We start from the raw sequence: 57,671 nt of genomic DNA, 5'->3' as shown, positions 1-57,671 counted from the left end.
TTTCGGGGGTGTTAGGTTTAGGACGGACGCGAATTTCTGTAGCATCTACATAAGTAACATCGCCATCGGTGCGCGATACAATCACCATCCCAGAGTCTCTTGCTCCTTGGGCTTCCAAACCAGTACCCACCAAAGGACGCTCTGGTTTGAGTAGGGGGACTGCTTGCCGTTGCATGTTCGATCCCATCAGCGCTCGGTTAGCGTCATCATGCTCCAAGAAAGGAATCATGCTGGTTGCTACCGACACAATCTGTACGGGAGATACTGCTACGTAGTCCACCTGTTCTGGTGTTGTGGTGGAAAATTCTTGGCGATACCGGACTGGTACTTGTGGACCAATAATGTGCCCAGTTTCATCTACAGGAATGTCTCCAGGAGCAACCCGTAGGTCGTCTTCTTCATCGGCTGTCATGTAGGCTGGAGGTAGATCAAATCTAACTCGCCCATTTTCTACAGGTCTAAATGGTGTTTCTAAGAAGCCGTACAGATTTACCCTTGCATGGGTTGCCAAAGAGCCAATCAATCCGGCGTTTGGACCTTCTGGTGTCTCAATGGGGCAAATGCGTCCATAGTGACTAGGATGTATATCTCGCACTGCAAATCCAGCGCGTTCGCGGGTTAAACCACCAGGACCAAGGGCACTCAAACGGCGTTTGTGGGTCAGTTCCGCCAGAGGATTGGTTTGATCCATGAACTGACTTAACTGACTGGAACCAAAGAATTCTTTAATTGCTGCTACCAATGGTTTGGGGTTCACCAAGGAAGCGGGAGTTAGCACTTCAGCATCGGATACCGTCATCCGCTCCCGAATGATTCTTTCTAAGCGGTTTAACCCTACCCGCACTTGGTTTTGGAGCAATTCACCGACGCTTCTCACCCGGCGATTACCTAAATGGTCAATGTCGTCAATATTACCTATATCATATTCTAGGTTGATTAGGTAATCTACAGCTGCCAAGATATCGCCAGGAGTTAACACGCGCATTGTGTCGGGAACAGAAAGGCGCAATTTCTTGTTGAGTTTGTACCGTCCAACGCGACCAAGGTCATAACGTTTTGGGTCAAAGAAACGAGAATCTAGGAGTTGTTGTCCACCTAATACTGTGGGTGGTTCACCAGGACGCAGTTTCCGATATAACTCCATCAGGGCTTCTTCTTCAGAAAACTGCCCTTCTTTTTCGATGGTTTTTTGGAAATACTCTGGATGGCGTAAGGCATCAAAGATTTCGTTGTCTGATAACCCTAAAGCTTTTAGTAGTACCTGCGCTGATAGTTTGCGGGTTTTGTCAATCCGTACCCACACCAAATCGTTACGGTCTGTTTCAAATTTCAGCCATGCACCCCGGTTGGGAATTAAGCTAGCTGAATAAGTACGCCGCCCGTTTTTGTCGATTTCTGATTTGTAATAAACCCCTGGCGATCGCACTATTTGGTTGACAATTACCCGCTCGGCTCCGTTAATAATAAACGTGCCGCGATCGGTCATTAAAGGCAAATCACCAATGAATACCTCTTGCTCTTTGATTTCCCCGGTTTCCTTATTAATCAACCGTGTGGGAACATACATTTGCACAGCATAAGTACTATCCCGCCGTTTGGCTTCTTCGACGCTGTACTTTGGCTCCTTGAGTTTGTAGTTATGACCCAAAAAGTGCAGTTCTAATTTACCCGTATAATCTGTAATAGGACTAAAGGAGTTCAGTTCTTCTATCAGCCCTTCTTCTAAAAACCAGCGAAAACTTGAGCGCTGGATTTCAATCAAGTCGGGCAATAGAAAGGCGGGTTCCATATATGTTTCTTTAGTCATGCCTCTTCCTTTGTCAACCTGGTACAATTTTCCCTTGGACACTGCTTTTTGACGCTTCCCACTGCTAGCCAGTGTCCTTAGCTGTTTGGGAACTTTTTCTTAGACACTTGTAATTTATGGGTGTAGACTCCAGCGATTAAATCTGGCTGGAATGAGCAATTTTGACAAGGAAGCAATCACCCCTAATAGGGACTAAGTAATAGGCACTCGGTACTATGAAATCGGGGGAAAACTTGCTGAAAGTCTTTTCCTCCTGCATCTCATACCGAATGACGCCAGTTGCTTGTCTAGCCGCAGACGCTATGCATAGCTTACTTCCTCGAAGCGGTACAAGTTGCCAAAGCCACTCAAAGCACTGGCTTCCCAATGCCCATTTCAAAAAGAATATCCAGTTAAAATATTCCTGAATTTGATTTACTTTCTTCACTTCCCCTCCAAAAAGCGCGTTAATTTGCTGACGCAGCTCTACACAGTGTGTTTGAAATCCACCCCGCTGTTGATACTCTCAGTGATATTCTTAGATATCCTAAGACTGAGGGAACGATCCGCACCTTGTCGATTTTGAATCAGAATAACTTCATTTTGCTGGATTATACTCACAAGGCAATTTTTCTTTAACGATTTTGAATAGGTTCAATACACACTAAACAGATGTTGTGCAAAAGTCTAGCTCAATTTAGGTTGGTACGGTTAGTAATGCCTGGAGAGCATCCACTTGTAGAGATTTTGAGGATGGGCAAGCCATAACAGTATGGAAAATTTAAGATGAAAAGTTTTATGCTCCTTCCTCTATTATTATGGCGCAAGCAAAATCTTTTTGAGGCAATAATATTAGCATATTTTTGTCCCCCTCTAGGTTTATTTTTTTTAACACAACTTAACAAAAGATACTAGGACACACTTTATATTGACAGACCGAATAATTCACAAGCATTTTGGGTGGTTTGATGAGCGATCGCCTCTACCGTTTCCTGACGCAGTTTAGCTACTTGCTCGGCTACATAAAGTACGTAGGCAGGCTCGTTGCGCCTCTCGCCCCGTTTCGGAACTGGAGCGAGAAATGGGCAGTCTGTTTCAATCAGTAGGCGATCGCTACTCACCATCGCCGCAGAAGATTGGATCGCTTTAGCACTTTTGAATGTCACTGTTCCGCTAAAGCTGATATAAAAGCCTAAATCGAGAAACCATTGAGTTTCTTCAGGTGTTCCTCCCCAGCAATGCATCACACCCCGCACTCTTTCTCCTTTGAGTTGCCGCCATTTTTGCAACACTTCTTTGGTTGCCACCGCAGCATCACGGCAGTGGATAATCACTGGTAAGTTTAGTTCAGATGCGATCGCCAACTGGGACTCAAACACCAGATACTGTTGCTCATAGTTATCAGCTTTGTAAAAATCCAGACCCATTTCCCCAATTGCTACCACTTTTGAGTCAGAACTCGCTAAAGTTTTGATTTTCTCAGCTGTCTCGCTATTCCATTTATCAGCATCTAAAGGATGTAATCCTACAGCAAAACTAATCTCAGGAAACTCTTGGGTTATAGATTGAATACTGGAAAACTCCTCCGGGTGAACACAGGAATGCACTAAACGCACTACACCTGCTTCTTGCCACCGCGATCGCACTATTGCTAAATCCGGCTGAAAACTATCAAAGTTGAGATGTACGTGCGTGTCTATCAGTTGCATCTTTTGTCCTACCCTGCGGGAAGCCGCTGGCGCGTCTATGTTGTTTGTCCTTCGTCATTTGTCGTTTGTTTTGTTACCAATGACTAATGACTAAGGACAAATTACCAATGACTACTCAGCTGTTTGTGTGAGGGGTTTTAGTCTGTGAGCCAATCTGGATTTTTTCCTTGCCCCATTATTTGGGTGAAGAACACCTCGTTTGATCGCCTTATCAATTTTCCCATAAGCCTCGGATAACCGAGCCTGTGCTTCTTGTTTTAATTCTGGGGTAGGATTAGCTGTATAAGCAGCTACAGCATTGAGATATTTTTTCATCAGCGTCTTGACTGCTGATTTGTAAGATTTATTACGCAGTCGGTTACGTTCTGCGATTTGGGCACGCTTAAGAGCAGACTTTGTATTCGCCACAGTCAATTCCAAAAATACGATTATTAATTATGTACACACACTACTAGACTTACTAATATAGCATTCAAATTGCCAATATTATAATTTCCTAAAAAAATTATGGAATTAGGTATTGGTGGGCATGAATGAAGATCGTCATTACATTATTAGTATTAGTTCTATAGTCTATACTCGCCAATTCAGTATTTCGTCAATTGAGGAAATGCGTTAAACTAAAATACATCTAAATAAATTTCACCCTAACCGATTACAACCTGATTAAGCAATGTGATTGCCAATAAATATAATTTGTCCGTAAACCAAATGTATTATTTAGAGGCAGGAACTGTAAAGAGCTAAATCTCAGGGGTTGTCAAGTATAGAACCAATATATCGTGCCTGTACACACATTAATTAGTAAAAGTTAGGGAAATAAGTAAAAATTATACTCCAACCATAAGCCCTGTAAATTCAGAGGATTGGATGTGTAAACATACCATCTGCATCCCCAAGGATTGAGGGAAATGGTGTAACGGGAGTGGGAAATGGCACACCTGCTTCCTACCGCTAGCCAGTCAAGGCTTGTCGGATTGAGCAATTAAGTCGCCTTCTCAAGCAAACTATACGCTGGTAGCCTTGAGAGTATCAAAAAAATCCAGGTTAAGCTAGAGAAGAGAATTAGAGTCAGCTTGCACACCCCAGTGGGTCAAGAGCAATACTAAATCTCAGGTGGCAATATTATAATTTTGGCATTGTCCTTACTCCATGCTGCGAATTATTACTCAGCAGGCAGACGTTAGAGCAGAACTACAACGGATCTGCGATCGCACCCATGACGAACAGGTACTTCACAAAGAAGCGACGGTGCGGGAAATTTTGCAAGCAGTGAAGCGCCAAGGCGACAAAGCTGTATTGCATTACACGGACGAATTTGACAAACAAACCCTGAAAGCAGAAGAACTCAGAGTTACAGGCTCGGAATTGGATGCAGCCTATCAACAGATATCAAAAGAGTTGTTGAATGCAGTTCGGCTAGCTTGCCGCCAAATTGAAGCGTTTCATCGTCAGCGAGTACCAAAAAGCTGGGTACACTTTGGTGACGATGAAGTAGTACTGGGCAAACGCTACACCCCTGTAGACCGAGCCGGGTTGTATGTGCCTGGTGGCCGTGCCGCCTATCCCAGTACAGTGCTAATGAATGCAATTCCGGCTCATGTTGCTGCTGTACCGCACGTGGTGATGGTAACACCACCAGGGCCAGGGGGTGCTATTAACCCAGCAGTCTTGGTAGCTGCCCAAGAAGCAGGGGTGCAAGAAATTTATCGTATTGGGGGCGCACAAGCGATCGCCGCTTTAGCTTATGGTACAGAAACAATTCCAAAAGTGGATGTGATTACTGGCCCTGGTAACATTTATGTCACCCTAGCGAAAAAACTTGTCTATGGCATCGTTGGCATTGATTCTTTAGCAGGCCCTAGCGAAGTGCTAGTGATTGCCGATGAAACCGCAAATCCGGTGCATGTAGCTGCTGACTTGCTAGCCCAAGCCGAACACGATCCAATGGCGGCAGCAATTTTGCTGACGACAGATGCGGCTTTGGCGAAAAATGTGCAATTAGCTTTGGAAAGACAGCTAGTCGATCATCCACGGCGAATAGATACAGAAAAAGCGATCGCTCACTACGGTTTGATTATCCTTGTGGAATCGCTCCAAGCCGCAGCAGAACTCTCAAATGAATTTGCCCCCGAACACCTGGAATTAGAAGTCAAAGACCCTTGGGCACTTTTACCACAGATTCGCCACGCTGGGGCAATCTTTTTGGGTTACTCAACACCAGAAGCTGTAGGAGACTATTTGGCAGGTCCTAATCATACCTTGCCAACTTCTGGTGCTGCCCGCTTTGCTTCGGCATTGGGTGTTGAAACTTTCCTTAAACATTCTAGTATTATTCAATACTCCCAAACCGCACTGCAAAATGTGGCTGGTGCCATAGATGTGCTAGCAACAGCAGAAGGTTTACCTTCTCATGCTGATTCAGTCCGACGCCGAATTCAGCAAGAATAGTGATTTGGAATGCTTAATTTTTTATCATAACTGGAAGTTTGGATAACGATACCTACGGTAAGCTACGCTAAAGCACACCATTTGCTATCCTACCTTCAGCTATTTTTTAAGCACGAGTGGGGCATTGCCGACAGTAGTTGCTGGGAGAGGGTTTTCCTCTCTCAAAAACTCGTGAAAAGCTTCTCCAGAAAAGTTGCTACAACCCGTTCGTATGATGAAAGTGGCGTAAAACTAGCTGACCTATGGCGTAGCCTCAAATATCTAAACTTAAGTTGTCAAATAAAAAATTAGTTTAGTGTCACTGCCGACTAATTTTGCTAGATACTTATGTATGTAAGGGGTCTACTCTTTAGGAGACGAGAGCAGTGCTAAATAGTGTTTTGGTAGCTCTGGATGGTTCGGATATTTCAGAACGAGTAATTCAAGCTTTAGATAGTTTGGTGTTTTCAAAAGACGCCAAGGTTATTCTGTGTCATGTGTTTCTCACCCCAGAGTCAGAAATGGAACTACCTGCCGATCGCCCTCAGCCAGAGTCCCCAACGTTTTCTTATTTTCATATTGAAAAGCAACTGCAATTATATCAGGAAAAGTTATCAGCCAGAAGTGAGTTAGAGTTAGTAACTGGCGATCCCGCTGAAGAAATTATTCGTCTTGCCAATATTTATAAAACTGACTTGATCGTAATTGGCAGTCGGGGCTTGATGGGGATGAAACGAATTGTTCAGGGTTCTGTTAGCAGTCAAGTTGTAGAAGAGGCTAATTGTTCAGTGTTAGTCGTCAAACCAAGGTAAAAATTTAAAAGGGGAAGCATGATTATAGCCACCCCAAAACTAGCCTTTGAAGAATACCTGAAATATGATGATGGCACTGATATACGCTTTGATGGCTGAAGATTAAAAGTAATTTAAGGATTTAAAAAATCTAAATGCTCACCTGGTTGGTGGCGTAACTTCTTTAGAGACGCTTGTATTTTCAATTTACCTTGATCTAACAGTACAATCCAATCAGCCCGATTGATGACTCTAGGGCGGTGGCTGATCAGAATTGTGGTTTTGCCTTGACGGTAAAAGAGCAGCTTATCTAAAACCTCTGCTTCACTCACAGGGTCGAGTCCCGCAGTTGATTCATCTAAAATCAAAACTGGTGGTTTGTTTACTATAAGCGCGTGCGATCGCCAGTCGTTGCCTTTGCCCGCCAGAGATATTCGCGCCAAATTCACCTAAAACGGTTTGATATTTATCGGGTAGCTTGCTGATAAAATCATCAGCCCCCGCAATTTGACAAGCGGTAACAATTTCCTCAAAAGTGACGTGAGGCGAACCTAAACGGAAGTTTTCCAAAATTGACCGACTCCAAAAGTGTGCTTCTTGGGGAACCAAAATAACCTGTTGACGGAGACAATCTAAAGAAAGGTCTTGTAGATTATAAATGCCAATACGAATATTACCAGATTGAGGCGGATATAAGCCAGCAATCAGTTTCGACAGCGTACTTTTACCACAGCCGGATTTACCAATGAGGGCGGTAACTTTACCACCAGGAATAGCCACGGAGAAGTCTTCTAAAAGGTCAACTCTACCTGCGTGATGAAAGTTTATATTTGTACAAATTATGTGGGAATTATCAATAATTTTAGCAAAAGGCTTTTTAGTATCTCTTTGATTTTCTGGTGTAGCATCGATGACTTCTGTGAGGCGTTGGGTTGCAGTCTTAGCTCGGATTAATTCATCATTAAACCTTACTAACTCACTGACTAAATTTAGAACATTCTCAACCATACCATTGAAGGCTAATAATTGACCTATACTGATTTCATTGGCAATCACTAAGTTGCTGCCAAACCAAAGCAAGCTGACACTACCAAGAGCGGAAACTAAACCAGAGAAAGTATTGTTAATAATCCCAATTTGCATAGTGCGAAAGGTGAGATTTGCCACTGTGCCAAAGCGACTTTGAAATTCTTCCCAGAATTGAGGCGCTGCGGTAGTAGTTTTGAGTGTGAGTGCGCCTTTAAAACTTTCCACAAGAACGCCTTGATTTTCTGCCTCTGATGCGAACAAATTACGAGTTTTTTGTCGTAGTGTGGGCTGAAAAACTAATGTAGATAGCATCATTAGAGGAAGTATTAGGAGAGAAATAATGGTGAGCTTCCAACTATAAAAAATCATGAAACCTAGAGAAACAAAGGCAATAAATATACTTGCAGGAAGTGAGCTAATTACTTGTGAAACTAATTGATTAATTTCTTGAATATCTCGTAATCTACTGACAATCTCACCACTACGGCGTGATTCATAATATGAAAGCGGTAAGTGCAGAATTTGTCGTCCAAATTCTAGAATTAAACCTAATTCTAAGCGTTGAGCAAAGTGAGCAATCAAGTTAGATTGCACTAATCTGAGGCTACTGCTAACAATATTCATTACTACAACAGCAATAACTACAGCATTTAGTAATTTGATATCACCTCTGACTAACACATCGTCAGTAAGAATTTGAATAAGAAATGGGGAAGCCAAAGAGAGTAAACCCAAAACTAAAGTATAAAGCAAGGCTTGAGCAATAATGCCTCTATAAGGTAAAACTCGCTGAATAAATTGTCCAAAGCCGCTAATTTTATCTTCAGGTTGGACAAAAAAGCGAGTTGCATCAGGCTCTAATAAAAGTATTACCCAGTTCGTCCAAGCCTCGGCTAACTCTTTTTTGGAAAGATAACGAACGCCTACGGCTGGATCGGCAATTACATATTTTCCGCTTTTTTGACCATACAAAACAACCCAGTGATACCCCATCCAGTGAATGATTGCTGGTAATGGTGCTTCATTCATTCTATTGAGTATTTCAGGTGATGCTTTAACTGTGTGAGCATTTAATCCCAGTATTTCTGCTCCTTGTCTTAAATCTAATAATGTAGTTCCTTGTTGTCCAGTTCCTACTGCTTCGCGGATACAATTAATGTTGAGATTACGTTTATAATGTTTGGCAATAGTAGCAAGACAAGCAGCACCACAATCTTCTTCGCTATGTTGTAAAACATTTGGATAATTCATTAAACATACTCTTATATCACGAAAAAATAGCTTCATATATGTTGTTTAAAAAAAAGTTTTTATCAACATATATAAAAAATAACAAATTAGATTAAAAAAGGCTCCTGTATTTTTACAGGAGCCTTTTTTAAATTGAGTCAAAAAAGTCAATTATTGCTATTTATTTTGATAGTTGATTTGACTTGTACTTTTAATCATATAAATAGCCCTGTATTTATTCATATTTTGACTTTTGAAAAATATTGGGATTTAGTTTATAATTTTCCTTCAATATTTTATTCAAAAAATTAACAAAGTTAGTAAAAAAGCCACCACCGTTAACTTTTGCTGCCTCTTCAGCAGTGATTTCTGTGAAAAGTTGTTTTTTAGTAATAAATTGCATTTTTTCTCCTTTTTTTTGGTGATACTTTAATTTTTTAGGAGTCTATATGAATCCTAAAAAATTAACTAAAGCATCTTAACGCCAGGGTCTAAACCTATAATAATTTACAACAGTCTGTACTGCTTTATTTGTTTCGTTAATTCTATCGTTAATCCAATTAGTCATTGGCTGAAAAAAATTACCTCCATTTATATTCGCAGCTTCTTCAGCAGTGATTTCGGTAAAAAGTTTTTGATTAGTAGTAGGTTGCATTTTGGAATCTCCTTGTTGAGTAATTAGGAATGATTTAGAGTAAAAATAAATTGTTGATTAAGTAATCATCAGACTTTAAAGTTTTTGGTGGGATTTACTTTCTATTAAAGAAGTTCTTGACACTATCAAATGCCTCCCAGACTGAAACGGCTGTCCAAACCCATCTACCAGCTTTCCAGATAAGTTTCATTACAGTTACCCAGCCGCCACCATTAATAGCAGCAGCTTCTTCAGCAGAGATTTCGGTGAAAAGTAGTTCATTAGTCTTAGATTGCATTTTCGAAAACTCCTTGTTGGATAATTGGAAATAATTGTTCTTCACAAACTATCGTTAAACTTAGCCTCAGCAATTTGTTTGCCTATATCCAATTTATGCAATTGTAAAAAAATACACCAGTAGTTACGCTGAAATCAATAATGATTTAAACCCACGATATCTTCATTAAATTCGCGGTTTTCATGAATTAGGGTTGAATTGCTAAGGTACAGGGAACTATAAAAGACAAGTAATATTAAGCACTCATGATTAGCGACCCTAATTCAGACTTTCTCCGCCCAGTTAAAAGCGATGAATTCCTTCCCCCCATTAGTCTTTGGACAACTCTGGGTGGGCTATTTCTAGTCAGCACTTTTGGTATAGCTGTTATTCTTGCCGCCCTCACCAAGTACAACGTCACAGTTAAAGCCGCCGCTACTGTCAGACCCTACGGTGAAATACGGATAGTACAAGCGAGGATGGAGGGAACTGTTAAAAATATCTTGGTGAAAGAGAATCAAGTAGTGAAAAAAGGAGATGCGATCGCCTACATTGACTCTTCTCAACTCCAAACTAAAAAAAGCCAACTCATCGGGAATATTCAACAAAACCAACAGCAACTGGCTCAACTCAATGCCCAAATTCGCGCTTTAGATGGGCAAATTGCAGCTGAAACTGACCGCAGCGATCGCACTGTTGCTTCAGCCAAAGCAGATATGAATCGCACCCAACGCGACTATCAAGATAGAAAAGTCACCGCTAATAGCGATGTTCAAGAAGCTGAAGCTAATATTAAAATTGCCGAAGATGAATTGCAAAAAGCGCAAACCGATTTACAATCAGCCCAAGCAAATACTAAAGCTACTGAGGCAACATTAAAAGCAGCTATTGTCAAGCGCGATCGCTATAAAACATAGCCCAATCTGGCTCGATTTCTTTGAATCAACTAGAAGAAGCCCAACTAGCGGTTGATCAACAACAACAATCCCTGGAGTCGCAAACATCTGCTGTAGAAAGCCAAAAACAAGTGATTGAGCGACAACAGCGATCTGTAGAAGCAGCGAGCGCTCGAAAAAATCGGGCTTTAGCGGTAGTGAATCCGAGTAATGCAGTGTTAGCAATCGCAACAGAGAAAATAGCTGAAGAACGTGCTACAGGAGAAGTCAGTTTAGCAAGATTGAACCAAGAAAAAAAGAGTCTGCTTCTGCGTGAAATTGAGATTTACTCATCAATCAACAACGCTCAAAAAGACCTAAAACAAGTATTGACAGAACTGCAAAAAAGTGTGATTCGTACCTCGGAAGCTGGTACTATTCTAAAACTAGAATTAAGAAATACTGGGCAAGTTGTGAGGACTGGGGATGCGATCGACATTATTTTTCAAGAAGAGACTGTTCTAACATTTGTTTTGAGAAAAGCAAGGCTACTTACAGATTTTTAGGCTGGTTGATAAAACACATAGAGACAAGGAAAATCCCCTTGTCCCTACATTTAGTCAATTCAACGTTCTTGAGTTGCTAAAAACTGACGCAAGCTCAACAAGCTGAGTGTTTGACCCAAATTCAAGGGCAAAATTGAAACTCCTTCCAAGCGGGACTGTACCCAACCTTCTCCCCAGTACCATTCGTGGAACCCGTCAATGCCTCCGCTGAGTAGTAAGCGAAGGCAATTGGATTTGACAACCTTTACTTGATGATGAATCGCGATTGGCCCAGTCCAGGTTGTAAACTGGAATCCGGGAAGTAGTTCTTCTGGCATTCCTGGCGCAAAACGTTGTCCTAAAAGCCATTTTTTTAGTTGCACGGGATGCAGCAGACTATCACGAATTGCATCTGTTGATGCTTCAATTTCAATCCGTAGTTGGCTTTGTTGAAAATTACCCAGCATTTTTCTTGGATTACCTAAAGATAAGACATCGCTATTTCTAATATTGCAAATAGTTTTTGTCATTAGTTATCAGTCCTACCCTGCGGGAAGCCGCTAGCGCGTCTATGTCCTTTGCAAATAACTAATGACCAATGACCAATGACAGCCGTTTATTTGCGTAACACCCGACTACGTTACTTTTCTTGCAGCAGAGAACTTAGAATAGAAAAAGTGAACTTGTTAAGAAATGTAAGGTTATTCATGGCGGATCAGTTAATTCGTGCAACAGCAGCCGAAGGTGGAATTCGTGCCGTAGGTGCGATCGCCACACGTTTAACAGAAGAAGCACGGCAGCGCCACAAGCTTTCTTATGTGGCAACGGCAGCACTGGGTCGGACTATGACAGCGGGCTTGTTAATGGCCTCTAGTATGAAGCGGACTGGATCGAGGGTAAATGTTCGGGTGAAGGGCGATGGGCCTTTGGGTGGCATATTAGTAGACGCAGGTTTAGATGGTACAGTACGCGGATATGTCGGCAATCCATCTATAGAATTGCCTCCTAATGCTAAAGGTAAATTAGATGTTGGTGGTGCTGTGGGTGGCGGCTACCTCTACGTTGTGCGGGATATCGGTCGTGGTTATCCTTACTCTAGTACGGTAGAACTAGTTTCTGGCGAAATTGGTGATGATATAGCTCATTATCTGGTGAATTCTGAACAAACACCTTCGGCTTTAGTTTTAGGTGTCTTTGTGGGAGCAGCGGGAGTAACTGCTGCTGGAGGATTACTGATACAAGTATTGCCCAAAGCCGCTAGAGACGAAGCCTTAGTAGACACATTGGAATCACGGGTTGCTAGTTTAGCAGGATTTACGCCATTGTTGCAAGCTGGCAAGACGTTACCTGAAATCTTTGATGACTTATTGGGAGATATGGGGTTGGAAATCTTTTCCGAACGCCAAATGTTGCGCTTCCACTGTGGTTGCTCTTTCGATCGCGTTTTGGGGGCACTAAAGATTTTGGGAGAAGCTGAACTGCAAGATATGATTATCAAGGATGATGGTGCCGAAGCAACTTGCGACTTTTGCGGCAACGTCTACCAGGCAAGTAGCGATCAGTTAGCTCAACTAATTTCCGATTTGCAAGCCGAATCTGCTGTTTGAGGATAAAGTATAAAATAGCACTGATTTTTGAGATTGATAATGGTACTCTGTGGAGAGAGATAATCAAAAAAGTAGCTTTTTAATGACGAGAAAGTTACTATGTCAACAATGGAATTATCAACCTAAAACAGAGCGCTATTCAATTATTTTGGTGTGAGAGATGACAGAGCGGGATATTCCAGACAGTTGGTCTTCAGCCAGTGGAAGAGAGCCAGATCAAAGCAAAAGATTATCCCGAACAGAACAATTCGGTGAAACTCAGCCATTTGATGTCCCAGCTACTGGTTCTACCTCCAAGTCAGTGAAGCGGCGAAAAAAAAACCATAAGAAAGGATTACCTATAAATAGTAATTCAGAGGAAACTGCCCAACTCAATAGTACTTCTGGAAAATGGCCACGCTGGATGAAAAGCTGGACATTGTGGCTAGTACTACTAATGTTGATTCCCAGCAGTGTCGGATTCTTGGCAATGGCAATGCTGCTAAAGTTGCCATCTGCCCCTAATTGCCCTTCGATTTTCTGGCCGCTAGCTAGTGCTTCTGTGCGGCTACATTGCGCTCAGTTAGCGGCTTCTAAGCAAACAGTGAACGACCTATTACAAGCGATCGCTCTGGTGAAGCAACTACCACAAAATCACCCGTTGCATGGAGAAATCGATCGTTTCATCGAAGAATGGTCGCGGGATATTTTGAAGCTAGCCGATCAAAGTTTCCAAACTGGTAATTTAGAGGAAGCGATCGCGACTGCTCGTAAAATACCCGAAGATGTAGCAGCTTATAAATTAGTCGATGAACAAGTTGACAAATGGCAGTCAATTTGGTCAAAGGCTGAAGCCACATACAATGGTGCGATCGCCGAAGTAAAGGAACGGCGCTGGCAATCAGCGTTCATGTTATCCGCTAAAATGCTGCGCGTAGACAACCAGTACTGGGCGGGTACTAAATACGACCAATTGAATCGTCTGATTGCTACAGCACGGGAAGATGGCGATAAGTTAGGAAAAGCCGAAAGTTTAGCAAACAGTAAAGTAGTTGATAACATCCTAGAAGCGATCAAGTTAGCCGAGTCCATTGGGCAAGAAAGTTATATTTATCAAAAAGCTCAGGAAGCGGTTCCGGCATTTGGACGCAAAATGCTGGAATTGGCACAGGCGAAACTAGATAAAAAGGATGCGGATGAAGCGCTAAATATTGCTAGGCAAATACCGGAAAGTACGAAACTACAAGGCGAAACTGATGATTTTATTGCCATAGCTGACGCAAAAAGAAGTGCTTGGCTCGGTAATGTTTCTGGTTTAGAGGCAGCGATCGCTCAAGCACAACAAATCGATCCTTCCAGACCAGTGTATAACGAAGCACAGCAACTAATTGCTCGTTGGCAGTTGGAAATTGAAGATGTTGCCCATTTGGAAAAAGCAAGAATATTGGCTAGCCAGGGAACAGTCCCTAATTTAAACGCAGCGATCGCCCAAGTACAGCTTATTCCTGCTAGTAACCCTAGAGGCGCAGAAGCTAGACAAGAAATAGGTCGCTGGAATGCCCAAGTGGAGACAATTGAAGACCAACCTTACTTAGACCGCGCCGAACAGATTGCAATATTCGAGGATATTAACTCCTTGCAAGCTGCGATCGCCCAGGCCAGCGAAATTCGTCGAGGTCGTGCATTATATCCAGAAGCACGCAAAAAAATTCGTACTTGGGCAGGAAAGATTGAGCGAATTCAAGATCAGCCTTACTTAGATCGAGCACAAGAACTGGCCCAAAGTGGCAATCTCACCGCCGCCATTAGCACAGCTCAACAAATAGCTTCATCGGGAAGGGCGCTTTCACAAGAAGCACAAGCTGCGATCGATGACTGGGAAGGGCAAATTCGCACTAGAGAAAACTGGAGAAAAGCCCAAGAAGTGGGGGCCGCCGGTACTCCAGAAGCCTTGGTTGAGGCAATACGACTGGCGGATCGAGTTTCAAACAATAGCATCTTACGTATGGATGCAAATCAGGCTATTGACCAATGGAGTCAGCAATTGTTAGAAATAGCACGCACTCAAGGTCAGTCTGATATTGCTAGAGGCATTGACATTGCCAAATCGATTCCACGCGGTAGTGCTGCTTATAGTGCAGCGCAAGAGCAAATTAAGACTTGGCAGGATTTTCTCAATCCTCAACCTGAACCTCAGCCTTCGTCTGCGCCTGAATCTCTACCATTTCCTCGCTCAACTACTATTAATGGTCAGTGATCGTCTATTAATCCAAGTTGCGGGTTATCAAATTGTAAGTTTTTTGCATCTGTCGATTCATGCGATGCCTGCGGTGGTCACTGAGCTTTGTCGTTCGCGCAGCGTCTCGCAGAGAAGTGCGGGCTACGCCTACGCGCACCACAAGTTGGGGTTGCACTACGCACAACCCTAACTTCGACTTAATCAAAAAGACAATTACTGAATCGGTTTAGAGTATCATAATTTGCTCATTCAATAAATGCTTATTGAACAGTAAATGCAAAAATTAATGCTTCAAGCTTGAGTAAAAACCCTTTATACGTGGCTGTTAACGCCTAGTTTCCCCTGCTTTCAGGCGTGACATGAAGCTTAAATTCTTTATTCCCCGATCGCTTCTCCCCATTCTTTAATGACTGAAAATAGTGATGAGTAATCATCATCAGCAAATGACATTTTTACAGCTGTTTGCAAGATTTGCCGCACTCCTTTAATACTGCTGAGATCCAAACTCCGAGATTTCGCTTCCGAGATAAATAATTCCGTATCTTTAAGCAAGTGTTTTGTGGGAAAATTGGGATCGGCATAATTGCCATCTAACATCCGTTGTAGCTTTTTGTCAAAGGTAGCTGCGTAGAGGGGACTGTCGCGCAAGATTTGCATAAACACATCTACATCGACACCTTGACGCTGGACAAAAGCTAGACTCAAAGCAAAGCTAGTTGTTAGAGAAGCTATTAATTGATTTAGTGCCAATTTAAGCGCCGCCGCAGATCCCACTGGCCCGATAAGTAAAGGTTCTGTCCCAAAATTTTGGAGTAACTTCAAGTGGCGTTCGTATTGTTCTGGCTCGGCCCCTACCATAACACTCAACTTGCCAGCTTTTGCTTCTGGGATACTCCCTAATACGGGCGCTTCTAAGTACTCACCACCACCCCCAACAACTGCATCTCTAATTTCCTGGCTTTCTGTGGGCGTAATTGTTCCCATTTGGATAATCGTGCGCCCTTCCAGAGTTTGCCAAGCAGTATCTGAAAGCAACACATTGTAAATAGCTGGAGCATTAGTCAGCATAAGAATTACGCACTCAGCAGCACGAATGGCATGGCGGGGATGTGTAGCAATTTCAGCCCCAGCTGCTTGTAGTGATGCTAATTTTTCTGGGGTACGATTGTAGGCAACTAGCTGTATATCTGCGGCTAATAACCTTTGAGCCATTGGTAGTCCCATCAGTCCAGTTCCCAGAAATGCCACCTTCATTTTTTACGTTCCTTTAGTACAGCGTCACCGTAAGCGTTGCGTAAAGCTTTTGGCATAGCAACTCTTAAAGAGGCTGCGCCAACGCTTAGAGCGAGTCATTGAGCGTTATAGCCCATCGTGAACATCGCATTGTTTGATTCAAATTTAGTTGGGAAGTAGTTATTTGAAATTTAAAATACAATCCTAAATCCCAGTTTTCTTACTTCCTGACTCTGGCAATCAACCACCGGCAGCAAAAGTTAACATAATTATCACTGACAGTAATATACCAGGGGTAAGTAGTGTTACTAGCATTAACAGGTCATGAGTGGACATAATTATTACTTTGGTAGTGTGTTTAACTTTACAGTAATCACTGTTATGCTAGTCTAAATAAGACTGATACTGCATTCTTAAATAGAGTCTTAACTTTTCAAATTTACACTTACTCTGGCAGAATCAATCCTTTTAATGGTTGAGAAATTTCTGTATTGTCCAGACCTTTGCTCTGAATTAAAACTCCAAAACCGCCGAGTCCTGTGGGGTCTATAAGTTGGTGTAGTGCATCCCGATGCTGTAGTAGCTGCGAAAGAGGTTGCTTTTGCTGGGAAAGGGCTGCAATCCGATCGCCTAACCCCAATGCCATCAAAAATAATCCCTGCTGAATAAAACCAACTTTCTTTAAATTACACTTCTGGCCCCAGCGTTCCAAAGCTGTAAAGTCAACGTGGGCAGTTATATCTTGTCGCCCAATATTAATATAAGGGTTGTCATGGAAGCGGTGGTGATAATAGCACTGTAACGTTCCTTGCGATCGCCTGGGATTGTAGTAACGGCTGGCGGGGTAGCCATAATCAATTGTTAACACATAGCCGCGCTGCAAGCGGTCTGCTACTATACTCAACCAGTCACCAGCCGCTAAATTAATTTCACTACGGTAGCCATCGGGATATGCACTTTGGGTAAAGTTCATTTCCACTAAGTTTAAATATTCAGCTAGTTGGGGCGTTGAAGGTTCCCCTGTGACTTCTATAAATGATGGGTATGGGGCATGGGGCATGGGGCATGGGGCATTGGTTTCTTTCTCATTCTTATCTGTAGTTACATAAATTTCTCGGAGTTCGCCTGTTTCTAGGATGAATTGATGCACGGGGAAAGCATCTACTAACTCGTTAGAGAAAAAGCAACCTGCGATCGCATTTGGTGGTATCTCCTCTAAATTACACCAACGCACAGGGAAATCTTGCAAGCGTTGCTGCTGTTCTTGTCTTAAAGTTGGAGACTTTTCAACAATTATGTACTCTAGGGCGGTAAAAAAATCTGGGTAGTGTAGCTGATGATATTTAAGGATATGCAATGCAAGCAATCCTTGACCTGCTCCCATTTCTACCAGAGAAAAGGGTACAGGTTTTCCTAAAATCTCCCACATTTGCAAAAATTGTTCTGCGAGTAACTCGCCAAAGTCAGAACAGAGATTGGGAGAGGTAAAAAAATCACTATCTTTAAAGCCTATTTTGACTGCATCGCTGGAATAGTAGCCGTATTCAGGGTGGTATAATGCCATGTCCATGAATTGGGCAAAAGTAATTCGTTTTTGAGGATTGGTGGTAATGTGATTGGCGATCGCTGCACACAGCAAAGCATTGGAATCCATAAAATTTCAAATTTTAGATTGGGGACTACAAAAAACAAATGCTTATCAACGACGACAGGCTACGCCAACGTCAGTCAAATTAATCGCCTCCAATCGTTAACGCAAAGGCAAGAACCGGACTTATCCTTCCTATTCTCCTTCTAAGCTACATTCATCTAGCAATAAAATTTCTGCGATCGTTAAACCAACCCAAACACGACGACCGATCTCAAATAAACCAGGCATTGCCAAGCCTGCTTGTAATCGTTCATAAGCAAAAGTTATCATCGTCGCGACACCATGAGTTAGGACTACACGCCTGTTTTGCACTGCCCATTCTAATACAGTTGGATCGTCTGCTTCAGTCAATCCAACATCCTGAACACGGACAATATCAATATTACTGTTACGACGCAGAACGCCACGAATTACCTGATTGTTAAAGTTCTTATCAGCCAAGAAACGCAGCATCGTAATTTACCCTTGTGGGTTGCGTCTTGCTAAAAGGCGATCGCGCTGCCCATAGCCATCTAGATCGATAGAAGGCAATTTGCTACTTAGGCACTCACCAACGACACCAGCACACCATTGGGATCGCGGACACGAGCAATTGTTTGTCCCCCAGGCTGGGTTTTAGGAGCATCTAGTGTTTTTGCACCAGCACCGATCGCTCTCATATAAGCACTGCCAACATCAGGAGTAATAAATGATATCTGGATTGAAGCCGGTGGTTGTGTAGCGTGGTTGGGATGGCAGCCACCAGGAAATAACTTCTGTGCTTCGTTACTAGAGGAGAAAGCTAGTGTTGTGTTTCCGGTTTCGATTTCGGCCCAGAGAGACTGCCCCTTTTCCAAAAGAGTGCGACGAACTAAACCAAAAGCTTTTTCGTAAAACTCAACCGTCTTAACTACATCGTCTACCCAGATGACCGTGTAACCAAATTTCACAGTTCTTTCTCCTTATTAGAAAAATCAGTGCTAGCAAATATCTCTGCTACTTAACTGTAGGCGATTTGAATACACAGTTACTTAACTCTCCAGAATATTACGATCTGTTGCTATTTGTGCCCCTATTTGCATCATTTCTATCTCTAATGGCGACTAATCATGAGGCCTTTGACAGTGGTGTGCTACTAGTAATCCCCATAATCCTTTAGGGATGATAATTGGTGCAACCAAGTTGGCGCGAACCTGCATACTGCGGAGAAAATCTCGGTGACAAGCCTCGATTGGCTTTAATTCAATATCAGCGATCGCTTTTATACGTTCTGCTAAGTATAAAGCAGCATACTCGTTGTTAAAACAATCATCTGGGCCAGTGGAACCCAGTATTGAGAATTCTTTAGAATTCAAAGATTCAAAAGTCAACTGTCCTTGCCACTGACTGTAAAAATAATACAATACCGCTCGATTAACCTGAAGTGATTCTCTGAGTTTATTGATTGTTTGCCGGACTAAATCATTTCGCTCTATTGATTATGACAAGGCGAGCGAGCAATTTTTGCAAACCCTGCTCGCGGCGATCTTTTTACCCATGCTTTTTATACTTTATAAATCCCTTATATTTAATTAAGCTGAGAAATTATACGGCAAAGTTCTGAATTTATCTAAATGTTGGCTTGATTTGTACAGCCGTAATTTTGAATTATCAGGTAGATTTGCTGATTTCTTTACCAAAATGCCTAATTGCTTTACAAAAATGCCCGTTTGCTTTCTCAAAATACTGAAATGCTTTCTCAAAAGAAGCTTTTGCTTTCTCATTTTGGTGTTTTCCGCAAGTCAAATCAGCTTTTACTTATTCAAACTCCAGTTTGCTTTCTCATTTTGGTGTTTTCCGCAAGCAAAAGCAGCTTTTGCTTTCTCATTTTGGTGTTTTCCGCAAGTCAAATCAGCTTTTACTTTCTCAAACCCCAGTTTGCTTTCTTATTTCAGTATTTTCCACAAGCAAAAGTCAACTTAGAGCCAAAGCAAATAGAATTCGCAGTTATACAAAGCAAGTCTACTTATACTGCGGAATGCTACGCGAACGTAGACTAAAGAACAATTGAGGCTTTGAAATTCACAAAGGTGGGTTTTGTCTGTGTAGATGCCGTTTCTAACCGCCCTTTAGAGCTTCTGCAAGAAGTCGAGTATCTTGTTGTTCACAAATGATTTAGGATTTCTACTGCTAGCTGTACGGCGGCTTTTTGGAAATCAAATAAGTTGTTAAATTTGCGGGGGATACGAAATTCTGAAAGTCCAGCCATCGCTTCATGGGATAAGTCGTAAGCTATCTTCAGGTAGATGTAGTAAGGTGAGACTAAATCTTGCCTAGCCCAGCTTTGCTCGATAATTTCTGCTAATTCTTGGGAAATATCTACACAACCGTAATCTTGCCAGCGATCGCTAATATTCTCATAAAAATAACCCCTGTTATAGGGGTTATTTTTAGATAATACCGTTGATAAGTAAGCTAAACCACAGCAGATAGTTGCCGCTTAAAGAAAGCTTGCAATACTCTCTGTGCTATTTGATGACTAGTTAAACCTAGTTCTGTCTTAGATTCATTGGGTTCAGCATGATCTACCAATACATCTGGTACACCAAATCGCTTGACAGGAACGAGAATATCTGCATCTAGTAAAGCCTCGGCGATCGCACTACCAAAGCCACCCATTACACAGCCTTCTTCTAAGGTGACAACGCGGCCGATTTTCTTCGCTAAAGGTAAAATCAACTCCGTATCCAACGGCTTAACGAAACGGGCATTAATTACAGTTGCTTCAATACCGTGTTCGCTGAGAATTTCCGCAGCTTGCATTCCTGAATAGACCATTGTGCCATAAGCAACAATTAACACATCATCGCCTGTACGCAGAATCTCACCTTTGCCGATTTCCAAAGGTTCCCAGCCTTCCTCCATCAAGGGAACGCCGTAGCCATTGCCACGAGGGTAGCGCATTGCGATCGGGCCGCTGGTATGATTAACGCCAGTTACTACCATGCTTTGCAGTTCTGCCTCGTCTTTGGGGGCCATGATTACCATGTTAGGAATGCAACGCAGATAGGCAATATCATACATACCTTGGTGGGTGGGGCCATCAGATCCGACGATTCCCGCCCGATCCAAGCAGAAGAATACTGGCAGGTTTTGGATGCAGACATCATGAATTATCTGGTCGTAGGCGCGTTGCAAGAAGGTGGAATAAATAGCTGCGACAGGGCGCATTCCTTCGCTTGCAAGTCCTGCTGCTAGGGTAATTGCGTGTTGTTCCGCAATGCCGACATCAACATATTGATTCGGCAATTTTGCTTGAAGTTTATCTAAACCCGTCCCTGTTGCCATAGCCGCAGTAATACCGACGATTTTCGGGTTTTGTTCGGCAAGTTTTACCAGAGTGTGAGAAAACACTTTGGCATAAGCCGGGGGTTTGGGTTTATTAGAAGGAATGGCTTTGCCAGTTGCGACGTTGAAGGGGCTTTGAGCGTGGTAGCCAACTTGATCTAGTTCGGCAATTTCATAACCTTTGCCTTTTACTGTTGCTACATGTACCAAAACTGGGCCTGGTATCTGATGTGCTTGTTGGAAGGTGGCAATCAATTCTTCGAGATTATGCCCATCCACTGGCCCAATGTAAGTAAAGCCGAGTTCTTCAAAAACTGCACCTACCTTCGGAACAGCCAAACGCTTCATACCTTCTTTGATGCGTCCGAGTTCGGGTGAGAGGGATTCGCCCACGAAGGGGATTTGCTTAAACTGTTCCTCAAGATTATCTTTAATAAATTGCACCGGTTGGCTGAGGCGCATTTTGTTGAGATAGCGGGGAATCGCGCCGACGTTGCGAGATATGGACATGTCGTTGTCATTGAGAACAACCAACAGGTTGGTTTTCGGCATGTGTCCGGCATGGTTGATGGCTTCTAAAGCCATGCCGCCAGTTAGTGCCCCATCCCCAATCACAGCAACGGCTTTAAATTTTTCTCCTTTCAAGTCTCGCGCTAAAGCCATACCCAAAGCTGCTGAAATACTTGTAGAAGCGTGTCCAGCCCCAAAGTGGTCAAACTTGTTTTCACCCCGTTTCAGATAGCCCGCAACTCCGTCCTTTTGTCTGAGGGTGTGGAAGCGATCGTAACGTCCTGTAAGCAATTTGTGGGGATAAGCCTGGTGTCCTACATCCCAAATAACTTTATCCCGATCTAAGTCCAGTGTTTGGTAAAGTCCTAGTGTTAATTCGACAACACCCAACCCTGGCCCTAAGTGTCCACCATTAACTGCTACTGTTTGAAGATGCTTATCTCGAATCTGACGGGCAATCTGTTGCAGTTGGCGAACAGATAAACCGTGCAACTGATTAGGATGGGTGATTTCGCTCAGATGCATATTATAAGGTTTTCCTCTCTAACTTCGAGTCTCGGTATTTTGATTTTCCCACGGTCGGGTTGTCCACAGAATCAAACTCTTACATTGTTACTAAGTTGTAGTGGAAAGTATAACTTCTTAATTGATGATAGTGAAAAATTTGTTAACCATTAACAATTCGTCAAATAAGATTGCAATCAGTTAAATTTATAACACATTTTTCCGTGGGTAATGCTACTTATAAAATGCCTGCGATGCGTATATAAAAAAAAGTTTTTGAAGAGCAATTTGCGGAAGTTCATTAAGCAGATTACTCACTTTTGCCATCTTAAGTTAGTACAAAAGAAAATCAAATATTTTGTTTACAGCTATATATCTAGCATAATTGCTAGTAAATATTTAACTAGAGTTTCTACTCTTCTTCGGTGACAGCAGCTAATTTTATCAGCGATCGCTAATTCTTATAACTGTTATAAAGATGTATCTAAAGCTACTTAATTACTTTATCTAACTTCATTTATTATTAGTATATATCTCGTTAAGAGTGTCCAACTGGAAAAGAGGCATTAATTACAATACCTTATAGGGATGCAGAGCTATCTGTGTTACCCTAACATAATGTTTAACTACCTGTAAATTGCTGATGTAACCTTAGATTTTCCGAAATTACTAGCAAACAACAATATTTCCGACCCCTTTAAGAAGTCGGAAATTTAAAGTTTTCGATTTTTACAAATCCAATAGGATTGCTATATCTCTATTTACCAAAAGCATCCTTAATATTTTCAACAGTACGTTCAACAACATTCTTGGTATTGTCTACTGCTTCTTTAGTCCGAGATGCATCTTCATTTGCTCTTTTCTGAATTGTAGCGGCATCTTTCTTTGCTTTGCGCTCAATAAAGCTACCATTGTCTGTTGCTTGGTCAACCTTACTGGCATTGCTCTTGGCAGCGTCCTTAACTTTATCTGCTGTATCATCAATGAAATTTTTGGTTCGTCCAGCATCTCTACTAGCTTTCTCTTGAGCGCGATCTGCATCATCATATGCAATCAAGGTTCCAGCAGGATCGGCCATTGCTGAGGTGTTCGAGAAAAATGCACCTTGCCAAACGAAAGCGATCGCTAACATACAAAACAGCGCTGTGGCCATCCAGCGTTTTACCGTGGAAAGCTGTTTTGCAACATAATTGGATTTCATACAATACAATCTCATGTGATTTAGTATACTATTTCTACTTCATTTAGCTTGTTAGCGATATCGATCCCTAGATAGAAGTTCTGGCATCAATAGTTATGAAATGAATTCACTATTTTGATAGATTGAATTTTGAGTAAAGATTATTTCTTGGGAATTCAACGTAAAATTAAACAGTTTACAGTTTTTGAACATCCGCGATCGCCCTTCAGTTAATTAACTTGCGATCGCTTCCAAGGGGCGATTACGCCATCGCAATTGAATTTTTACGATTGGAGCGTTTGCATTCTGATTTTTTCTTCAGTCCAATCCAACATCCGATCGGTAGTACACCTACTACAAAGCCAATGCTGAGTTTCAATAGAAATTCTTTGAAACCGGGGTGCAGAAATCACACAAATCTACTTAGCTTTCAAGGCATCTCTCAGAATTGACTTGTAATTTACAGACAGATCCGAATCTGTATAACCGCAATCAATAAAACCTGTTTGGGTCAGGATCAACAACGTATTTTTTTGTTCCTGCTGAAGCTGCTGGTAATACAACTCAATAGCAGACTTAATCACATTCGTTACTGCTTGATTAGTCTGCTGTTGAATAAAGGCTAGTCGATCGGCATACTCGTCATCTAATCATGCATTAATTCGCATCGTTAGGTTCGTTTGTCATACAATCTGTATGACAAACATAATATACCTGCTACCTCGTCAACAACTTCCGGCGCAAATTATCCAACGCTGCATTTGCACTCACATGACGAATTAAAGCTCGACCTCGCACAGTACCAAACTGATACTCAAAACTTGTCACTTCATCGTTTGGCCCGGCTAAACCAATGTAAACTAAACCCACTGGCTTTGTATCTGTCCCTCCAGTTGGGCCAGCAATTCCAGTAATACTCAGTCCCCAAGTTGTTGCAAGGCGGGTTTTGACTCCAACAGCCATTTGCTCTGCAACAGTAGCACTTACCGCTCCAAATTTATCTAAATCTTCCTGATTAACCCCCAACAGCCTAACCTTCACAGAATTGTCATAAGAAATTACTCCACCCCAAAAGTAATCAGAACTCCCAGAAATTTCAGTCAACATTTGCCCTAAACCGCCACCAGTACAAGATTCTGCCACTGAAAGCGTTTCTTTTGATGCCCGTAACAACTGACCAACTACAGAAGCGAGAGTATCATTATTAACGCCATAAAAATCCAGTCCGGCAATTTCTTTAAGTTGTTTTTCAATGGGCGCAATTAGGGCTTCTGAGGCTGCTTCTGAATTTGCTTTTGCAGAAACTCGCAATCTAACTTCCCCTTTACCTGCATAAGGGGCGACTGTGGGATTTGGCAACTTTAAATACGAAGCAACCTTTTCCGCTAAAGCAGATTCACCAATACCCCAAAACTTTAAACTCCGACTGTAAATAATTTCTTTACCCCAACCTTGACTTTTGAGAAATGGCACAGCTGTTTCTTCCCACATCACATGCATTTCACTGGGAACACCGGGAAAGGTAAAAATCGTGATTTCAGGACGAGGTTGCCAAATGATACCGGGTGCTGTTCCAGTAGGGTTGGGGAGAATTTCTGCACCTTGGGGAATCAAAGCCTGCTTGCGGTTACTTGGTGACATAACCCGACCACGTTGGGCAAATTTCTGCGTTATGTCTTCAATAATGTCAGAACGTTCTATCAAAGGGACTTTAAAAAAATCGGCGATGGTTTCACAGGTGAGATCGTCTGGTGTGGGGCCGAGTCCACCAGTGAACATGAGAATTTGCGCTCTGGAAATAGCAATTTCTATAACTTGCTTCAACCGTTCTGGATTATCCCCAACCACTGTTTGATAGTAGTGGGGAATACCTAGTTGCGCTAATTGTTGCGCCAAAAATTGAGCATTGCCGTTGAGGATATCTCCTAGCAATAGTTCAGTACCAACACAAATAATTTCTGCACTCATTGGAAGGAATAGTTAGGAGTTTGGAATTAGGAGTTAGGAGTTTGGAGTTAGGAGTTAGAGTTAAAAGTTCAAAACTTAAAACTCATCACTCTTAACTCTTAACTCCTAACTATCATCTCAGGCTAATGCTGGTACAGGAATTTCCAGATGAGGATATAAGGGGAAGCGATCGCACAATGCCGCTACCCGTTGACGACAATCTTGGGTTACTACGTCGGAATCTGGAGAAAGTAAGCGATCGGCAATAATATTTCCAATCTCAGTAAATTCTGCTACTCCTAAGCCCCGCGTGGTCATGGCTGGCGAACCTAACCTCAGACCGCTAGTAACAAATGGCGACTGCGGATCGAAGGGAATAGTATTCTTATTAGCAGTAATATTCACGTTACTGACTAGCCGATCTGCCTGCTTACCAGTTAGACTTACAGAGCGTAAATCTACCAAAATTAAATGATTGTCAGTGCCGTTAGATACTAACTTTAAACCACGGTTTTGCAGTTGTTCGGCCAAAGCACGAGCATTTTCAATCACTTGTGCAGAATAGGTTTTAAACTCAGGTTTGAGAGCTTCTCCAAAAGCTACTGCCTTGGCAGCAATCACGTGTTCCAATGGCCCGCCTTGGCTGCCAGGAAAAACAGATTTATCTAGCTTTTTACCTAGTTCTGCGTCGCTAGTCAAGATTAAACCCCCTCTAGGGCCGCGTAGAGTCTTATGGGTAGTTGTTGTTACCACGTGACAGTGAGGAATGGGGTCGGGATGAAGACCAGTGGCAACTAAACCAGCAATGTGAGCAATATCAGCGAGTAAGTAAGCGCCGATTTCATCAGCAATACTACGGAATTTTTCAAAGTCAATTACACGTGGATAAGCCGAATAACCACAAATCAAGAGCTTAGGACGCTCCCTCAGCGCCAGCTCGCGAATTTGATCGTAGTCAAGTTGTTCTGTTTGTTGACTGACACCGTAGTGGCTAACTTGGAACCACTTACCTGAAAAATTTACAGGAGAACCGTGGGTAAGATGTCCCCCATGAGACAAATCCATCCCCATAATTTTGTCCCCTGGTTCCAGCAGCGATAGAAATACTGCAAAATTGGCTTGTGCGCCAGAATGGGGTTGTACATTCGCATGAGCCGCACCAAATATCTGTTTAGCACGGTCGATCGCTAGTTGCTCGATTTTGTCGATAAACTCACAACCGCCATAGTAGCGTTTACCAGGTAAACCCTCAGCATATTTATTTGTCAGTACCGAACCTTGAGCCGCCAGTACAGCAGCAGAGGTAAAGTTTTCACTAGCAATCAATTCCAAGTGATCTTGCTGACGCTGTAGTTCGTCGTTGATTAACCCTGCGATCGCCGGATCGCTGGAAGAAAGAAAGTCTGAATTAGTCCTAGTCACTTGAATTATCCTTATGGAAATTTGTACAACGGCTGATTTTGGTTAGGCGCAGCCCCTAAATATACAGTCAAGAGCAATGGTTTTTGACTGCTGTACAGAGGCAATTAATCGTCTCCGTACTATTGAGGTTTATTTGTGCCAACTTAATTTATTATTAGACCCAAGCTCGATTAATGCATTAATTATCATAACGTTGCTTTTTGAAATCCTCACCTTGCTGGGTGTTGTGAGGTCGTTAGACAGTATTCTTTATGAACCTATGTTAAATAATGCTTAGTGCGTAGGCGTAGCCCGTCGGAGACATCGCTGCTCTGTAGCATGATTCATGAACAACAAGAACCCCGACTTATTAAAGAAGTCGGGGTTCCGCGGGTTGCAATTCTCACAAATCAAAAAATCAAATAGAATTCATATAGCGATTTTGATAGTAAGCCAAAATCTGGTTAACTCGTTGCCGACTTTCTAAGCTAGAGTTTGCTGTCCACGAGAGGCTCAAGCCAGCAATTTGACTTTGATTGTAATCAAACTGTTGGGATGACTGGGGAATTAAATCCACTTCCAACCCTTCGACTTGATGTAAATGAGCTGCTATTTCTCTATAAACAGCTAAAGGCAAACCAGCGAATTCAATTTCCTTAGTCTCCATCTTTATGAAGCTCCCACATTAAACGTATTTTGGGGGGGCGTTGTCACTGAAATAGCATTGCCGCTAGCAGATGCAGCTGACGACGTTGATTTGACAGTCCCTTCCCCTACCATTTTGGCAACTTCAATACCATATTGTTCCAAAATTACGATGGGGTTGTAGCCCTGATTCATTTCAATACGTTTAATCAGTACGCCATTTGCTAATCGCTGTCCCGCTTGTACATACCGACTTGTCGGCTCATCCGGTACCTTGATAATTGCTTGTGGTTCTTTACTAATTAGAACTACACCAGTCACAACTACTGCCCTTGCTAACTCAGGCTGTGCTGGTGGTGGTAATACAGAGACTAAAGTGGGGTTGGGAACAACTTGAGGCAAAACTTTAGGCAACACTGAAGTCAAAGTAGGATTGACTTTTTTTGGTACAACTGAAGTCAAAGTAGGATTGACTTTTTTTGGTACAGAAGAAACGTTGTTTTTCTTTGGATTTAAAGCGATTCTGCGTGTTGGAAGTTTTCGTACTGCTAGTGATGCAGTAGGTAGCTTAGGCACCACGGGAACTGGTCTTCCAGATGTTTTAGCCATTCCGGGAATAGTCTGCCCGAAAAGTTGTGCAAAAGGATCGCTTCGAGCTTTTGATACCACAAGTTCCCGTGTCCGCTCTGTAGCATTCGTGGATTGAATCAAGTTAACAGATGCAAGATTAACTTGTGAGACCTGTTTAGCCGGTATCACTGGATTCTTAAAGGATTGAGCCGCTGGTGGCGACTTTTTTGCTATTTTGGGAGCTGGCACAGGATTGATGGCTTGTGGTGTATCTTCAGAAGCACATCCGGCGAGCGCCAAAGTTAGAATAGCTGCAATTGTAATTTTTGAAGTTATGCCCATGAGCCTTTCTCAAAAGCCATTGGAAAATTGAAAAGTGAAAATAAACAATGCCTAAAATTTGGATCAAAGGCAAAGTATGTTCCCTTTATAACCTAATTTTTTACATTTCAAGGGTTATTTTTAGCACTGCATACCCAGTATAACTGCGGTTTGTTTTTTGCAGTCAATCTTCTGTCACACCCATAAGCTCTTTCATTAAATCCAGTCCTTTCTTGACTCGACGGGAAACCGTTACTACACTGATGCCCAGATGTTCTGCAACTTGTTTTTGGGTCAAATCTTGCAAAAACACACATTCCAACACATCGCGGGTGCGTTTTTCTAGCTGAACCAACGCTTGTTGTAAGCGAAGTTGGTCTTCTTGTGCCAGTTGAAAGCTGCGATAGTGAGGATCTGGAACCAATTCTCCTAAGCAGGTAGAACCTTCTTCTCCATCTTGGATTGGCACATCAAGACTCAAGGGAGCGCGATTGACCCATGCTAATTTAATTTCTTGCCATTCGTTTGGAGAAATTTCCAGTGCTGCGGCTAATTCCGAGTCGGTTGGTTGCCGATTGTGTTTTTCACGCCAAGAACGTGATACTCCTATTGCTTGCTGTTGGAGCGCTAACCATTTCCGAGGAATTCGTACGGTGACACCTTTATCTCGGAGATAGTGTTGAATTTCACCCCGAATATAGGGAAGAGCGTAGGAACTGAAGGCATGTCCCTTGGAAATTTCAAATCTTTCAATAGCTCTGATTAAACCCAAACATCCAACCTGGAGCAAATCATCGTAGGTTTCATGACATTGATTTGTCCAATAGTGAGCTTCTTTTCTCACAAGTCCAAAATTGAGTTTTACCAGTTGATTGCGGATGTTTTCTGACGGAGATTGCTGATATTCTCGCAACAACTGCCAAATTTCGTGCTTTAGTTCATTGGTGACTGTGGTAGGCATAGCACCGGGTTTATTGAGCAAATAAAGAATCAATTATTATTCGCTTTTTAAATTCAGCTGCGATCGCACGATATCAAATGAAATATTGCGATATATTTCCTAGCAAATACTATGGTAGATAATAAAGACTTTCTATTAAAATTCCATAGGTTACTTGACAATCGAGCAAAATTTAAATGGGCGAAATCATTATTTAGTTGGTTATTTATCTTTGATATGACTTGTAGCTTTTTTAGAACCACATAGAAATAAAATATAAAATTAATCACTAAATATCAAACCGAGATTGTACTTAACTTGAGTTAATTAATCATGAAGTTAATTTAGATAAACGAAACAACAGTAGTCCAGCTTTTATTTCACAAGCAAAAGTTGGATTCACAGTAAAATTACGTGCTCATTCCACTAAAATTTATCCAATAATTAAAAATTAATAATAATTTAAAAAAAAATTATGTATATTTACGCAAGCCAATAAAAAAAGGGCATCTCACCCTTTTTTGTACTTAAGTCTATAGTGTTTTAATGAAAGGAAAAAGGTTAAAGGGATAAATCAAGTGACCCATAAGACTGAGGAATAAAAATTTTTTCAATTGCCAGGGCTATTTTGCCCATAATTTTACTCAGATTTACCTTTATCCCCATTTTTTTAAAAATCTATCTACCCTCTTTTTTCAAGAGGGTGGATAGTTTAACTTTTGCGATCAAGTCTGAATAGTTACAGAATTGTCGTTTTGAGTGCCAGTCAGTTACCTTACTTTCAAGGATTTAGCCACGAATCGATTCAACCCGTCCATAAAATAGACCGCGAATCTTGACTTCTTTAGGTTCGCCAGCACCTAAATCTGTATCAGATGGCTGTTCGCTCTCGAAAGTGCCAGCAATTTCACCGCTAGAACCGTCTATTTTAGCGATTTGCAGAGAAATCTTGCCATTGAGATTTTCAGCACGCTTGACGTTAGTGCGGGTAAGTTGTTCATCATCTGCTTGGGCGGGGAGAGCAACAGCATTATCGTAGCCACTGACGACACCACGACCTTTAGGATCTAGGAAGGCAGCACCACGATAGGAAGGGACTTTAAAGCTGCCTTCAAAGTCCGTAGAGGTGTTAATACTGGTCAAGCTGGGTTGGCTTTGAGCAACCAAATTTTTGATGGTGAAGAGGAAAGGTACTCGCTCACCACCAGGAAGTTGCACAGTGATGGCTTGGAAGTCAAGACCATCAGTTTCCGTAAAGGTCAGGCTATTATCTGCGTTAACTTTTAGATTACCTTGCACCTGGTCAATAGTGGAAGTGTATCTGGTCAACAATTTGCCGGCAACAAATTCTGCTTCTTGGCGTTTATTAGCAGGTTCTTCTTTGATGAAGAAGCTAGTTGGTTCCAAGCAAAGTTCTTTGATGGTATAAGACTGGCTAGAATCAATGGGAATGGAGCCACGGCGTGTTTCTCCTAGTTGGGGGCATTTGTTAGCCAAGCCAGTGCCGCGAATTTGATCGTAAGTGAGTACATCTCTACCACTACTGGTAGTAGGAGCATCACTACAAGCGGTTATTAGCCCCAGGCACAAAGCCAAGAATGCAACAATTAAAGCGCGATACCTCATGGTCAACCTCAATCTCAAAAATTAATATCTAAGTTGTAAAACTGCATCGAAGCTTTGATCTCTGATGAGAAGCCGCTACTCTGCAAAAAGCTACCTTTGTTCGGACACGGCTTTGCTCTGATTAAGAGAGTTGAAGCAAGTGTTCGGGTGTCTAGTTGTCAGACGCTGCTCAAACTTTTCTCTGCTAAACGTAGTTAAACGTGTCGCTCTCTTGAGCTTGGAGTGTAAATCCCAGACTAAGTAGAACACTGCATCCATTTTGGATGTGTGTTACTAGGGGAGCAAAAAACCAGCAGTTTTACTGTTGGTGGCATTTGTTTGGAGTTGGGCGAGTGTATGAGTAAGCCTCACACAGAGAAGCATAAATGCTTGTGCCTTGAAAAGTGCAAACAGGGGTGTCTGCTTCGCACTTTGCTCTTGCTTATTGCAAAAGCGTCGTCGCCCAAGTCTTTTTGTATCATGTATGTGACGCCACTACATACAGCCCATTGTTGGATGGGTAAATCAGCCAGATCATACGATTTTTTTTAACTCAAAATCAAAGTTCTCAAAATCCAAGAAAGTCTCGTCTCGATCGCATCTAGCTTCTGTAAAGCCTATGCTAAAGGTTACTACGCTCTTTTTGGAGCGATCGCAATTGCTTTTGATAAAGATACAAATCTAGTTATATTCACCCCTAATTAGGGCAAATGAGGAGATGCGGTAACATGGAGACAACTGACAAACTAGGGAAAATTAAAAATCTCCGGTAAATTTGAGTTGACCTCATTTATACGGAAAAGGTGGCATGAACGATCGCAAAAATATTGAATCAGAGAAGTTGTCTGGTAAACTGCAAGCGATTACAACTGTGGTGTATGATGCCGCTACAGCTTGTGAAGGCGATACTGTAGCTCTTTTGGCTTTGCTACGGCAATTAGAGCAGTTACACCGAGAGATCCGGGATGGGATTTTTCAAGAGAGTTTGCCTGTTAACCGCCGCCAACTTTACTCACTGCTGAAAGATATTGAGTCTGAGGGAGGCTGGCCCTACATTGAGCGCATGAGGTTACAAGCATTTTTAGCGAATTTGCCACAAGAGGCTCCCGAAGAAAATAGCCATGAAGTTTTGGAGAGCGATCGCTCTTTTAGCTGATTAGCTCGAAATTTATTTCTAGCTTTGAATTAATAACTCCGATCGCCTCATCAACCGCTAAACTAAAAGCGGTTGCTCATTGAGGCTTCAACCTAATTCATAATTTGTAATTAAAAACGGTTTGTACGGATTATCCCATCGCAAAGAAGGCGATCGCGCTCTTCAAGATTGCGGTTGTGCTTAAGGTAATCACCCACCCAACCGCAACCACGAACAAGCAGATCGTCAAGATGTAAATTCCACAGAATTATCGTGTTGTCATCACTAGCTGATGCTAGTGTTTGACCATCTGGACTAAAACTAACACTTAATACTGGAGCGCTATGTCCATTGAGACTTTTAATTAATTTGCCATCATGGCTCCAGAGTTTGACTGTACTGTCCCAACTGGCAGCGGCGAGTAATTCACCATTGGGGCTAAAAGTCACGGCATTGACGCTATCACTGTACCCTTTTAATAAAGTTTTTAACAATGTCCCATCTCGTCGCCACAGTTTCACAGTGTTATCCCAGCTAGCAGAAGCCAGCAACTCGTCAGTGGGACTAAAGCTGACACCCAATACCCAGCTATCATGGGGCGAGAAAGTTTTGAGCAAAGTACCATCCTGCCGCCAAAGTTTCACAGTTTGATCGTCACTGGCAGAGGCTAAAACCTGACCATCAGGGCTGAAATTTACGCTATTTACCCAACCTTGATGTCCCACCAAGGTTTTGAGTAACTTGCCCTGACGGTTCCAAAGTTTCACTGTTTTATCTTTGCTAGCTGATGCTAAAAACTGACCATCAGGGCTGAAATTGACGCTCATGACACTATCGCTATGTCCGTAGAGAGTCATGATTAAAGTACCGTCAAGTCGCCAAAGTTTCACAGTTCTGTCATAACTTCCGGAAGCCAGCATTTGACCTTTTGGGTCAAAACTGACACTAGGAACTTTATTTGTGTGCCCCACCAAAGTTTTGTAAAGTCGAGTTTTGACCTCGCCGCTGTTGGTGTATCGTTGCCAAAGTTTGACAGTGCGATCGCTACTACCAGAAGCTAGCATCTGACCGTCGGGACTCCAAGCAACGCTTAAAACTCGATCTCGATGCCCTTGAAGAATATACGGTCTTGGAGCATCTAAACTCCATAGTTTCACGCTTTTGTCGAAACTTCCTGAAGCTAGCAATTTGTTTTTTGGACTGAAAGCAATGCTAACGACAGCATCGCTGTGTCCTTTGAAGGTTTTTAGTAAAGTACCAGTTATACTCCAGAGGTTTATGGTATTGTCTTCACCTGCAGAAGCTAACTTTTTACTATCCGAACTAAAGCTCAAACTCCATACTGTACCGCTATGCTGCCGTAAAGTTTTGTAAGGAAAAAAGTCAAAACCGTCTTTGTTTTTGTTACTCTCCCGCCGCCAAAGTTTTACTGTCTGATCTCGACCTGCTGACGCCAGAAATTTACCGTCTGGGCTGAAAATAGATACAATCACGCCTTGCTTATGTCCCTGCAAAGTCGTAACAAGGCTACCGTCCCGTCGCCAGATTTTCACTGTTTTGTCGTCGCTGGCCGAGGTGATAAGTTGACCATCAGGACTGAAGTTTACCCAGTTAACCCACCCTTGATGTCCTCTCAGTATTCTTACTAAGCTACCGTCTTTGCGCCAGAGTTTTATGGTTTTATCTTTGCTACTAGTAGCTAACAACTCGCCATCAGGACTAAAATTAACGCTATAAACCCAATCTTGATGTCCTCTCAGGGTTTTATATGGTTTGGGGTCAAATTTACCTGTAACCGAGTTTTTATGCCAGATTTTCACTGTTTTGTCAAGGCTAGCGGAAGCTAGGGTTTGACCATCAGGACTAAAACTTATACAAGTAACAGCATCAGTGTGACCTTTGAGGGTTTGGAGTAAAGTACCGTCAAGATGCCAAAGTTTCACTGTTTGATCTCGACTACCTGATGCTAGCAATTGACCATCTGGGCTAAAAGTCACTCCCCAGACGATATCAGTGTGCCCTTCCAAGCGGTTAACTTCAGTTACCCCGTAAACTGCCTGTTGCAGTGCTGTTACCACCCGCATTCGGGTATCTGGCTGAACTCCATCTGCTTGTTTAAGTCCTCTCCAAGCCCGTAAACTTTCTAATAGGGCATCAAATTCTTTATTAGAAGCAAATAAAGCTTCGCTAGCAGCAGCGATTCCACTAATTTTCAAGTTGGTTTCACTACGTTCAGCTCGTAGAGTTTGGCGGATTGCTGCTCTTTTTTGTAAGTCGGCTTGCCACCATAACGCTGCTATTGTTCCTCCCATAATTGCTAGGATTGCACCTGCTATCCGTGCTTCCCGCAGTCGTCGTTGCAATACCAAATTTAGTTGCTTTTGACTAAGTTGTTGGGCTGCTTCGGCTCTAGTTTTTTCAAGTTTTATTTTTTCTAATTCGGCGAGCATACCATAGTTGTTCTTTTGGCGAATTGGTTCAACTAAATAATCGTGAACCAACTGGTAGCGATCGCCTAACTCTTCTCTGACTCGCAATACCAAGCCTGAACCCACCAATATTTCTAAAATCAGTTCTCCAACTTTGTCAAAGCTTGATATCGTATCTATATCATAATTATTAACTAATGCAGCTGCTAAATCAGCTTTAGTTTTTAAAGGTCGCGTCCCCTTTTCATCTGTTAATTCAAATAATAATTTCCAACTTAAATCTTCGTTCTCTTGACCGCAGTCTTTGATAACTTCCCCTAACCAGCGTTCCACTAATTTTGCCGAGCCACCACAAAGCTTATATTCTGCAAGTGTCGTAATGTTTTCTATTTGTAGTTGAGCGCCGACTATTTGTAATTCAATTGGATGTACTTCGTCTAGTTCTCCTGTCAAATCCTGGACTAATCGGTTAATCAATTCTTCACTTAGTTCATAATGTGAACGTTGAGTAAGGCTGTGAATTATGGCTTTGGCATCTCGGCTAGAGAATTTTCCTAAATAGTAGCGAATATCCTTATCAAGGATATTTTTATTAATTACTCCTAAATCATATAAGCCAGTACTATTTTTCTGACTCAAACGTTCAAACTCTAACAAATGATGTAAATAATCTTCTCGTAATGAAAGAATAATTTTTACATAAGAAATATTTAAACATTCACTAAAAAATTTATAAAATTCTATTCTTTGTGTAGGAGGATTATTAACAAAGAAAAATTCTTCAAACTGGTCTAATATGATAACTATTGTATAATTGCGCTCAGATGCTAGCCGAATTCTTTCTAGTATTATGGTAGGTGTAGAGTCAATATTAACCGATATTCCTGTGTATGCTAATGCTTGGTTGATACTGCTACTCAAGATTGTTATCCAATCAGTATAAACAGACAAAACAATCGGTATAGGAATACGTTCACCAATAACTTTTCCCTTGAGTGCTGGGACTAAACCAGCTTTGAGAATTGAACTTTTCCCTACACCAGATGGCCCATAAATAACTGTGAGTTTGTAGTCAGCGCGGGCAATTCTTTCAATTAAGCGATTGACATCTTGTTGCCGTCCAGAAGCAGATATTTCTTGAGCAATTTCTTCAGGAATAAACGGTATTTTCTGAGGTTCTAGTACTGGGTTAATTCTAGGGCGTTGTGGCTGTAATTGACTTGCTCCGATAAAGGCACGAAAGCCATACTGATGTTCTATTTTAATTTTTTCTTGCTTCAGCTTAAAGGCTTCTGTATAGTTATGACACTCAAAAAAGTAAAGTGATCGCAGTTCCTCTAAAATCTCTAAGTATAGTAATGGCTGATGTTGTAGCTCACAAACTACCCTTGCCCATTCCAAGTTATTGATAGCTTCCTCGCACTCACCCAAATGCCGTTGTGTGCGTGCTAGCAACAGAAGATACCAACTTTCTTGTCGTCGTCTTCGCAAAGCGTCTCGCAGAGAGACTTGTGTTACTTCTTCGGAAATAGAAAGTGCTGTATTTGCTAATTCATGAGCCAGTACCCAATTCGATTCCGAAGCCGCCACATTTGCCAAAAATCCATAATTTTGAGCAACTTGTGCGGGAGTTCCATAAGTTTTATGTAGGTTTAATGACTTTTGAGCTAATTCTTTTAAGTCATCCCAAGCTTGTAAGCGTTGCAGCATTTCACAAGCAGGCAAAATGAATTTAGCAACTAAGTCTTCTCTTTGTACCTCCTCCAATAGCTCTAAGCATTGTTTAAACCACAGCAGAGCATGTTCGCAATAGCTACTAGTATTCTGATATAAATCTGCCATTCGGTGATAACAAAGCCCCAAGTGGAATAGTACTATTGCTTGCTTGAGTAAAGATGAGGGGGGCATAGGATGAGGACATGAGAAGGGCAAAGAAGAATTACTCTCCCACTCTGCTATTCTCCTAGCTTCTTGCTGCCATAATGCTAGGCTTCTTTGATAATTGGCTAAAGCACCATTAATTTGATCGTTGGCGTATTTATCTCGCCCCAACACAAATTCTAAACTAGCTTCTAATCCTGGTGTTAATTTAACGTTATATAGGCGTAGTAAATCATTACGTGCTGATTCTATTTCGTGGCGGTGTTGCGACTTAGGATCTAAATCTAGGAAGGCATTAGATAAAAACGTTTCAGCACCTGCTTCTAAAACTTTTTCAAATAAAGATTCTTCCTCTTGAGATATCAAAGCAATTAAATCTGCTTTGGCCATTTCAAATTTGATAGTGGTTGCAGCCCAGCTTTTGAAATCAGGCGCTAATCTTGAAAGCAATGATGCTACTTCATCCTGTAGCCACAACACGACTGGAAATGGAAAAGTAGCAGCATAGATATCTCGTGCTTGGTTGATACCTGTAAGTAAGTTTTCTAGGTCGGTAGTTGATTCAATACCGAAAATCATTACAGCAGACGGTAAAGAGTCTGTAAGGACGGCAGGATTATCTAAAGATAGTTCTGAAATTATTGTGCTGTGTAAAGAAGTAGTTGATGGATTGAGAACGATTTCTCTGATATAAATTTCTTTAGTGTTCGAGCGAATATTCTCTAACATTTGCTCGCGTAATCGCCCATAGTTGCATCGAACTAAAATCAGAGCAAATTGACCTTCGGAAAGTGCGATCGCTCTAATCAATCTTTGTAAAGTATGCTGATTTTCTTTGGTGTAGACGCGTAGCTGTTTGTCATTAGTCATTGGATATGGGGCATTGGATATGGGGCATTGGATATGGGGCATTGGTCATTTGTTAGTGAACTAATGACCAATAACAAATGACAATTGACTGTTACTTATTTTGTTGCCAAGCCAAAACTTTTTCTGTTTCTGCCAAGGCTGGACTGATGCCAAACCAGCGCCCCACAGGATCTCGATATTCAAACAAATACATACTTCTTAGTAAGCTCTGATAGTCAGACTCACCTTTAACTCTCTGCTGCTGTACTACTTCAAACAATAATTCCCACTGGGATTCATCAATAGCTAATAGCAAATCGTCGCGGTAGTCCTTAATCACGGCTTCTAAGCAGTCCCTAGAAAAAGGCGGATCTTGTCGTTGCAGGCAGCTATAAAGTAAGCCTAATAAGTTACGAATGTGACCACCACTAACGCGACATAGACGATCCAAGGTTTCGGAGCGATCGAATAATTCTGTAATTAATGAAAGTCTGCTATTCAAAGGAACTTCTGGAAAAGCTCTAGCTAGAACTAACTGGCGCACTAGTGACATTCCTGGTTCGTAGTCACTGCCATCTCTTTGCCGCACTAATACCATCGGTAGTACTTTTGGTGCAATCCCTCCCCCCAGACGATTTTTCAGTGTCTCATACTCATTGGAGAAAATTAACGTTAGAGGAATTGTGTAAACTAGGTGGCATTTAAGTCGGCGTAACTGTTCGCCTCGGTCAATGAAGAGATATTCTGGTTGCGATCGCCCGGATGCTAAGGGACGCATATCTACTCGATCCAAATTATCTACAATCACTACCAGTCCTTTTTGACCCCTTAGCTTTAGCTGTTCAACAGCCTTTTCTAAAATCTCTTCGTTAATCGCCTGCAAAATACTATTGGTACGTGGTTCCAGATATTGCCTCAGTTGATTCCGCATCTGGGTGCTATCTTTGGTTTTCGCAGTAATTTTGGCAATACCCAAGGACAACTCTGCTTGTCCAGAAAGTTCTATAGGGCTTTGCAAAAAATCGCCTACTTCTTTAAACAAATTGGTAAAGTAACCAGGTTTGAGTTTAATGCTAATCCCTTCTAAACTGGCACTGACTTGACGGGCTACACTCAGCAAAATATCGCTGACATCAATATCCGCCATATCTAAGTCTTGACTGGACTCAAAATAAACCACATGAAATCCTGCCAATTCTAGTTCTGTCTTGAGGCGCTGCAATTCCGTTGACTTACCGCAGCCAATGTGACCCGTAAATAACTGGCAGGTTGGCTCATCAGGAGAAATCCGAATAATAGTTCGCTGCAATTCTTCGACAATCTTGCAACCACGTACATCAGCAAAATCTATGTAATACTGCCGATCTAGTACGTTACTTATATTAAGCGTGTAGCTAGGGTTACATGCTTTATAAAAACGTGACAAATTTAATGTCGTTTTCATGTATGTAGAGGTTTATGTAGATGCAGTTTAGTTTGAATTCTTTATACAATTAATCCCTATCTAGGATGTAGATAGAGGATTGACTCGCAAGGTGGTAGTGTCTTGCAAAAGACAGTACTTGTCGCCAGATTACTGTCAGTAGTATGGTAGAGATTTAATCGATCCTAATAGCAAATGGCACTAAGATAATGCAAACCCATTATCTACAAAGCTTTTGGGTGTGGGGTGTAGGGTGTGGGGTATAGTGACGAATAACTTTATTTATGTTCGCACTTATTTTTACTTTTCTTGATTTTTCAGAACCTACACTCTATTTCCTATACCCTTACCTGGCAAGGATTTCATCTTTTATTGGTGACGCTCTACCTGTCAGGTCTTAAGCATATCTGTCCTTTTTACACCTGCTATTGAAGTTTTGACAATCTCTCCCTTGTGTTTGACATGCCACAAAATTATATGGTTTAGGGAGCAAGTAAAAAAAACTACAAATTTTCATGGTTCTCAGTTTGGATGGCTGATGGGTGTAACTGGTATGAATTATAGCAAGGTATACAGAGATCCAGGAATACTTATGTATCATTTCACATTCTATTTGTCAAGAAAGCCAAATCCCACACATCTCAATTAATATTTTGTAATCTTTAAGGAAAAATCTTCAAAAATAACTTGTCAAAAAGACTACAGTCAGTTAAAAATGGACACCGGAAACTTTAATAGAACTAATTACTAGCGCCATAATCATTGTGTAGTTACTGTAAAGTGTTACTAAAAATAAAAAAAGTCTTGAGGAGAGCGGCTAAAAGATGCCAACAGTGTTTACTGAAATTAATAATGATACGAGCTTGTTAAGGAATTTAGATTGCAACCAAAAAGGGGTGTGAATGGCTGGCATAATATCAGTTTCCCGCACGCATCTAGCCCAGCGTCGCCAGAAATTGCGTCGGCAGCGGCAGATGAAAATTATTCAAGCTATTTGGCGAACCTTTGCCATTACTGGTTTAGCGGGTGGATTGTTGTGGGTGGCAGTCCAACCGATGTGGATGCTAAAGGCTCCCAAACAAATAGTGATGAAATCAGGCAATAAATTGCTGTCAGATCAAACAACTCAGTCATTGTTGGTGCTGTCTTACCCTCAGTCTTTGTGGCGGATTGAACCGTCAGCGATCGCTAACTCTTTGAAAAAACAGCCAACTATTGCCCAAGCCATCGTCAGACGCCGCCTATTTCCTCCTGGATTAATCATTGAAATCCAAGAACGAGTACCTGTAGCGGTAACTCAAACACGTGGCAACAAAAAAGTAACAATCGGCTTACTAGATGCAAGTGGGGCCTGGATGCCTTTAGAAAAATATACATCACTGAATCCTACTAAAAAATTACCAAATCTCAGAGTAATTGGTTCGCCAAATCAATACTGCCTTTACTGGACTCAACTCCATGAAGCTGTGAGTCAAAGTCCCGTGAAAGTTATAGAAATTGATTGCCAAAATCCAACAAATTTAATTTTGAAAACAGAATTAGGAAACGTGCATCTCGGTGTACCAAGTCCCCAATTGTCTGAACAATTTAAGGTACTCGCCCAAATGCGTCATTTAGCAACAAAATTTAATTCTGGTCAAATAGAGTATATCGATCTGAAAAATCCTGAACTTCCATTAGTACAAATGAACCAAAAAGATCAAAAATTAACTGCCAAAATTCCTAAAAACATCTAGCGTGTTTATTATTTTGATAGTTCCTAGTAAATTAAGAAGCTTTATGCTGATAAATATATTTATTATTTTCAGTTTTCCAGCAAATCGCCCGAAAATCGGCATTAACTTCTAATTAAAATGAGAAAATCAATCATAAAATCTCTATTGCGAGTAACAGACCCTCAATTGTTACCCTAACATCTAATAGTAGGGTGCAAAATGTCAGACAGTCTAATGATGGCCTATCGCGTATAAAACGCCTTCTGCCCATACATTCCTTGACTAAACCCAGTGCAAAAAAGAGAACATTGCTTGAGCTTTTCATTCAGATTCAGACTCGTGAGCAGAAGTCACTGATGGAATGGTTTATGCCGCCATCCAAGTGCAGAAGCAAAAAGGCTCTGGCTTTGGTCTGTTGAGGACACTTCCAAAGACAGTTTACCGAAGTTTCAATCTGTAACGAAAAATGCCAGCCAAAATTGCGTAAGCATTGCTTCTGGGCAATAAGTTTGGACTGTTCTGTGCTGTAATTCCTATTAGGTGACGAAATCTCTTAGGAAATCTTGATTTGTTGGCCGCACTAGTGAGAGTTTTTGTAAGATAGACTATTGCTTCAACAAAGTGTCCATTGTGACCACCCAAACAACAAATTAATCAGGTATAGTCTGACAAGTAAATTCTTGCTTAGTTTAACTTAAGCATAAGTAAGTAGAAGGTAAATTTTGTGTCTAAAGCTGCAATTATGCCCAATGGTAAAACTTATTAACAATATTATTATTGAGACAGAGAAGATACGCTGTAGTGTGTCTTTACCAGTTATGCCCGCCGCTGAGAATAATCAAGAGATTAATGTCTGGTTGAAGTTATACAGGTCAGTTTTAGATAAATATAGGTATACTTCTCTAGAATTGGCTGTGCGATCGGCTGTGTTAAAAGCTCATCCCATAGCAAATTTTCGCACTGCCAATTCTGTTAGGCTTGGCAGTAGTGAAAACAATAAAGAACAACGCCATACTATTGTGGCATTGTCAAACTAAAGTTGACTCTTAGGTGAATAACACCTGAAAAAGTCGTTTATCTACCCTTTCACAAATCCAATGACACTTGATAATAACCAAGGACTTAACTATAAAAATTCCCAATCTACGGGACAGCCGGGGTTCTCTCTGGCAGTTAACTCGACCAATCCCTTTAATAACTCTGGGCTGAACTTCGGGCAAAATCACGATAATAAAAAAATTTCTCCGGAAAATAGCCGAATTGGTGAGATTGTTCCTGGTCGGGTCGCCAACATCAAAGTGATTGGTGTCGGTGGTGGTGGTGGCAATGCTGTTAACCGCATGATCGAGTCTGATGTCTCTGGCGTAGAGTTTTGGTCAATTAATACTGATGCCCAAGCTCTTACCTTAGCTGGCGCTCCAAGTCGATTGCAAATTGGGCAGAAGCTAACGAGGGGTTTAGGAGCAGGTGGTAATCCTGCTATTGGTCAAAAGGCAGCTGAGGAATCACGGGACGAAATTGCTACGGCTTTAGAGGGTGCAGATTTAGTATTTATTACTGCTGGTATGGGGGGTGGTACTGGGACGGGTGCAGCACCAATCGTGGCAGAAGTGGCCAAAGAAATGGGTGCCCTCACTGTTGGTGTAGTCACACGTCCATTTGTTTTTGAGGGACGCCGCCGCACCAGTCAAGCAGAACAAGGTATTGAAGGACTAAAAAGTAGAGTAGATACACTGATCATTATCCCTAACAACAAACTGCTGGAAGTGATCCCCGAACAAACGCCTGTGCAAGAGGCTTTTCGTTATGCAGATGATGTACTGCGGCAAGGGGTGCAAGGTATTTCTGATATCATCACGATCCCCGGTTTGGTAAACGTTGACTTTGCTGATGTCCGAGCAGTTATGGCAGATGCGGGATCGGCATTGATGGGAATTGGCGTTAGTTCTGGAAAATCTAGAGCCAGAGAAGCTGCGATCGCAGCTATTTCTTCACCATTACTAGAGTGTTCTATTGAAGGCGCTAGAGGAGTTGTATTTAATATTACAGGTGGTACTGACCTGACTTTGCATGAAGTTAATGCAGCGGCAGAAGCAATCTATGAAGTAGTCGATCCCAACGCCAATATTATTTTTGGGGCTGTAATTGATGACAGACTCCAAGGTGAGGTAAGAATTACTGTAATTGCCACTGGATTTACAGGTGAAGTGCAAGCTGCGGTACAACAAAGCGTGGCTAACGTTCGAGTAGCACCTAATACCTCGAAGCGTCCAACAACACAGCAACCGACAGTTAATACCCCAACCTCAACTCCAAGTTCAACTCCAACCCCAACTCCAATTCCAGAACCAAAGGAAAAACCTGGATTAGATATCCCTGATTTTCTGAGAAACCGACGTACACCAAGGAATTAAAAGATTTGGAATTTGGGATTTTAGATTAACTTAGCAGTCTCCGGTCAGGCTGAACGCTGTATAAAATCTGCTACTGCCACCAGGGTTTTACCAAGGGCAGGGATAAGCAATCTTTTGCCATACCCAATTTTGCCAATTGGTAAAAAAACTTGTCAAGGCTACTTTATAGAATGAATTTGGGCAGGAGTCTACTGGCTTGCATGTCCAGCTATGCTTTCAGAACAAAACAATAGGAATACCTGCCCAACTATGGATGCATCACCGATAGCGCAGTGTTAGCAAGTCTTCAGTCTTCTCTCAAAGAAAAACGCCAAAGGCGATAGCACAGCGTTAGCTAGTCATTAAGCGTCACGAGCGTTACAGGCGATCGTAGACATGAATGCATCTACCCTTTACGATCCACTAAACTCATATTCCGTACAAGTAAATATATTTACTTAAAACAAGTAGCGTAGGAAACAAGCCCACGCAAGTGTCCAAAAGAAGTCTGTTTGCTGGAAAGTTAGGACATGAAACAAAAAAATAAATGTAAATTATTTTTGGATTTTTAGTCTCTGTTCAATCCATTGAATAACCTGATGACCAAGGTGAGTACCATCTAGACGGTCAATCTCACGAATTCCGGTAGGACTAGTGACGTTAACTTCAGTTAGGTAGCCACCGATAACGTCAATACCCACAAAAATTAAGCCATCTTGACGTAAGCGTTCGGCTACTTGGGTACAAATTTCATACTCTCTTGGGGTAATTTCGGTTTGAGCAACTGTACCACCAGTTGCCATATTATTGCGAAAATCAGTCCCACTAGAGAGGCGATTGAGCGCACCAATTGGTTCACCATTGAGCAAGATAATTCGCTTATCTCCTTCTTTCGCCTCTGGTAAATAGGTTTGTACCATTACTGGTACTTTACCTTGGAGGGTACTGAGTTCAACAATAGAGTTAAAATTGCGATCGCCTGATTGCAAAAACAAAATTCCTTCGCCAGCTTTATTACCCAACGGTTTGAGAACTGCTGCCCCCTTTGCTTCCACGAATTGCCGGATAAATTGCTTATCAGCACTGACAATCGTTTCAGGAATCGCTTTGGTAAACTGGAGGGCGTACATTTTTTCATTTGCCCCTCGAATGCCGCTGGCACTGTTAATCACCAAAGTTTTATTTTGGTCAATGTAATCCAGAATGTAGGTGGCATAAAGGTAAGAATCATTGACAGGTGGATCTGTCCGCATAAATACGGCGTCCATTGTATCTAAAGAAGTTAAGAAGGAATCGCTTAACTTATACCAAAGATTCGCCGCTACCCAGCGTCCCTCTACCAACTGTACTGGTACAACTTCAACTCGCTGTAGAACAGCCAAAGCTTTGCCCTCCGACACACTCAGCAGATTCGCTTGAGTTACCCAAACTTCGTGTCCCAGGATTTGCGCTGCTTCAATTAGGGCAACACTAGTATCATGACACGGGTCAAGTAGATGGATGGGATCAATGATAAAAGCCAGTTTCACCCTTTATACCTCAATCACCAAGAAATTAAATGGTTATTCAATTATTATCTCTTGATGCTCTCACCAATTGACGTACATATGTACTGCTGAGTAGAATCTGGAGGGTAAAGTCTTGTGGACAGATTGGTTTTGTGAGGAAACCTGTAGACAAGGCAGCGTGTTATTTTTCTAGAATTGTAGCGACTACCGTGTAATTGCAGTGGTTTGTCGCTATCGCAATACCTTCTGAACCTATACGCTATTGCTAGAAGTTAGTAGCTCATCCAGCTTGCCTTGACTATCTAAAGCGTGGATATCATCACAACCACCAATATGATCGTCATTGATGAAAATTTGCGGTAAAGAACGGCGTCCATTTGCTCTTTGAGCCATTTTATTTCTGGCTGCTTCATCCCCATCAATGCTGTATTCGATAAATTCAACACCTTTGTTTTTCAGCAAACTTTTAGCACGAATGCAAAACGGGCAAGTCCTCCAAGTGTAAATTTCTACTTTTGCAGCCATGATATCCTCAACTTGATTTAATACTTTTTAATTTTAGAGCTTTGCCACTGATTGTGACTGCTTTATTCATTCATAACCTAATCTACAGAAGGCGCTGATGTAAGTAGGCAAAAATAAATAAAAGTAATGTTAAGTAATGTAAAAATATTGAGATTAATTTGTAGTGTATCTCTTTGGGAAAGCAAGCTACACGTAGCGTCTACAAACCTTGAATTATTTACGCAGCTTTATTTAAACTCCAAGGTTAAGCTAGCCAACTATTATGTAGATTATTTTTATTTTGCATCTGACCTAACCAGCTAATAATATTTCAGTTTAAATGCTAGCAATAGCAGTAATTATATTTAGATTGTTTCTGTCGCTCAAATTTTTTCGCTACTAAGCGCTAGTTAAAAAGCAGGAATTATTGAGGTGGGTTCTAGTTTAGCGTTTCTTACCTCTAACAAAAATGGGTCTAGAAGAGCATAAGCATTTCTAAACCCATATTTAAGCTTTCTCCTACTAAAACTCAACAGTGTGGTTTAATTTTGGGAAATATTTTTTTTGTTTTTCTTCTTGAGTCTGAAAACACCCAAGGCAAATAATCCTAATGCTGCGGTTGTACTGGGTTCAGGTACTTTTTTCGGTTGAGGTGCAGGGGGTTGATAGTAAGGCGGTACTGATGGTACAGGTGTTGGAGCAGGTGCGGGTGCAGGTGCTGGCGCAGGTGCTGGAGCAGGTGCAGGTGCTGGCGCAGGTGCGGGTGCTGGAGCAGGTGCAGGTGCTGGTGTGGGTGCAGGTGCAGGTGCGGGTGCAGGTGCAGGTGCGGGTGCTGGAGCAGGTGCAGGTGCTGGCGCAGGTGCAGGTGCTGGCGCAGGTGCTGGAGCAGGTGCGGGTGCTGGAGCAGGTGCTGGCGCAGGCGCGGGTGCGGGTGCTGGTGCAGGTGCGGGTGCTGGAGCAGGTGCTGGCGCAGGCGCGGGTGCAGGTGCTGGTGCTGGAGCAGGCGCGGGTGCTGGCGCAGGTGCTGGCGCGGGTGCTGGCGCAGGTGCTGGAGCAGGTGCTGTGGCAGGTTTTATACTAGTTTCGCTTAGTGATGTACCGTACTGAAAACGGATGTTGCCAATCTTAGTGATGTCAAAGTCGGAGGCTAGCCCTGATAGCAGGAAAGTAGCTGAACTTTGAACAAAAGTCCCCGAACTCACGGCTGGATTTGCATCATTAGCGTAACCACTGATGATGCCGTAATTGAATTGCTGTCCACCGCCACCTTGGAAAATGCCTAAGCCAGCTGTACCCAGACCGTAGTGTTGGTCAATGCCAGGAAGTCCTCCAGTATTACTCGTGTTTGGCAATTTCCATTCCTTTAGAGCTAGAAGATCAACATTCTTTGTAGTGGTAGAGCCTGCGCTTGAGGTTACTGTCGGAGCTAGAGCCGAAACCAGCGATAAGTTGTTTAGGGGAGAACCAGCATAGTCCCAGAAAACTGAGGTCAGAACATCAGAAGGATTTGAGATTCCTACAGAAGATTTGTTAGTCAGGGTCAGTGACAATAAACCATTGTCTAGGTAATTAAAAAGAACCGACGCTGCCAGAGGATCGTTAGATTTGTCGTAGGTATTGGTTCCTGTAGCTGAAAAACTTATAGAACCCAAACTCTTGGGTGCAGGTGCTGGAGCAGGTGCTGGAGCAGGTGCTGGCGCTGGCGCTGGCGCTGGTGCTGGCGCTGGTGCAGGTGCTGGAGCAGGTGCTGGCGCTGGCGCAGGTGCTGGTGCTGGAGCAGGTGCTGGTGTATTTTTGTTGCCGTTGCCGTTACCATTACCGTTACCGTTGCCAGCCTGTGCTTGGGGTAGTTGTGACCCTAAAGCTAAGGTGAATGATAATAGACCACAACTTATATAACCAATTACTTTTTTTGAATAAGCTTGAGACATGTAAATTAAACCTCTTTTTCTTAAACAAGATATGAAAAAGCTTCCTAATAATGATGTTTATACGAGCATCATGGACATCATTTTCTTATCTAAATTGACATAAAAAAAAAAGATTTAGTACTGCTTTTTTTAAGCTTTATCAAAAATTTAATACACGATCAAAAAATGACTTGTTTTTAACTAATTATACTTATTAAGTATTTATACTGCAAGAAAAATTTTATTATAATTACGTAATAATTCTAGTTTTAATTAGAGAATTAAATCTTTATTTAAAAATAATAAATAAATTACTTAATCAATATTGATAAACTATTTATAAGTCAATGAAAGATATTACTTAGAAAATCGATTAGCTATGAGTTTGTAAGAAATTAGGGAAGGCGATCGCCTTCCCTAAAGTTAAATATTCATTGTGGTAGTGTATAGTGATTATACTGAATTCGCTTATCGACGCACCCAGCCATTGATAGTAAATCGACTATCTCCAAAAGCTTGAGAGGGACAATTCACAGGCAGTACTTCGTGCATATAACGGCTGAGAAAGAATACAATGCTGTTGTTGCGAGGTTCAACTGTTTTGAACGTCTCAGCATTTACATATACGTTATTTTCAATTTTGCTGTCGTAGATCAGCAACTCTCCACCAGAAAATGATTTTGGTTCTTGATAAAAGTAATAAACGTATGTTAGCTCTCTAGTAGCAGTATCTGAACTGCCATTATCATTATGAAGTTTGTAATAGTTACCATCATTATGTGCAGTGAGTTGACTTTCAATTTGTGATACAGAAAATGATGGTAAGTTTAATTTGCTCAAGATATCAGGAATCATTGCTTGAATTCTCTTTAATATCAGTTCTGAAAATTCAGGGAATGAGTAGATAACCATTGATTGGCGATAATTAATGTCGTTGGTAGAAGTATTGCTTGGCAAAAAATCCGACTCTTTTTTAAGGATGTATTCAACTAAATTCTTGTGTTCTTCTGGTTTAAGAAAATTATCTATTTGTATATAATCAGAAGCCAAAATATAATCATTTTGCAGTTGTATTTTATCTGATTGCTGTACAAAAATTGGGGGTTCTGTAACCACGCCTATAAGATGTTCGCTAGGAAAACACAAAACCGAGCGACCTTCATTGATGGGAATTTGGAATAAATTCTGTAACTCAGATTCTTGTTTGTAAGCACGAGCCACAACTGTTGTTAAAAGGCTATGCAGTATAGGTGCATCTGATTTTAAATAAACGGTGTATTGATGTCCTCCAGTTAAAAGAACCTGTACTTTGACATCTTTTGACTCAAATTGCTGTGAAGCTAATTGCATATACCTCTCTTTCTATAATGTTGATAAATGAGATAACTCTAAAAGTCATACTGAAAGGTTAATAGAGTACTTATAGCAGATTTAAAGTTGTGAGATAGACAAGCTAAATCTGTTACCCAGATATAAAGCATGTTTTACTCCTAAATTCTAAATTCTGCTGTATAAAATTAAGTAAGAACAAGTTCAATGCTTAAATCTTTATATGTAATTGAGTTTATTTAGTGATAAATTCAATTACTGTATCAGCTACGAAACAGAAAAATACTATTAATCAATTGTTCTAGCACGTCTTTTATAATATTGTCATTCAGCAAATTCCACATAAACCGATAAAGCTTTAGTAAAGTATAAATATCTATTATTTCAATAAAAAATGCCATAGTTACTATTAACTACGGCATTTTCAATTAGAAATTAAAAATTTATTTCAGTATTTACTGGGAATCAACGGCGTATTCAATGAGCTTGGCAAGGCGTTGACGTAGGGTTTCTAATCCCAAACGCTGACTCGCAGAAATAAATACCGCGAGAGGGAATTCTTCTCTAGCTAGGGCTAGTGTCTCACTATTGGCTTGATCGATCTTATTAAAAATCACTAGCGCCGGACCAGGAGTTATTGGCATTTGTGCCAAAATTTCCCTGACTGAGCGAATATGACGCAACCAAGCAGGGTGAGATAAGTCCACCAAATGTAGTAGGGCATCGGCTTCTGTGACTTCCTCTAAAGTGGCACGGAAGGCATCCATTAACGATGCAGGCAGTTCGTGTATAAACCCTACTGTATCTGTAATCAGAATTTCCTGATGTTCATTAGTTTCGCCATAAGGAATCGCCAAACGGCGGGTAGTCGGATCGAGAGTGGCAAATAACTGGTCGGCTGTATAAACTTCTGCATTAGTGAGAGCATTCAGCAAAGTGGACTTACCAGCGTTGGTATATCCAACTAAAGCAACTGAAGGAACTTCTCGATGCTGTCTTCGTTGCCGTAACCGCGAACGATGAGCTTGCAACTGAGTTACTTCTTTTTGCAGTCGAGAAATGCGCTGCCCAATTGCACGGCGCTCAGTTTCCAGTTTGGTTTCACCAGGGCCACGAGTCCCAATACCACCACCCAATCGGGACATGGTGCGACCTCTACCAGCTAGTCGCGGTTGCATGTATTCTAACTGTGCTAGTTCTACTTGCAACTTACCGGCACGGGACTGAGCGCGTTGGGCAAAAATATCCAAAATTACTTCGGTGCGGTCAACCACCCGGATACCAATTTGCATTTCTAAGTTGCGGACTTGGGAGGGTGAGAGGTCGCGGTCAAAGACAACAAGGTTGACTCCTAGTGTTTGGGCGGTTAGGGCAATTTCTTGCACCTTACCTTCGCCAACTACGGTTTGGGGATGAACGCGCGATCGCTTTTGTTGTATTGTTTGTAATACATCTCCCCCAGCAGTATCAACTAAACGTGCCAATTCTAATAGGGTGTCTTGGAATTGTAGGGGAGTCATTTCACTAGTCATCAGCCCCACAATCAGCACGCGATCGTGGTCAGCATCTACTTCCTGGGCGATAAATTCACGCTGGAATTCCGCTTCCAGATTTTCTACCAAGTCTACTAAATCCTGGTCTGCCAGATCGTCCAAGTCCAAAGGTGGCGATATATTCCAACTTGGGGATTGGATTTGGCTTTCGCCTATCTTGGGAGCCGCAGGACTAGTAATCAGGGTGCGAGACTCTTGGGGTGTCAGATGAGCTAGATAAGCTTCTTTGACATATCCAGTCGAACCGCCTCCCCGCCGTGTAAAGCCGGTTCCGGTAATATTTAGGACAACTAGGGCATCTAAGCGTTGCAGTGCCATAGCCGTGAGTGCCGCTTCGTTGGGCGGTTCTGGCTTTAGATGGGTGGCAATACAACGAATACCACTGAGTCGTTCTGCACCGTAACGGGGCAATTCCATCGGTGGTATTTGCGTTTGGCGTGGTGTGCCTACCCCGACGCGAATCACTTGTCCGCGACGGTTGATGTAGGCGCACACAGGCTGATTGACTTCTGTGCTAATTGCTGCCAGACGCTGGGAAAACTCAGGCGTGGTGATGCGATCGCCTGGTATGCGCTGGTGATACAGCCGCTGTAGTTGCTTCAGCTGGCTGGACTTCAGACCTTGGAGATTTCCAAAAATAGTTTCTATAGGCGTTTATGACCAGTTAAATGGCCCCCCGAATCCTTATATGTCTATTTTACAACAGGGTTTTGACTCCTATCTATCTCTTTTGAGGGATGCGTTAGTAATTAGTTCACGGTGAGTATTTATTTGACCGCTTTTAATTTCAGTCGTCATAAAGCCATTCGTCTTCTGGTGCGTAGCCGTTCAAAAAAGCGTCATGGCTGCGGATGCTTTCGGGTTCTTCCACATGAATTATGTTGTTATTCTCAGTTTCCCAATCTTCACCATCCAAAACCGAGAATTCTGTTAATTCAGGGTCGTTCAAAAAATCTTCGGCTGTGGCGGCGATAAAAGGTTCTAGTATTTTGTGACGTTCTGCCAAAGAAAGGCTAGCAATTTCTTGGAGAGATAGATTTTTTTGCTCTTAGGCATTTTCTGACATTTGATTTATATTCTAGGAGTTACGCACTGTACAAATGAATCATCTTGTGTATTAACGTAAATAGGTTGTTTCAGGCTTTTACAAAGCATCCTTTGTTAATTGCGATCGCAAAAAGATAATTGAAAAATCTAGCTAAAAGCCTTGAAAGGCATATCTATCATTTAGGATTTTCTGTCAATGCGTAAGTCCTATATTCTTAAAGATGGGTTAACTTTATATTTAGTAATGTCTCGGTATCGCTTTTAATTTCACTTAGTATTTTAAGTTGAAGGGTGAAGGCAATCGCTACATTAAGATGAGTTAAAATCATTTAAACCATAAACTTTAATAACAAGATCGCTCAATCAACGCCTAAATCCAATCAGCCTCAAGATACTTATCCAAATCCAAACTAACTTTTGTAATCCCAATTTTTGCTGAAACCAACTGATAATGTGTTTTTTCTGTATGTCAAGCAGAGCGTTCATAAAATCTGAATTAATTTCAAAAGCCTTACTAATACTTTTATTTCCTTCTCTCCAGCGACCTAATTTAATTAATGAAGACCCCTTATAATACCAAGCATAGTGATAATCAGATTTAAATTTTAGTGCTTGGTCGTAGGATGCGATCGCTTCTTCAAAGCGTCTTAAATTAAATAGCGCATTGCCCCGATTTTTCCAAGCTTGGTGTAAATCAGGTTTAAATTTCAGTGCTTGGTCGTAGGATGCGATCGCTTCTTCAAAGCGTCCTAAATTAAATAGCGCATTACCTTTACAGTACCAAGCTTCGTAGTCATCTGCTTTAAATTTCAGTGCTTGGTCGCAAGAAGCGCTCGCTTCTTCATAGCGTCTCAAATTGCCTAGTGCAATGCCTCGATTATACCAAGCATGAGGATGTTTGGGATTGAGGGCAAGGGCTTGGTCATAACAGATTATTGCTTCTTCAGATTGACCTAGTATATCTAAAGCATTTCCTTGCCAGTTCAAGCTTGAGTGGTCATTTGGTTCTATTTCTATCGCTTTCTCCCAGTTAGCGAGAGCTTCCTTCCATTTACTTAAGTCTTTAAGCGCGATACCTCGGTGATACCAAGCTTCCTGATAATCTGGTTTAATTTCTATCGCTTTGTCGTAAGATGCTACTTCTTCCTCGTAGCGTTTTAGATAGCCTAGTGCAATGCCCCGATTGTTCCAAGCTTCATGATCATCAGCTTTAATTTTCAGTGCTTGGTCAAAGGATGCGATCGCTTCTTCAAAGCGTCCTAAATTAAATAGCGCATAGCCCCGATCGTTCCAAGCTTCGTGATCATCAGCTTTAATTTTCAGTGCTTGGTTGAAGGATGCGATCGCTTCTTCATATTCCTTAGTGCTAATTAATAAGTTTCTTAGTTCAAGTAATAAACTGGTCTTACGATTCTCTGTCTGATGCTTTTCTCTCAGCAAGTCTTGAATTTCTATAATTTTCTCAATTTTTTGTTGATGGGTGAGTTTCAAATATTTATTATAGTTTCCTTCCAACAACAGGCGATTTGATTCTTGTTCTACGACTTCTGGTGTAGTCGGTAATTCAAATACTCCAGAACGCCAATCAAAAAAATCTGGGGCGCGATGAATAAAATAGTTTATCGAAAATGAACGTACAAGAAAAACTAAGCTAATTGGAAAATCATCTCTAAAGCGTTCTCGCTGTTGGTTTAAGTGATTTAAAATATGTGGAACACTGGTTAAATTACTAAATTGTCCTTCTGTTATTTCACCAAAACTTCTTTTTTCATATTTGTATAAAGAATATTCCAAACCTTTAATCAATAAAATATCAACTTGCTTGTCTTTGAGAAACTCTGCGACTGGCTGATATAAATTATCAATGGACTCAACCAAGCGCAAAACTGCAATGTTCTTCTGCGGAATCTCCTGGGGAAGTTTGACAATGAACTTGTCTGCTTCCACAGGTGTACATTGCACAAAAAACAAACCAAATCCTGATTTTCGCTTCAGTGCGCGAAGTAAGTCTTGATAAGCTTCTTCTGGTTCTGGGGGTAAATCATCATCCCAATCACTTAAATTTGGGTTCATGAAAGTTTCACTACGGCTTCTTTAAATTCTGGAATTCCTTGAATCAATGGATGGATATCATACCAACGCTGCATCTCTCCCTCATCATCCAAATATCGGTATTCTAAAAGACTGCGGTTATACATCAAGCTCCGATACAAATCATCATTAATAATACGTTTAGAAGAAGAGACTTCTGCTAACAGACACCATTGATGATTTTCCACAGCACGGCGAAAAGTATCTCTAGCTTGAGTAATTGCTCGTCGCACCGCTTTTTCTGAAACAGGTAACTCTTCAGTGCGTCCAATGGCATCTTGAGTTAACAATAGCAAATTCCTTACATGACCTCCACTCATCAAACAGAGTTTTTCTAAGGTTTGGGGACTATCAAAAATTTCCTTCTCTAGTGATAGTTCGGGTGCAATTTGCCGGACTCGCTTGTTAATTACTTCTTTAACTTTCTTGAGTCCTGGCTGGTAAACTTCCCCCTTGAGAGTGTTTACCATAATCATCGGCAAAATTTGGGGGTCGCCGTAGATATCTCTAAGGTCTGTTGCTCTGGTAGAATAGACCATTGAAATCGGGACAGTGTAAATCAAATGGCAATCTAAAGCTTGGAGTTGTTCGCTGCGGTCTAAAAAGACTTCCTCATAGTTGGTGCGCTCTCCTTCTTTGACTAACACCATCCGGTCTAAATTATCGACAATTACCGCCAGTTGAGTTTTACCTGTAGGTAAGTTCTTTTTTGCATCCGCTAGAAACTCATTCAACACCTGAATTAAAGTGACGGTGTAAGGATCAATTTTTTGGCGGATTTTATGGCGTAATTCAGGTACAGCTCTTAAATTTGCGGTCAACTTGGCAAACTGAGCAAGTTTGGCTTCTACTCCCAGACTCTCAAACTCTATGGGAGTCTGCGCCAAATCTTTTAAATCTTCCCAACGACTTTTTAACCAGTTGAGTATAGGAGCGGGACTAGCAATTTCTTTTAAATCTTTGAGCAAACGGCGGGTACAGGCGAGGAGAATATCTGTATATTGGGCATCTTCAGAATCGATATCCTCTTCATCAGCCGCAAAATAGACAACATAAAATTTCCGATTTTCTAAATACTTCTTTAATCTGAGTAATTCTGTAGACTTCCCCGCACCTCGATGACCAGAATACAATTGGCAAGTATTTGTATTTGCCAATTGCATCCGATTTCCCAACTCTTGCAAAATATCCGCATCTCCCCGCACATCCTGACAATCTACATATTTTGGATCGCCTGCGGGTAAGGGTTCAAAGGGGTTAAAGGCGTTGTAGAGGTTTGCGAGTAAGTCATCATTATTAAGCATAGGTAAAAAATATAGCAATGATGCTCATAATAATCGAGATTATAGAGAATTAAGGTGGATTCATCCAGTTCAAACACTCGTCAACGGAGTAAAAAGGTGGATTCATCCAGTTCAAACACTCGTCAACGGAGTAAAAAGGTGGATTCATCCAGTTCAAATACTCGTCAACGGAGTAAAAAGGTGGATTCATCCAGTTCAAATACTCGTTAACTAATAGAGCATCGATTCAATTATCAAAAACCTAACCCTCCAGCCCCCTTCCCTACGAGCGTTGGGGCAGCTAAACTCCCCTCTCCGCTTCGGAGAGGGGTTGGGGGAGAGGTTCTTTCAGGATTACTGAATTGGTGTTCTAGATAGTAAAATCTCTACTTCCCTATTCTTACAAAAGAGAAACAGTGGTTAGAGTCTTGCGCCACTGTTTCACCGCTGTTTGTAATTCTCCCGACAACCAACTATCAAATTGCGGATAAACTGGCAAACGAGCTACCAATTCCCACCCCGCAGGCTGTAAAATTTCTCTTAATGCCTGTTCCTGAACATGAGGATAATCGGGATTCACCTCATCTTTTGGCCCGATTCCGCCCAAATCTCGCGCACCAGCTTCGATACAAGCGAGTAACCATCGGTCATCTTTAACTAAATTCGGCGGAATTTGAATAGTAATATCTGGCGGTAAAATCTGACGTGCTTTAGCAATTACTTTTGGTAACTGATGAGGGTCAAAAGGTGGTGCATCAAAGGTTTGCTGATGTCCTGGACTATGAGGTTGTAAAATAACTTCTTGAATGTGGTGATAACGTTGATGCAGTTCAGATATAGCTGTTAATGTTTCCCACCAATCATCAACTGTTTCCCCAATTCCTAACAGTAACCCAGTTGTAAAAGGGATCTGCAACTCTCCCGCCCATTGCAATTGCTGTAAACGGACTTCTGGTAATTTACTCGGTGCGTGCCGATGTACACTATTTAACAATGTTGGTGTTAACTGTTCCAACATCAGCCCCATCGAAACATTCACACGCTTGAGCTTTTGCATTTCTTCAAAACTCAGTGGCCCCGCGTTTGTATGAGGTAAAAACCCCATTGAAAGCGCTAATTTACACAAATCATAAATCCGTGTAAACCACGCCTGACGCTTTGGCGAATGAGGATGCACTTCACCACTGAGTATAAGAATTTCACAGACTTTTTCGCTTTGAAGTGGTTTTAAAATACTGTCTGCATCTGAAATACTCATCCAGGGACTTTTACCCGGTTCGCTGCGAAAGTTGCAGTAACTACACTGATTAAAGCACTCGTAAGTGGGAACGATTGTATAAGCAGGGCTATAAGTGACAAGACGAGAATTATTAATTGGCATAAGCAGAATGAATTTGCTCTAGTAAGCAGCCCCAGACTTATTTTAATGGCTGGAGATGCTAACTACAAACCTTTAATTATTCACGCCCACTTATTTATTAGATAAACAAGAACTATTTTGCTTTGTAAATTTCTGGTAACTGCCACCAAGAAACATGAGGATACTCGTGATGTTCTTCGTGATAGCCGAAATGATAGCACGTGAGAAATGACCACCAAATTGGACGGCTAATCGTTTGGGCACAATGAGGCTGAATATACCCTGCAATTGGTTCGCTATGTGGAAGGAAAGTACCAAAATAAAATAATTGGAATGAACTTAAAAGCGAAGGAAGTACCCAAAAAGTTATTAGATTAGCATGGGGTATATGAAGGATGCGATTAGCAAACTGATATATAAGAGTTAAAGCAATAACTTGTCCCCAACTCCAGTAACCTTTCATAAAATGGAAATACCAAGCAAAGAAGTTTTTGTGTATACCATTATGAAAATCTGGGTCGATTTGAGTTGCTGGATTTTGGTGGTGTAACCAATGCTTTTTTAATAATTTTTTATATGGTAAAAGACCATAAAGAGATAGAGTTAATGTCCCAATAAAATGATTAATCTTATTGTTTTGGGAAAACACTACCCCATGCATGGCATCATGAGATGTAATAAATAATCCCGTATATAAAAATGTTTGCCATAGTATAACGGGCAATAGCATCCAAAATTTTAACTTGGAGATATCAAGGGAAAGCAATAAACTCAGGCTAATGACCCATGCGCTAACAATGACAATAGCAATGAAAAGTCCTTTAAAGTGAGATTTACTTTTCACTACTGAAGTCAATTTTGTTTGATGACTGGGTGGTTGTTCTAACTCGATCACACTTTTACTCCGCCTAACATTCAGATGAAAATTCAAAAAATAAAATATAGTAATTACATAAACTACTAACTACTAGCCGGAAAACTGTGTTAGTGGTAAATGTTTTACACTGGACAATGCCGACGAACAAAAATATATAGAAATATTAAGATACTTGAACTATTATTACATAACTAGATGCTATTTTAAAAACCGTTTTCGGTTAAAAGGTTGCGTGATATGAGTGAAGACACTGGTAAAATTAGTATTTATTATAACCAGTGCCTTGTATTTGATACTTTGGACAGAATCTAAGCCTGCAACAAAAACGCTCAATAATTAACGGGAGTTTAAGAAATCAGGTGAAGTACGTCCCGGACTACGCTATAACCATTGAGATCCCAAAGTAGGTAAGCTAGAAAACCGATCATAGCCAAGCGACCGTTCCAAAGTTCAGACTGAGGAGTTAGCCCAAGTTCACCAGCATTGCGGTCTTTGCCATTGTATGCAGTTTCAGTTTGATCGCTAGGATAAGTTGCCATTGTGAAGTTTCCTTAAGAAGCTAATTACATTGTTCATATTACTTAAATTACCCATGTGACGCTATCTGTCTCTAGTCCTAAAGTAGAAACAACTCTAAAGAATGAGATTTTGAAGATGTTTAGGAAATACTTATCTAGCAAAAGTTCAATAAGAGTTTTTATTACCCTTTAGAGTAGAGGTATTTTTACCAAACAACTGCGAATGAAAACTTATAATCTCGCTAAATAACTATTTTGGATATCATAAAAAATCTAACGAAAGTTAGAAGGTTTCTGGAATGTTATTGCTCAAAATAATAATAAAGAAAGAGCAAATAATATTTTTAAATTTACTACTTATATATAATAGTATGGCTCCTACGGTATTGATTACAGGTGCTTCTGAAGGTATTGGTAAAGCAACAGCTCTTTTATTTTCTCGGCAAGGATATGACCTTGTAATTACAGCTCGTCATGCTGACCGTTTGGAAGCTGTAGCGCAGGAGTTACAAAGCCTTGGTCGTGCAGCACCATTGACTGTTACTTGTGATGTCACTGACGCATCTCAAGTACACACCTTGGTACAAAAGGCATTGGAGCATTATGGTTATATCGATGTGTTGATAAACAATGCAGGCATCTTCGCATCAGGGCCCGTAGAGCAGTTTTCTCTCAGTGATTGGCATCAAATTATAGACACTAATTTATGGGGATATATCCACACAATTAATGCCCTTCTACCTCATTTCCTCGAGCGGGGTAGTGGAACTATAGTTAATTTAAGTTCCATTGGCGGTAAGGTACCAACTGCTTACTTAGTACCCTATTGCGCTAGTAAGTTTGGGGTGACAGGGTTGACGGAAGCGTTATCCCTCTTCTGTCACTTTCCGAGTATTCTGAATAAAAGGATTAAAAGAAAAAA

At 41.5% G+C, this 57,671-nt stretch carries 43 protein-coding genes and 2 pseudogenes (1 of these 45 running past the window's edge); 11 read left to right on the top strand and 34 right to left on the bottom strand.

All coding sequences use genetic code 11. The features are described from left to right. The 3 genes from rpoB to rpsT form a co-directional block, all read right to left on the bottom strand. On the bottom strand, positions 1-1,807 hold the 5' portion of the coding sequence (gene rpoB / locus RMZ42_RS27680) for a DNA-directed RNA polymerase subunit beta (protein ID WP_322674423.1). 1,493 nt of this gene lie to the left of the window's left edge; the window shows 1,807 of its 3,300 coding nt (coding positions 1-1,807); the start codon lies at positions 1,805-1,807; its stop codon lies off the left edge, out of view. Between the two features lie 902 nt (positions 1,808-2,709). Then, positions 2,710-3,495: a TatD family hydrolase gene (locus RMZ42_RS27675; protein WP_322674422.1), complete on the bottom strand. Its 786-nt coding sequence runs from the start codon at positions 3,493-3,495 to the stop codon at positions 2,710-2,712. Positions 3,496-3,606: 111 nt separating this feature from the next. After that, entirely contained in the window at positions 3,607-3,903 is a 297-nt protein-coding gene (gene rpsT, locus RMZ42_RS27670; RefSeq protein ID WP_322666272.1) for a 30S ribosomal protein S20, read from the bottom strand. Between the two features lie 744 nt (positions 3,904-4,647). Between rpsT and hisD the strand changes: the two genes are divergently transcribed. Further along, complete coding sequence (gene hisD, locus RMZ42_RS27665; RefSeq protein ID WP_322674421.1) at positions 4,648-5,946, top strand: histidinol dehydrogenase; 1,299 nt, start codon at positions 4,648-4,650, stop codon at positions 5,944-5,946. 365 nt (positions 5,947-6,311) lie between these two features. Further along, entirely contained in the window at positions 6,312-6,737 is a 426-nt protein-coding gene (locus tag RMZ42_RS27660) for a universal stress protein (protein ID WP_322674420.1), read from the top strand. Between the two features lie 113 nt (positions 6,738-6,850). On the opposite strand, the pseudogene RMZ42_RS27655 reads toward RMZ42_RS27660, so the two are convergent. The 4 genes and pseudogenes from RMZ42_RS27655 to RMZ42_RS27640 all read right to left on the bottom strand — a co-directional run bounded on the left by RMZ42_RS27655 (position 6,851) and on the right by RMZ42_RS27640 (position 9,907). Further along, positions 6,851-8,996: pseudogene (locus tag RMZ42_RS27655) on the bottom strand (peptidase domain-containing ABC transporter). A gap of 214 nt (positions 8,997-9,210) precedes the next feature. Then, positions 9,211-9,378, bottom strand: coding sequence for a hypothetical protein (locus RMZ42_RS27650; RefSeq protein ID WP_322674419.1), 168 nt, complete (start codon positions 9,376-9,378; stop codon positions 9,211-9,213). A gap of 75 nt (positions 9,379-9,453) precedes the next feature. Continuing rightward, complete coding sequence (locus RMZ42_RS27645; RefSeq protein ID WP_322674418.1) at positions 9,454-9,630, bottom strand: hypothetical protein; 177 nt, start codon at positions 9,628-9,630, stop codon at positions 9,454-9,456. A 94-nt stretch (positions 9,631-9,724) separates the two neighbouring features. After that, positions 9,725-9,907 (bottom strand): hypothetical protein, encoded by a 183-nt coding sequence (locus RMZ42_RS27640; protein ID WP_322674417.1) that lies wholly within the window; start codon positions 9,905-9,907, stop codon positions 9,725-9,727. A gap of 245 nt (positions 9,908-10,152) precedes the next feature. Here RMZ42_RS27640 and RMZ42_RS27635 point away from each other — a divergent pair, with 245 nt between their 5' ends. Beyond that, the gene (locus RMZ42_RS27635; protein WP_322674416.1) at positions 10,153-10,803 is read left to right on the top strand and encodes a biotin/lipoyl-binding protein; all 651 of its coding nucleotides are present in this window, start codon (positions 10,153-10,155) and stop codon (positions 10,801-10,803) included. 20 nt (positions 10,804-10,823) lie between these two features. After that, positions 10,824-11,327, top strand: a complete 504-nt coding sequence (locus tag RMZ42_RS27630) for a hypothetical protein (protein WP_322674415.1) — start codon at positions 10,824-10,826, stop codon at positions 11,325-11,327. 59 nt (positions 11,328-11,386) lie between these two features. Here RMZ42_RS27630 and RMZ42_RS27625 read toward each other — a convergent pair whose 3' ends face one another. Beyond that, the gene (locus tag RMZ42_RS27625; protein ID WP_322674433.1) at positions 11,387-11,773 is read right to left on the bottom strand and encodes a hypothetical protein; all 387 of its coding nucleotides are present in this window, start codon (positions 11,771-11,773) and stop codon (positions 11,387-11,389) included. Positions 11,774-12,013: 240 nt separating this feature from the next. Between RMZ42_RS27625 and hslO the strand changes: the two genes are divergently transcribed. After that, positions 12,014-12,913 carry an Hsp33 family molecular chaperone HslO gene (gene hslO, locus RMZ42_RS27620; RefSeq protein WP_322674432.1) on the top strand — a complete coding sequence of 300 codons (900 nt, stop codon included), beginning with the start codon at positions 12,014-12,016 and terminating at the stop codon, positions 12,911-12,913. Between the two features lie 160 nt (positions 12,914-13,073). After that, positions 13,074-15,149, top strand: a complete 2,076-nt coding sequence (locus tag RMZ42_RS27615) for a chromosome segregation ATPase (protein ID WP_322674414.1) — start codon at positions 13,074-13,076, stop codon at positions 15,147-15,149. 357 nt (positions 15,150-15,506) lie between these two features. Here the strand turns inward: RMZ42_RS27615 and RMZ42_RS27610 are convergent, their stop codons facing one another. The 13 genes and pseudogenes from RMZ42_RS27610 to RMZ42_RS27550 form a co-directional block, all read right to left on the bottom strand. Then, positions 15,507-16,385, bottom strand: coding sequence for an NAD(P)-dependent oxidoreductase (locus RMZ42_RS27610; RefSeq protein WP_322674413.1), 879 nt, complete (start codon positions 16,383-16,385; stop codon positions 15,507-15,509). A 424-nt stretch (positions 16,386-16,809) separates the two neighbouring features. Next, on the bottom strand, positions 16,810-18,018 hold the full coding sequence (locus RMZ42_RS27605) for a class I SAM-dependent methyltransferase (protein WP_322674412.1): 1,209 nt from the start codon (positions 18,016-18,018) through the stop codon (positions 16,810-16,812). A gap of 129 nt (positions 18,019-18,147) precedes the next feature. Further along, entirely contained in the window at positions 18,148-18,468 is a 321-nt protein-coding gene (locus RMZ42_RS27600) for a DUF5615 family PIN-like protein (protein WP_322674411.1), read from the bottom strand. A gap of 86 nt (positions 18,469-18,554) precedes the next feature. Continuing rightward, positions 18,555-18,944, bottom strand: coding sequence for a VOC family protein (locus RMZ42_RS27595; RefSeq protein WP_322674410.1), 390 nt, complete (start codon positions 18,942-18,944; stop codon positions 18,555-18,557). 81 nt (positions 18,945-19,025) lie between these two features. Beyond that, a pseudogene (locus RMZ42_RS27590) lies at positions 19,026-19,503 on the bottom strand (GAF domain-containing protein). Between the two features lie 945 nt (positions 19,504-20,448). Continuing rightward, entirely contained in the window at positions 20,449-22,356 is a 1,908-nt protein-coding gene (gene dxs, locus RMZ42_RS27585; protein ID WP_322674409.1) for a 1-deoxy-D-xylulose-5-phosphate synthase, read from the bottom strand. A gap of 736 nt (positions 22,357-23,092) precedes the next feature. Then, entirely contained in the window at positions 23,093-23,536 is a 444-nt protein-coding gene (locus RMZ42_RS27580; protein WP_322674408.1) for a hypothetical protein, read from the bottom strand. A gap of 696 nt (positions 23,537-24,232) precedes the next feature. Then, positions 24,233-25,483: a competence/damage-inducible protein A gene (locus RMZ42_RS27575; protein ID WP_322674407.1), complete on the bottom strand. Its 1,251-nt coding sequence runs from the start codon at positions 25,481-25,483 to the stop codon at positions 24,233-24,235. Between the two features lie 117 nt (positions 25,484-25,600). Then, on the bottom strand, positions 25,601-26,884 hold the full coding sequence (glyA, locus tag RMZ42_RS27570) for a serine hydroxymethyltransferase (protein ID WP_322674406.1): 1,284 nt from the start codon (positions 26,882-26,884) through the stop codon (positions 25,601-25,603). A gap of 397 nt (positions 26,885-27,281) precedes the next feature. Then, a complete protein-coding gene (locus RMZ42_RS27565) occupies positions 27,282-27,530 on the bottom strand; it encodes a hypothetical protein (protein ID WP_322674405.1) in 249 nt (82 codons plus the stop codon). 2 nt (positions 27,531-27,532) lie between these two features. Further along, complete coding sequence (locus RMZ42_RS27560; protein WP_322674404.1) at positions 27,533-28,420, bottom strand: hypothetical protein; 888 nt, start codon at positions 28,418-28,420, stop codon at positions 27,533-27,535. A 163-nt stretch (positions 28,421-28,583) separates the two neighbouring features. Next, positions 28,584-29,360 (bottom strand): RNA polymerase sigma factor SigF, encoded by a 777-nt coding sequence (locus RMZ42_RS27555; RefSeq protein ID WP_322674403.1) that lies wholly within the window; start codon positions 29,358-29,360, stop codon positions 28,584-28,586. Between the two features lie 768 nt (positions 29,361-30,128). Then, positions 30,129-30,965, bottom strand: coding sequence for a photosystem II manganese-stabilizing polypeptide (locus RMZ42_RS27550; RefSeq protein ID WP_322674402.1), 837 nt, complete (start codon positions 30,963-30,965; stop codon positions 30,129-30,131). A 787-nt stretch (positions 30,966-31,752) separates the two neighbouring features. Here RMZ42_RS27550 and RMZ42_RS27545 point away from each other — a divergent pair. Beyond that, entirely contained in the window at positions 31,753-32,100 is a 348-nt protein-coding gene (locus tag RMZ42_RS27545) for a hypothetical protein (RefSeq protein ID WP_322674401.1), read from the top strand. A 110-nt stretch (positions 32,101-32,210) separates the two neighbouring features. Here RMZ42_RS27545 and RMZ42_RS27540 read toward each other — a convergent pair whose 3' ends face one another. After that, the gene (locus tag RMZ42_RS27540) at positions 32,211-37,259 is read right to left on the bottom strand and encodes a hypothetical protein (protein ID WP_322674400.1); all 5,049 of its coding nucleotides are present in this window, start codon (positions 37,257-37,259) and stop codon (positions 32,211-32,213) included. 91 nt (positions 37,260-37,350) lie between these two features. Further along, positions 37,351-38,682: a P-loop NTPase fold protein gene (locus RMZ42_RS27535; RefSeq protein ID WP_322674399.1), complete on the bottom strand. Its 1,332-nt coding sequence runs from the start codon at positions 38,680-38,682 to the stop codon at positions 37,351-37,353. An 881-nt stretch (positions 38,683-39,563) separates the two neighbouring features. On the opposite strand from RMZ42_RS27535, the gene RMZ42_RS27530 reads away from it, so the two are divergent. The 3 genes from RMZ42_RS27530 (at position 39,564) to ftsZ (ending at position 42,790) form a co-directional block, all read left to right on the top strand. Beyond that, on the top strand, positions 39,564-40,397 hold the full coding sequence (locus RMZ42_RS27530; RefSeq protein ID WP_322674398.1) for a cell division protein FtsQ/DivIB: 834 nt from the start codon (positions 39,564-39,566) through the stop codon (positions 40,395-40,397). 728 nt (positions 40,398-41,125) lie between these two features. Next, a complete protein-coding gene (locus RMZ42_RS27525) occupies positions 41,126-41,413 on the top strand; it encodes a hypothetical protein (protein WP_322674397.1) in 288 nt (95 codons plus the stop codon). Between the two features lie 60 nt (positions 41,414-41,473). Continuing rightward, complete coding sequence (ftsZ, locus tag RMZ42_RS27520; protein ID WP_322674396.1) at positions 41,474-42,790, top strand: cell division protein FtsZ; 1,317 nt, start codon at positions 41,474-41,476, stop codon at positions 42,788-42,790. Positions 42,791-43,323: 533 nt separating this feature from the next. Here the strand turns inward: ftsZ and gshB are convergent. The 11 genes from gshB to RMZ42_RS27460 all read right to left on the bottom strand — a co-directional run bounded on the left by gshB (position 43,324) and on the right by RMZ42_RS27460 (position 56,770). Next, on the bottom strand, positions 43,324-44,298 hold the full coding sequence (gene gshB / locus RMZ42_RS27515) for a glutathione synthase (protein ID WP_322674395.1): 975 nt from the start codon (positions 44,296-44,298) through the stop codon (positions 43,324-43,326). A gap of 231 nt (positions 44,299-44,529) precedes the next feature. Beyond that, complete coding sequence (gene grxC / locus RMZ42_RS27510) at positions 44,530-44,802, bottom strand: glutaredoxin 3 (protein WP_190893995.1); 273 nt, start codon at positions 44,800-44,802, stop codon at positions 44,530-44,532. A gap of 521 nt (positions 44,803-45,323) precedes the next feature. Beyond that, entirely contained in the window at positions 45,324-46,712 is a 1,389-nt protein-coding gene (locus RMZ42_RS34810) for an XDD4 family exosortase-dependent surface protein (RefSeq protein ID WP_416211839.1), read from the bottom strand. 447 nt (positions 46,713-47,159) lie between these two features. Next, the gene (locus RMZ42_RS27495) at positions 47,160-48,041 is read right to left on the bottom strand and encodes a 2OG-Fe(II) oxygenase (protein ID WP_322674394.1); all 882 of its coding nucleotides are present in this window, start codon (positions 48,039-48,041) and stop codon (positions 47,160-47,162) included. 434 nt (positions 48,042-48,475) lie between these two features. Continuing rightward, the gene (gene hflX / locus RMZ42_RS27490; protein ID WP_322674430.1) at positions 48,476-50,221 is read right to left on the bottom strand and encodes a GTPase HflX; all 1,746 of its coding nucleotides are present in this window, start codon (positions 50,219-50,221) and stop codon (positions 48,476-48,478) included. 139 nt (positions 50,222-50,360) lie between these two features. Next, the gene (locus RMZ42_RS27485) at positions 50,361-50,579 is read right to left on the bottom strand and encodes a hypothetical protein (protein ID WP_322674393.1); all 219 of its coding nucleotides are present in this window, start codon (positions 50,577-50,579) and stop codon (positions 50,361-50,363) included. 404 nt (positions 50,580-50,983) lie between these two features. Beyond that, positions 50,984-52,693 carry a tetratricopeptide repeat protein gene (locus RMZ42_RS27480; protein WP_322674392.1) on the bottom strand — a complete coding sequence of 570 codons (1,710 nt, stop codon included), beginning with the start codon at positions 52,691-52,693 and terminating at the stop codon, positions 50,984-50,986. After that, positions 52,690-54,015: an AAA family ATPase gene (locus RMZ42_RS27475; protein WP_322674391.1), complete on the bottom strand. Its 1,326-nt coding sequence runs from the start codon at positions 54,013-54,015 to the stop codon at positions 52,690-52,692. Before RMZ42_RS27475 ends, RMZ42_RS27480 begins: the two co-directional genes overlap by 4 nt. A gap of 379 nt (positions 54,016-54,394) precedes the next feature. Then, on the bottom strand, positions 54,395-55,375 hold the full coding sequence (gene cofG, locus RMZ42_RS27470; RefSeq protein WP_322674390.1) for a 7,8-didemethyl-8-hydroxy-5-deazariboflavin synthase subunit CofG: 981 nt from the start codon (positions 55,373-55,375) through the stop codon (positions 54,395-54,397). Between the two features lie 112 nt (positions 55,376-55,487). After that, positions 55,488-56,249, bottom strand: a complete 762-nt coding sequence (crtW, locus tag RMZ42_RS27465; protein WP_322674389.1) for a beta-carotene ketolase CrtW — start codon at positions 56,247-56,249, stop codon at positions 55,488-55,490. 329 nt (positions 56,250-56,578) lie between these two features. Next, positions 56,579-56,770 carry a chlorophyll a/b-binding protein gene (locus RMZ42_RS27460; RefSeq protein WP_322674388.1) on the bottom strand — a complete coding sequence of 64 codons (192 nt, stop codon included), beginning with the start codon at positions 56,768-56,770 and terminating at the stop codon, positions 56,579-56,581. A 350-nt stretch (positions 56,771-57,120) separates the two neighbouring features. Here RMZ42_RS27460 and RMZ42_RS27455 point away from each other — a divergent pair. Then, the coding region (locus RMZ42_RS27455; RefSeq protein WP_322674387.1) for an SDR family oxidoreductase at positions 57,121-57,671 on the top strand (551 nt) is incomplete at its 3' end.

The organism is Nostoc sp. DedQUE05, assembly GCF_034530955.1.
In the GTDB taxonomy this organism is placed as follows: domain Bacteria; phylum Cyanobacteriota; class Cyanobacteriia; order Cyanobacteriales; family Nostocaceae; genus Nostoc.
Note: the sequence above shows the minus strand (reverse complement) of the source record. Positions and strands in the feature narration are given on the sequence as shown.

What these genes read in the sequence shown, in the direction of transcription:
- RMZ42_RS27675 (WP_322674422.1), bottom strand. Translation starts at nt 3,495, where the DNA reads ATGCAACTGATAGACACGCACGTACATCTCAACTTTGATAGTTTTCAG.
- hisD (WP_322674421.1), top strand. Translation starts at nt 4,648, where the DNA reads ATGCTGCGAATTATTACTCAGCAGGCAGACGTTAGAGCAGAACTACAA.
- RMZ42_RS27650 (WP_322674419.1), bottom strand. Translation starts at nt 9,378, where the DNA reads ATGCAATTTATTACTAAAAAACAACTTTTCACAGAAATCACTGCTGAA.
- RMZ42_RS27645 (WP_322674418.1), bottom strand. Translation starts at nt 9,630, where the DNA reads ATGCAACCTACTACTAATCAAAAACTTTTTACCGAAATCACTGCTGAA.
- RMZ42_RS27640 (WP_322674417.1), bottom strand. Translation starts at nt 9,907, where the DNA reads ATGCAATCTAAGACTAATGAACTACTTTTCACCGAAATCTCTGCTGAA.
- RMZ42_RS27635 (WP_322674416.1), top strand. Translation starts at nt 10,153, where the DNA reads ATGATTAGCGACCCTAATTCAGACTTTCTCCGCCCAGTTAAAAGCGAT.
- RMZ42_RS27625 (WP_322674433.1), bottom strand. Translation starts at nt 11,773, where the DNA reads ATGCTGGGTAATTTTCAACAAAGCCAACTACGGATTGAAATTGAAGCA.
- hslO (WP_322674432.1), top strand. Translation starts at nt 12,014, where the DNA reads ATGGCGGATCAGTTAATTCGTGCAACAGCAGCCGAAGGTGGAATTCGT.
- RMZ42_RS27615 (WP_322674414.1), top strand. Translation starts at nt 13,074, where the DNA reads ATGACAGAGCGGGATATTCCAGACAGTTGGTCTTCAGCCAGTGGAAGA.
- RMZ42_RS27610 (WP_322674413.1), bottom strand. Translation starts at nt 16,385, where the DNA reads ATGAAGGTGGCATTTCTGGGAACTGGACTGATGGGACTACCAATGGCT.
- RMZ42_RS27605 (WP_322674412.1), bottom strand. Translation starts at nt 18,018, where the DNA reads ATGGATTCCAATGCTTTGCTGTGTGCAGCGATCGCCAATCACATTACC.
- RMZ42_RS27600 (WP_322674411.1), bottom strand. Translation starts at nt 18,468, where the DNA reads ATGCTGCGTTTCTTGGCTGATAAGAACTTTAACAATCAGGTAATTCGT.
- dxs (WP_322674409.1), bottom strand. Translation starts at nt 22,356, where the DNA reads ATGCATCTGAGCGAAATCACCCATCCTAATCAGTTGCACGGTTTATCT.
- RMZ42_RS27580 (WP_322674408.1), bottom strand. Translation starts at nt 23,536, where the DNA reads ATGAAATCCAATTATGTTGCAAAACAGCTTTCCACGGTAAAACGCTGG.
- RMZ42_RS27575 (WP_322674407.1), bottom strand. Translation starts at nt 25,483, where the DNA reads ATGAGTGCAGAAATTATTTGTGTTGGTACTGAACTATTGCTAGGAGAT.
- RMZ42_RS27565 (WP_322674405.1), bottom strand. Translation starts at nt 27,530, where the DNA reads ATGGAGACTAAGGAAATTGAATTCGCTGGTTTGCCTTTAGCTGTTTAT.
- RMZ42_RS27560 (WP_322674404.1), bottom strand. Translation starts at nt 28,420, where the DNA reads ATGGGCATAACTTCAAAAATTACAATTGCAGCTATTCTAACTTTGGCG.
- RMZ42_RS27555 (WP_322674403.1), bottom strand. Translation starts at nt 29,360, where the DNA reads ATGCCTACCACAGTCACCAATGAACTAAAGCACGAAATTTGGCAGTTG.
- RMZ42_RS27550 (WP_322674402.1), bottom strand. Translation starts at nt 30,965, where the DNA reads ATGAGGTATCGCGCTTTAATTGTTGCATTCTTGGCTTTGTGCCTGGGG.
- RMZ42_RS27545 (WP_322674401.1), top strand. Translation starts at nt 31,753, where the DNA reads ATGAACGATCGCAAAAATATTGAATCAGAGAAGTTGTCTGGTAAACTG.
- RMZ42_RS27540 (WP_322674400.1), bottom strand. Translation starts at nt 37,259, where the DNA reads ATGACTAATGACAAACAGCTACGCGTCTACACCAAAGAAAATCAGCAT.
- RMZ42_RS27535 (WP_322674399.1), bottom strand. Translation starts at nt 38,682, where the DNA reads ATGAAAACGACATTAAATTTGTCACGTTTTTATAAAGCATGTAACCCT.
- RMZ42_RS27530 (WP_322674398.1), top strand. Translation starts at nt 39,564, where the DNA reads ATGGCTGGCATAATATCAGTTTCCCGCACGCATCTAGCCCAGCGTCGC.
- RMZ42_RS27525 (WP_322674397.1), top strand. Translation starts at nt 41,126, where the DNA reads ATGGTAAAACTTATTAACAATATTATTATTGAGACAGAGAAGATACGC.
- ftsZ (WP_322674396.1), top strand. Translation starts at nt 41,474, where the DNA reads ATGACACTTGATAATAACCAAGGACTTAACTATAAAAATTCCCAATCT.
- grxC (WP_190893995.1), bottom strand. Translation starts at nt 44,802, where the DNA reads ATGGCTGCAAAAGTAGAAATTTACACTTGGAGGACTTGCCCGTTTTGC.
- RMZ42_RS34810 (WP_416211839.1), bottom strand. Translation starts at nt 46,712, where the DNA reads ATGTCTCAAGCTTATTCAAAAAAAGTAATTGGTTATATAAGTTGTGGT.
- RMZ42_RS27495 (WP_322674394.1), bottom strand. Translation starts at nt 48,041, where the DNA reads ATGCAATTAGCTTCACAGCAATTTGAGTCAAAAGATGTCAAAGTACAG.
- RMZ42_RS27480 (WP_322674392.1), bottom strand. Translation starts at nt 52,693, where the DNA reads ATGAACCCAAATTTAAGTGATTGGGATGATGATTTACCCCCAGAACCA.
- RMZ42_RS27475 (WP_322674391.1), bottom strand. Translation starts at nt 54,015, where the DNA reads ATGCTTAATAATGATGACTTACTCGCAAACCTCTACAACGCCTTTAAC.
- cofG (WP_322674390.1), bottom strand. Translation starts at nt 55,375, where the DNA reads ATGCCAATTAATAATTCTCGTCTTGTCACTTATAGCCCTGCTTATACA.
- RMZ42_RS27460 (WP_322674388.1), bottom strand. Translation starts at nt 56,770, where the DNA reads ATGGCAACTTATCCTAGCGATCAAACTGAAACTGCATACAATGGCAAA.